Genomic DNA, 56,062 nt, shown 5'->3' on the forward strand with positions numbered 1-56,062 from the left:
CGTCCAGGCTCTCATCATCATTGGCAACGGCGAAGCTTTCGCCTGACGGCAGCACATGCACATCCAACTGGTCTTTCGAAACATCAATGCCAACGACAACGTCCATCTGATCCCATCCTTGTCCAAGTGGGCTTCGCCTTCGCGAGCGGCCCAAGCGACTGTTCGGGTTCGATGGAACGACGGAGCCATCCCTTGCTCTGCCACGGGCTTTCAAACCCGAGGGGGTTGCGGGCTCAGCTCCGTCACCGCAAGCGCTAGCTAGGCTGCCGGCGGACGGCGTCAAGTTACAAGGGGGGCTTACTCGGCACGCCCTATCTGGGAAGGCGATTCACCCGGTCGATCAACCCTTACTCCCCCAGCGCCACGGCAATCTCTGCCGCCAGCCGCGCATTGTTCTCGACAAGCGCAATATTCGTCTTGAGACTCTGGCCGTCCGTCAGATCGAAGATGGTCGAGAGCAGGTAGGGCGTCACCGCCTTACCGGTCACTTCGTCGCGCTCGGCGCTGTCGAGCGCGCGCTCGATATAGATCTCCATCTCTTCGCGCGGGATCTCATCGGCCTCGGGCACCGGATTGGCGATCAGCATGCCGCCATTGATGCCGAGCTGCTCGCGCACCGTCTGGAAATTGGCGATGGCTGCCGGGCTGTTCAGCGACAGCGGGCTGGGAAGCCCGGAGGAGCGCGACCAGAAGGCGGGGAATTCTTCGCTCTCATAGGTGACGACGGGCACGCCGCGAGTTTCCAGCACTTCCAGCGTCTTCGGTATGTCGAGAATTGCCTTGGCGCCGGCGCAGACGACGATGACGCCGGTGCGTGCCAGTTCCTCGAGATCGGCCGAGATATCGAAGCTTTCCTCGGCGCCGCGGTGCACGCCGCCGATGCCGCCTGTAGCGAAAACGCAGATGCCGGCGCGCGCCGCCGCGATCATCGTCGCTGCGACCGTGGTGGCGCCGGTGCGGCGCTCGGCGATCGCAAAGGCGAGATCGGCGCGCGACACCTTCATTACGTCGCTCGCCTTGGCGAGCTGCTCCAGTTCGCTGGCTTCAAGGCCGATATGCAGCGTGCCGTGAATGACGGCGATCGTTGCCGGCACGGCACCCTGTTCGCGAATGATCGCCTCGACGCTGCGGGCCATCTCGATATTGCCGGGATAGGGCATGCCGTGGGTGATGATGGTCGATTCCAGCGCCACCAGCGGCGCGCCGCGCTGCTTGGCGCTGGCGACCTCCTTCGAATAGGCGATCGGCAGAAGAGGGGAGATGGGCTGGGTCATGATCTTGTCCTGTCGTCGATAGAGCATGATGCCGAATGTGTCGGCGGTTTTGCGACGACATCATGCTCGACTATTTCATTTGGCCGCTTCAATGCAGAATTCTGATCTGGGGAACAAGGGCAAGCGCCTCATTCAGCAGATCCGGCGTCAGATTTTCGTTGACGGCATGCGTCGACTGCACAGTCAGCGCTGCTGCCGCGGTGCCGTGGCGGACGGCTTCCTCAAGCGGCAGGCCGCGCATCAAGGCGGCGAGCGTGCCGGCGGCAAGGGAATCGCCGGCGCCGGTGACATCGGCGAGGGTCTCGGCGATCGGCGGCTGCAGCGTCACAGCGCGGCCGTCGTAAAACGCGACCAGCTCGCGCTGGCCGCGGGTGACGACGGCGCTTCGGATGCCGATCTCGTTCAGAAGCGGCGGCCAGCCACCGGCATCTTCCGGCCGTTCACCGATAAGGGCTGCGGCTTCGGCTTCGTTCAGGAACAGGTAGTTGATATCCGTCATGCAGGATTTCAACCTGACGACCTTGGCCGGCGAAATGGCGATCGCCGCGACGGGCTTGGCCAGCGACCGTGCCTTGGCGACGATTGCAACGATCGTTTCTTCCGGCAGATTGGCATCGAAAAGGATGAGATCATGCGCGGCGAAGGCTTCGCGCACCCAGCGGATGGAAAGACGCCGCGGCACGAAGAAGCGGTAGAGATCCATGTCGGCAAGGGCAATCACCAGGTTGCCGTCCCTCTCGATGATCGCGGTGTAGCTCGGTGTCTTGCGGTCGAGAAAAACGAAGGGCCGGTCGTCGATGCCGGCGAAATCGGCGGCTTCGCCGACCATCTCGCCGATGGGATCGCCGCCGCGCGGGGAAATCATCGTCACCTGAAAACCGAGCCTTGCAAGGTTGCGCGCCGCATTGAAGCCGCCGCCGCCCGGCTCCTCGAACCAGGTGCCGGGATTGCTGGCGCCCGGTGCCGTTTCCCCGGAAATGCGGCCGCGCCGGTCGATATGGGCGCCGCCGAGAACAAGAATCTTTTTCTTCATTTCAACCGCCTTCCGATGCCCCAAGCGCGAATCGAGACGGTGCCTCCTGGCGCGGCAGCGCCGGCGCATCTGGCCTAAGCCGTTGCTTTGCATCGATAAAACAAATATAGAACACGGGCTGTTTTACCTTTTTCTTTCAATCGTTTGATCGCCTATTGCGAGAGTGGAACAAATGGGGTACAAACTCGACATTGCTTGGGCGGCTTCAATAACCTAAAGGTGGATCAGATGTCTCAGAATTCATTGCGGCTGGTAGAGGACAAATCGGTGGACAAAAGCAAGGCGCTTGAAGCGGCACTCTCACAGATAGAGCGGTCGTTCGGCAAGGGCTCGATCATGAAACTCGGTTCCAACGAGAACGTCATCGAAATCGAGACGATTTCGACGGGTTCGCTTGGGCTCGATATCGCGCTTGGCGTCGGCGGCCTGCCGAAGGGTCGCATCATCGAAATCTACGGGCCGGAAAGCTCGGGCAAGACGACGCTTGCGCTGCAGACCATCGCGGAATCGCAGAAGAAGGGCGGCATCTGCGCCTTTGTCGACGCCGAACATGCGCTCGATCCCGTCTATGCCCGCAAGCTGGGCGTCGATCTCCAAAACCTTCTGATCTCGCAGCCCGATACCGGCGAGCAGGCGCTTGAGATCACCGATACGCTGGTGCGCTCCGGCGCCGTCGACGTTCTGGTCGTCGACTCGGTCGCCGCACTGACGCCGCGCGCCGAAATCGAAGGCGAAATGGGCGACAGCCTTCCCGGCCTGCAGGCCCGCCTGATGAGCCAGGCGCTGCGCAAGCTCACCGCCTCGATCTCCAAGTCGAATACCATGGTGATCTTCATCAACCAGATCCGCATGAAGATCGGCGTCATGTTCGGTTCGCCGGAAACGACGACGGGCGGCAATGCGCTGAAATTCTACGCCTCCGTGCGCCTCGACATCCGCCGCATCGGCGCGGTCAAGGAGCGCGAAGAGGTGGTCGGCAACCAGACCCGCGTCAAGGTCGTCAAGAACAAGATGGCGCCTCCCTTCAAGCAGGTCGAATTCGACATCATGTATGGCGAAGGCGTATCGAAGACCGGCGAACTCGTCGATCTCGGCGTCAAGGCCGGGATCGTGGAAAAGTCAGGCGCCTGGTTCTCCTATAACAGCCAGCGTCTCGGCCAGGGCCGCGAAAACGCCAAGACCTTCTTGCGCGACAATCCGGATCTCGCCCGCGAGATCGAACTGGCGCTGCGCCAGAATGCCGGTCTCATCGCCGACCGCTTCCTGCAGAACGGCGGACCGGATGCGGATGACGGCGATGCCGCCGCGGACATGTAAGTCTCGCGCCTGATCTTGTCGGATATCTCCGCCGGCCGCATTCCTGATGAGAATGCGGCCGGTTTTGTTTGTCGGCTGGACAGTGGCGGAGGCGAACGTTAAAAGCCGATGGATTTGTATTTATCTGCCTCCGGCAGCATTGAAGGGCATAGAATGAGCGGCGTGAACGATATCCGGTCGACCTTCCTCGACTATTTCAAGAAGAACGGCCACGAGATCGTTCCGTCGAGCCCGCTCGTGCCGCGCAACGACCCGACGCTGATGTTCACCAATGCCGGCATGGTGCAGTTCAAGAACGTCTTCACCGGCCTGGAAAAGCGTCCTTATTCCACAGCGACAACCTCGCAGAAATGCGTGCGCGCCGGCGGCAAGCATAACGACCTCGACAACGTCGGATATACCGCGCGCCACCTGACCTTCTTCGAAATGCTCGGCAATTTCTCATTTGGCGACTATTTCAAGGAGAATGCGATCGAGCTTGCCTGGAAGCTCGTGACCGAAGGTTTCGACCTGCCGAAGCATCGCCTGCTGGTAACCGTCTATTCCGAAGACGAGGAGGCCGCGGTTCTGTGGAAGAAGATCGCCGGTTTTTCCGACGACAAGATCATCCGCATCCCGACCTCCGACAATTTCTGGCAGATGGGCGATACCGGCCCCTGCGGCCCATGCTCTGAAATCTTCATCGACCAGGGCGAGAACGTCTGGGGCGGCCCTCCCGGCTCGCCGGAAGAGGACGGCGACCGGTTCCTGGAGTTCTGGAACCTCGTCTTCATGCAGTTCGAACAGACCGAGCCCGGCCTTCGCAACCCGCTGCCGCGTCCGTCGATCGATACCGGCATGGGTCTGGAGCGCATAGCCTGTATTCTCCAGGGCGTTCAGAGCGTGTTCGACACCGATCTCTTCCGGACGCTGATCGGCGCCATCGAAGATACGATGGGCGTCAAGGCGGAAGGTAGCGCCAGCCATCGGGTCATCGCCGACCACCTGCGCTCCTCGGCCTTCCTGATCGCCGACGGTGTGTTGCCGTCGAATGAGGGCCGCGGTTATGTGCTGCGCCGCATCATGCGCCGTGCCATGCGCCATGCGCAGCTGCTCGGCGCCAAGGAGCCGCTGATGTACAAGCTGCTGCCGACGCTGGTGCAGCAGATGGGCCGCGCCTATCCGGAACTGGTACGCGCCGAGGCGCTGATCTCGGAGACGCTGAAGCTCGAGGAAAACCGCTTCCGCAAGACGCTGGAACGCGGCCTGTCGCTTCTGTCGGACGCGACGACGGATCTTTCCAAGGGGGATATGCTGGATGGTGAAACCGCCTTCAAGCTCTACGACACCTACGGTTTCCCGCTCGATCTGACGCAGGATGCACTGCGTGCCCGTGAGATCGGCGTCGACATCTCCGGCTTCACCGATGCGATGCAACGCCAGAAGGCCGAAGCCCGCTCGCACTGGGCCGGTTCCGGCGAAAAGGCGACCGAAACCGTGTGGTTCGAGCTTAGGGAAAAGCATGGCGCGACCGAATTCCTGGGCTACGACACCGAAACGGCTGAGGGCGTCGTGCAGGCGATTGTCAAGGACGGCGCGGTTTCGACCGAGGCCAAGGCCGGCGACAAGGTGCAGATCGTCGTCAGCCAGACGCCGTTCTACGGCGAATCCGGCGGCCAGATGGGCGATACCGGCGTGATCTCGTCCGACCACGGCAAGATCGAGATATCGGATACGCAGAAGAGGGGCGAAGGCCTGTTCGTGCATCTGGGTACTGTCATCGAAGGCGTGGTCAAGGATGGCGATGCTGTCGCTTTGATGGTCGATCATGCCCGCCGTTCGCGCCTGCGCGCCAATCACTCGGCGACGCACCTGCTGCATGAGGCGCTCCGCGAAGTGCTCGGCACCCATGTCGCCCAGAAGGGTTCGCTGGTCGCGCCCGAACGCCTGCGTTTCGACGTCTCCCATCCGAAGCCGATGTCGGCCGAAGAGCTGAAGATCGTCGAGGATATGGCAAACGAGATCGTGCTGCAGAATTCGCCGGTCACCACGCGGTTGATGAGCGTTGACGATGCGATCGCCGAAGGCGCGATGGCGCTGTTCGGCGAGAAATACGGCGATGAAGTCCGCGTCGTGGCGATGGGCGAGGGTGTGCGCGGCGCCAAGGCCGGTAAGCCCTATTCGGTCGAACTCTGCGGCGGCACGCATGTCGGAGCCACCGGCCAGATCGGCCTGATTCGCGTCCTCGGCGAGAGTGCCGTCGGCGCCGGCGTTCGCCGCATTGAGGCGGTGACCGGTGAATCCGCGCGCGAATATCTCGCCGAGCAGGATGATCGCGTGAAGACGCTTGCCGCCTCGCTAAAAGTTCAGCCGTCGGACGTCCTGTCGCGCGTCGAAGCGCTGATCGACGAGCGCCGCAAGCTCGAAAAGGAACTGGCCGACGCCAAGCGCAAACTCGCCATGGGCGGTGGGCAGGGCGGCTCGGGCGATGCGGTGCGCGAGGTTGCCGGAGTGAAATTCCTCGGCAAGGCCGTGGCCGGCGTCGATCCGAAGGACCTCAAGGGTCTTGCTGATGACGGCAAGGCCAGCATCGGCTCCGGCATCGTGACGCTGATCGGTGTGTCCGAAGATGGCAAGGCGAGCGCCGTCGTGGCGGTGACGCCGGATCTCGTCGAGCGCTACAGCGCCGTCGATCTCGTCCGCATCGCGTCGGCAGCCCTCGGCGGCAAGGGCGGCGGCGGCCGTCCCGACATGGCGCAGGCCGGCGGCCCGGACGGCGCCAAGGCTGATGAGGCGCTTGAGGCTGTCGCGGCGGCACTCGCAGGCTGATCGTCCAGTCCGAGAACTGTTTGAAATGGGAACCGGCTGCGAAATTGTGGATTTCGCAGCCGGTTTGTTTTCAATGCGCGGCTGCGGCGGTCAGTTTCTCGTCTGCAGCGCGAGACGGCAGGCAAGCCCGGTAAAGACCGTTGCGAGCATATATTGCGGTAGTTTCGGGAAACGGCACACGGAGCTAAGCCGTGAACGGATCTGGCTTCCGACAAGGATGACGGTTCCATTCACGACGAAGCCGATGACGTTCAGGATGGTGGCTAGCACCAGCATTTGCCCGACCATTGAGCCGCTCTCCGTATTCACGAATTGTGGGAAGAGCGCCATGACGAAGAGCGCCATCTTCGGATTGAGCAGGTTGGTGGCGAGGCCGGCAAAGAAGATGCGCCGACCCGAAAGCCGCTTCAACGTGGAAGCGGGCGCGAAGGCGGTACCTTCCGAGCGAATCGTCTTGTAGGCGAGATAGAGCAGATAGCAGCAGCCGGTCCAGCGCACGGCCTCATAGGCGACAGGGATAGTCAGGAAGAGCTGCGAGAGCCCGAAAGCGGCAGTAAGGGCGTGGCAATAAGTGCCGAGCGCAATACCCGCATAGGTCAAAAATCCGGCGGCGCGTCCCTGGCTAATGCTGCGCGAAGCAATCAGTAGCATGTCGGGACCGGGCGTGGCAGTCAGGATCAGCGCTGCGGCGGCAAAGAGTATCAATGTTGAAAAGTCCGGCATCAGTCTTCCTCTTGGGTTCGAGCCGGAATTCCGGTCTATGCGGGATTCGCCGCCAGATCAAGTCAGCAGGATTTGTCAAATCGGGATATGGTTCTCTGCAGCCGATCGATTTGCATGAGGTTTGACATGAATGGCGAAACGGCATGGGCACTTCATGAAAGCCGTCTGAGACGTGTTTCTGCCTATATTCACGACCACCTCGACGAGGAGCTGGATATGGAGCGCCTGGCCGAGATCGCCTGCCTGTCGAGCTATCACTGGCACAGGATCTACCGGGCGATTTATGGCGAGACGCTGGCGGCCACCGTCAAGCGGCTGAGGCTGCATCGCGCTGCGGGCGAGATCGTCGGCACGGAGCTTGCCGTCAGTGAGATTGCGAAACGATCGGGCTATCCCAATCTCCAATCCTTCAATCGCATTTTCAAGTCGGTCTACGGCATGCCGCCGGCCCGCTATCGGAAAGAGGGAAGCCACACAGCCTTTAAACCCTCACCTAACGGAAAGACCCAAATCATGTTCGACGTTACCATACGTGAGATCGCACCGACCGAGCTGATCGGTGTCGGTCATACCGGCTCTTATATGCAGATCGGCAAAGCCTTCGAGACATTGTTCGGCACGCTTTACGCCCGCGGCCTCGCCAGGCCCGACATGCGGATGATCGGTGTCTATCTCGACGATCCCGATATGGTGCCGGCCGAACAACTCCGCTCGATCGCCTGTGTGACCGGCTCCGCCGACGTTTCTGCCGAGGCGCCGTTCGAGCGGCGCAGGATCGACGGCGGCGACTATGCGGTGCTGCGTCACAAGGGTCCCTATGCCGACATGCACAAGGCCTATCAGTGGCTTTATGCGGAATGGCTCCCCAAATCAGGACGGCAGTTGAAGGACAGCGTCATGTTCGAGGAATATCTGAGCAACCCACGCGACGTGCCGCCAACCGAGCTTCTCACAGAAATCCACATGCCGCTTGCCTGACCTCATGAGAGGACGCGGCCGAGTTGCCGCGTCCTCGATCGTGCCTGAACGCTCAGGCCGCCTGCATCGTCTTGCCGGCCTCGTCGTCCAGTGCATTGGCGCGCTTATAGGCTTCGCGCTGGCTGATGCGGCCGAAATAGTCGACGAAGGCCTGGCGGTTCTCGATGCTGCCGAAGCCGAGGCCCCAGCCGATATGCGCGCCGACGTAGACGTCGGCGGCGGTGAAGCGCTCGCCGGTGACATAGGTCGAGCCGGAAACGGCCATTTCAAGCGTGTTCATGACGTCGCCGAAACCGCCGCAGCCCGCCATGCGCAGGCGCTCCGTCGGAATTTCGAAACCGAGAGCCTTCATCGTCACCGCCGATTCCAGCGGACCGGCGGCGAAGAACATCCAGCGGTAATAGGGGGCACGCTCCTCCGGTCTTGGGGCCAGCCCCTTTTCCGGGAAGGTCTCGGCGAGGTAGGCGCAGATTGCCGCGCATTCGGTGACCACGGTGTTGCCGTGACGGATTGCCGGCACCTTGCCCATCGGATTGAGCGAAAGATATTCGGGCGCCTTCATGGTTTCGCCGAAGGTCAGGAGTTCGGTGCGATAGGGCTGACCGATTTCCTCCAGCATCCAGCGCGCGATGCGCCCGCGTGACATTGGGTTCGTATAGAATACCAATTCTTCGGCCATGACATCCTCCTCCTGTTGCCGTTCTGTCAGGCATTGCCGTCGCCCGGAATCAATAGCGCGGCGAGGTCTTTGTGCAAGTCCGATCGTCAGAGAGCTTTGCGATACTGGATGAAGCCTGAGCGTTCGGCGATCCGGTCGTACAGCCGCCGAGCCGTGGCATTCGTTTCGTGCGTCATCCAGTAAAGCCTGCCCGCACCGTTTGCGCGCGCAAGATCGGCGACCGCATCGATCAGTGCGGCACCGGTGCCGAGGCCGCGCTGGCTGGTTTCGACATAGAGATCCTGCAGATAGCAGGTCCATTGCGGCAGCCAGCAGGAGCGGTGAAAAATCGCATGCACGATGCCGACGAGGCGGCCGTCTTCATCAAAGGCGCCGAGCGCGTGCATCGGTTCGTCAGAATCGTGGAAGCGATTCCAGGTGATATCCGTGGTTTCGGCAGGGATGACCACCTCGTAGAAGCGCTGATACGCCTCCCATAGGGGCTCCCAAGCGGTGCGGTCAGAAGGTTCGAGCGGGCGCACGGTCGCCGTCATCTGCGGTTCTCCCAAAATGAAAACGGCGGGGAAATCCCCGCCGTTTCAATGCTATCCCGAAAGGGCTGGCTTACGCCATCGCCTTCTGCAGGTTCTGGTCGATCTTGTCGAGGAAGGCGGTGGTCGAGAGCCACGGCTGGTCGGGGCCGATCAGCAGCGCCAGGTCCTTGGTCATGAAGCCGGATTCGACGGTGTCGACGCAGACCTTTTCCAGCGTCGACGCGAACTTGGCGAGTTCGGCATTGTCGTCGAGCTTGGCGCGGTGAGCGAGGCCGCGGGTCCAGGCGAAGATCGAGGCAATCGAGTTCGTCGAGGTTTCCTGACCCTTCTGGTGCTGGCGGTAGTGGCGGGTGACGGTGCCGTGGGCGGCTTCGGCTTCGACCGTCTTACCATCAGGCGTCAGCAGAACCGAGGTCATCAGGCCGAGCGAGCCGAAGCCCTGGGCAACGGTGTCGGACTGGACGTCGCCGTCATAGTTCTTGCAGGCCCAGACGTAGCCGCCCGACCACTTGAGCGCCGAGGCGACCATGTCGTCGATCAGACGGTGTTCGTAGGTGATGCCGGCTTCCTTGAACTGATCCTTGAATTCGGTCTCGTAGACTTCCTCGAAGATGTCCTTGAAGGCGCCGTCATAGGCCTTGAGGATGGTGTTCTTGGTGGACAGATAAACCGGCCACTTGCGCATCAGGCCGTACATCATCGAGGCGCGGGCGAATTCGCGGATCGATTCGTCGAGGTTGTACATGGCCATGGCAACGCCGGCGCCCGGCGCGTTGAAGACTTCCTTCTCGATCACGGTGCCGTCTTCGCCGACGAACTTGATGGTCAGCTTGCCCTTACCGGGGAATTTGAAATCGGTGGCGCGGTACTGGTCACCGAAGGCGTGGCGGCCGACGACGATCGGTTGGGTCCAGCCGGGAACCAGGCGCGGAACGTTGCGGCAAATGATCGGCTCGCGGAAGATGACGCCGCCGAGGATGTTGCGGATCGTGCCGTTCGGGCTCTTCCACATTTCCTTGAGGTTGAATTCCTTGACGCGGGCTTCATCCGGCGTGATCGTCGCGCACTTGATGCCGACGCCGTACTTCTTGATGGCGTTGGCGGCGTCGACGGTGACCTGGTCGTTGGTGGCGTCGCGGTTCTCGACCGAGAGGTCGTAATAGTCGATGTCGAGGTCGAGATACGGATGGATCAGCTTATCCTTGATGAGCTGCCAGATGATGCGCGTCATTTCATCGCCGTCGAGATCGGCGACGGGATTGGCGACCTTGATCTTGTTCATGTATCTGCCTCGTTCGAGCTTGAAGGGGACAAGCGTCCCGGGTGGGTGACGTGATGAGGAGCGCTATAGCATTGTGAACCGGGAACGCAAAGCTGCATCGGCTTTCGCAATGCGTTTTTGCCGCCATTGCCAAGCGCTGAAATCTGGCTAGTGTCCGCCTTGATTTGCCCGCCCCGGAACATTCGACCATGAAGACAATCGCCGTTGTTATCGCAAGCCTTATCGCCTTTTCGGGCGCTGCCCATGCGGCCGATGCCACCGCTCCCGTGCAGGAGATCATGGATGCGACCAAGAGAAACTGGGCCGACAACAACAGCGACTGGACCGACATTTTCGATGCGAGCCGGCTCGACCATCTCTACAGCAAGGACTTCGTTGCCAGATACCAGGCGGCCGCGCAATTTCCCGCCGTCGACGACGACGGCATATCGCCCTTCGATTACGACGTCATCGTCAACGGCCAGGATGCATGTCCGCTGGAGGATCTGACGATGGCGGCGGCGCCCCCGGTCAACGGGACGACCGAGGTCACGGTGCGCTTCAGGAAATCCGCCTGTTCGGACGCGCCCGATGCCAAGGACTATACGACCGTTCGCTTCGAGGTGGTCGATGAGGCCGGCCAGCCGGTGATCGACGATATCGTCACCGAGAATATCGAAACGCAGGGCCACAATTCCCTGAAGGCGACGATGGCGCTGATTGCCAAGGGCCAATAGGCGCGCGACATTCAAGAGCGTCGAGACTCGATCTCGGGCAGTTTGCTTTCGCCAGGCATGGCATTATCTGTCGATCCTTCCGCGGCACGAGGGGGTCCTGCATTTGTTTTCCGGCTTTCAGGCTCGCGACTGGCTGCTTGCCAATGATCCGGCGCTTTCGCGCCTGCGCATGGCGCTGCGGGTGACGCTGACGATCGCTTTCTCCTTCTTGGTCCTTCTTGCCGTCCACATGGCAATCCTGCCACTTCCGACCGCGGCTTTCGGCCTCGGCATCGTGCTGTCGATCGAAGGCGGCGTTGCGGTGCGCGATAAGGGCAGTTCCCGCCAGCTGGTGACGCGGCTTTTCGGTTGTGTCGCCAGCCTTGCCGTCGTCGGCATCGCAGCGGGGCTCGAAGATCACCGCTTGCTCTCCGATCTCGTCTTCCTCGTGGTGATCGCGCTCGCATCGGCCGGACGGGTGTTCGGGCCGCGCGGTTTTGCCATCGGCATGTTCGCCTTCACCTCTTATTTCATGGGCGCCTATTTCCGGCCGCAGCTCGCCGAACTGCCGGCGGTGGCGATCGGCCCCGTCGTCGCGGTGCTTGTCGGCCATCTGGTGAGGGCAGCGCTGCTGCCCGACGATTGGCGGCGCGACCTGCTGCGCTCGCTCGAAAGCGTCAGGGGCCGGATTAACCAGATCCTCTTCAAGCTCGCCGCCATCGCCGGCGGCGCCGAGGTCGGCGAAACCGACCGGCAGGAGCTGCGCCAGCTGGAAGACCGGCTGAAGGAAGTGGTGCTGATGGCGGAGACCTTCATCCCGCGCCCGCCGGCCGGCGTCTTCGACGCTGCCGCTGACCCCGCCGCCGAACTGGCGATCCGGCTCTTCGACGCCCATCTTGCGGCCGAGAGCGCGATCGTGCTGAGCTTCCAGAGCCCGCCGCCCTTTGCGCTCGTCCACGCCGTCATCGAGGCGGATATGGCGGAACTTGCAAGATTTGAGGGGATGGCCGACGCTATTGGGGATCAGCCGCAGGGTGAAACCGTGCGGGCGCTGCTTTGGCTCGGCGAGGCGCGGCAGCAACTGACGCAGGCGATCGACACGGGGCGGGCCTTCGCCTTTTCCGGCATCGATACGGTCAAGGACACGGCGCAACCCCAGCCGATCGACTTTTCATTCGCCAATCCGCTGCTGCGCTCGGCGCTGCAGATCACCATCGCGTCAGCGATCGCCATGAGCTTCGGGCTGCTCTTGTCGCGCGAACGCTGGTTCTGGGCGGTGCTGGCTTCCTTCCTCGTCTTCACCAACACCAATTCGCGCGGCGACACTGCGATGAGGGCGCTGTCGCGCTCACTCGGGACCGTGTTCGGGATCGCTATCGGCCTTGTGCTGGCAACGCTGATTTCAGGCGAGCCTGATATCGCCATTCCGGTTGCCGCCATCTGTATCTTCCTCGCTTTCTATTTTCTGCAGGTTTCCTATGCGACCATGACCTTCTTCATCTCGATCGTGCTCTGCCTGGTTTACGGCATGACGGGCGTGCTGACGCTCGACCTGCTGAAGCTGCGCATCGGCGAGACCATGATCGGGGCGGCGGCCGGAACGGCGGTCGCCTTTATCGTCTTTCCCACGCGCACGCGCGGCGCGCTCGATTCCGCGCTTGCCCTCTGGTTCCAGGCGCTGCGCGATCTGCTTGGCGCCCTCGGCGAGGGTAAGAGCGGTTTCGAGCTGATGGCGCTGTCGCAGAAGATCGATGCCTGCTACCGTGATGTAACGGTGGCGGCGCGGCCGCTGGGCTCTTCCTGGTCGGTGGTGACACGGCCCGGCCAAATCCGCCAGACGCTGGCGATCTTCCTCTCCTGTACCTACTGGGCGCGCATCCTGGCGAAAAGCTATGAAGCGCCGGCCGTCGACGACAATCTGCACAGGCTGATCGCAGCGGACCTGGCGCTGATCGACAATGCCGCCCCGCGCGGCTCGAGCTGTTTCCTGATCAAGCGCAAGGCATCGCGGACGACAGGACGACATCTGCCGGTGTCGCGCGAAGGCGCCAGACTGGGGCTCGAAATGATCGGTTCGGCGCTGGAAAGGCTCTATCCGCAGGCCGACGTCTTGCCGTTCGCGGCGGACGAGGCTATTGCGCGCTCGAAACAAGGATAAGACCATGGCAGGCACGAACAGCGAGCGTCAACTTCTGGCCGAAGGGCCGGCCATCATTCTGGTCGAGCCGCAGATGGGCGAAAATATCGGCATGGTGGCGCGCGCCATGGCGAATTTCGGGCTTGCCGAACTGCGCCTCGTCAATCCGCGCGACGGCTGGCCGAACGAGAAGGCGCAGGCGACCGCCTCCAAGGCCGATCATGTGATCGCGGCGACGAAGGTCTACGACACGCTGGAGCAGGCGATTGCCGATCTCAATTTCGTCTATGCGACGACGGCGCGCAGCCGTGACAATTACAAGCCGGTGCGCTCGCCGGTCCTTGCTGCCGAGACGCTGCGCACGAAATTCAGGGCAGGTGAGGCGACCGGTATCCTCTTCGGCCGCGAGCGCTGGGGTCTGACCAATGAGGAAGTGGCGCTTGCCGACGAGATCGTCACCTTCCCGGTCAATCCCGCCTTCGCCTCGCTCAACATCGCCCAGGCCGTGCTGCTCATGTCCTATGAGTGGATGAAATCGGGCATGGAGGATCTGGAAGCCGTGCCGTTCCAGGCGCTCGAGCAGCGCCCGTCCACCAAGGAGCAGCTCTTCGGCCTGTTCGATCAGCTGGAAGAGGCGCTCGATTCGCGCAACTATTTTCATCCGCCCTCGAAAAAGCCGAAAATGGTCGACAACCTGCGCGCTGTTCTCTCCCGCCGGGCATTCACGGAACAGGAAATCAGCGTGCTGCGCGGCGTCATTTCCTCTCTCGACCGCTTTTCGCGCAACAGTCCGCGCAAAGGCGGCTCCACCAGATCCGGCAAGAAAGCGCCCACCGATGACAGCGCCGACGAATGAGCTGAAACCCGTCCTCGTCTTCGATTCAGGGATCGGCGGACTGACCGTGCTGCGCGAGGCGCGTGTGCTGATGCCGGAGCGAGGTTTCATCTATGTCGCCGACGATGCCGGTTTTCCCTATGGCGGCTGGGAGGAACAGGCGCTGAAGGAGCGGGTTATCGGGCTCTTCGGTAAGCTGCTGATGGACTATGACCCCGAAGTCTGCATCATCGCCTGCAACACCGCCTTCACGCTGGTCGGCGCCGATCTGCGCGCCGCCTTTCCGCAGGTGACCTTCGTCGGCACCGTGCCGGCGATCAAGCCGGCGGCGGAGCGGACGCGCTCCGGCCTCGTCTCAGTGCTCGCAACGCCGGGAACGGTGAAGCGGGCCTATACGCGCGACCTCATCCAGTCCTTCGCGCAGCAATGCCATGTCCGTCTCGTCGGCTCGGAGAACCTGGCGCGCATGGCCGAAGCCTATATTCGCGGCGACGCCGTCTCCGACGATGCGGTGCTGGCCGAAATCGACCAGTGTTTCGTCGAGAAGGACGGTCAGAAGACCGATATCGTCGTGCTTGCCTGCACGCATTATCCTTTCATGGCCAATCTTTTCCGGCGGATTGCCCCGTGGCCGGTCGACTGGCTTGATCCGGCCGAAGCGATCGCGCGCCGCGCCCGCACGCTGGTTCCGCTGGTTACCGATGCCGTGCATCCCGATAATTTCGACTTCGCCGTGTTTACGTCAGGCCAGCAGGATTTCGCCACGCGGCGGCTGATGCAGGGATTCGGCCTGAGGGCTTGAGGGGAATTGTCCTGTGGGTTGGCGAAATCCGGCCCTGAAAATCAGCAGATTCTTTGATAGACGGGGCGTTGCCGTTTCGGAAGAATGGCGCTTCGTTCATGTGAGTCTCTTCGTCGCGAGGATCGGCATTGCAGGTTGGTATCGATATGGGATTGGCGTCCGGCAGCCCGGCGACGCTCGATATCGAGGAGCTGCTGGCGACCCGCCTGCTCGTGCAAGGCAATTCCGGATCGGGAAAGTCGCATCTGTTGCGCCGTTTGCTCGAGCAATCCGCGCAATGGGTGCAGCAGGTCATCATTGATCCCGAAGGTGATTTCGTCACCCTCAGCGACAGGTTCGGCCATATCGTCGTCGATGGCGAGCGCACCGAGGCGGAGCTGGCGGGCATCGCCAACCGTATCCGCCAGCATCGGGTGTCCTGCGTGTTGACGTTGGAAGGACTCGACATCGAGCAGCAGATGCGTGCCGCTGCCGCCTTCCTCAACGGCATGTTCGATGCCGATCGTGAATACTGGTATCCCGTTCTCGTCGTCGTCGACGAGGCGCAGATGTTCGCGCCTTCGGTCGGCGGCGACGTCTCGGAAGATGCGCGCAAGATGTCGCTCGGCGCCATGACCAACCTGATGTGCCGCGGCCGCAAGCGCGGGCTTGCCGGGGTGATCGCCACACAGCGGCTTGCCAAACTCGCCAAGAACGTCGCGGCCGAGGCCTCGAACTTCCTGATGGGCCGCACTTTCCTCGATATCGACATGGCGCGCGCCGCCGACCTGCTCGGCATGGACCGCCGCCAGGCCGAGATGTTCCGCGATCTGAAGCGCGGCAACTTCGTCGCTCTCGGACCGGCGCTGTCGCGCCGGCCGCTGCCGATCCAGATCGGCGCGGTCGAGACCTCGGCACGGTCCTCAAGCCCGAAGCTCATGCCGCTGCCGGATGCGCCGCAGGATGTCGAGGACCTGATCTTCACCCCCGATCCGGAGGAATTCCAGCGTCCGCCCGTGCGCCGCGCGCCGCCGGCGCCGCGCCCGACCACCGACATTTTGGCTGAGCTTTCGCGCTCGACGCCGGCGGCGTCGCCTGCACCCGTCGAGGCGAGGGCGAGCCAAGTGGAAATCTCCGCCGAGGAACGCGAAGAGCGCCTCGCCGGCGTGCTTGCCGAAATACTCGACGATCGCACTTCCGCCTTCCGCACCGATTCCGTGCTCTATCAGGATTTCCTCGTGCGGCTGCGCATGCGCCGGGTGCCGGGACCGCCGATCGCATTGCCGGATTTCCGCCGGCGCGTGGCGATTTCCCGTTCCGGCGTCGATGCGGCGACAGCGGCGAGCGATGAATGGGCGACGGCGTTGTCGCTGTCCGCGGGTGTCACCGACGATCTGCAGGGCGTCTTTCTGATGCTCGCCAAGGCCGCCGTCTGCGGCGAGCCGTGCCCGTCCGACGCGCGCGTCGCCCGCGCCTATGGCACCCATTCGGCGCGGCGCGCCCGCCGTCTGCTCGGTTATTTCGAGGAACAGGGGATTGTCGTCGTGCACACGGACTTTTCCGGCAAACGTATCGTGGCCTTCCCCGACATGAATTGCCAGACCGCACCCGGTGATGCGAACGCACCTGATACCGGCGATCAGCCGTTGGCTGCGGAATAGTCGCGCTTTTGGGCTTTGGCGCAGTTGACATTTTCATGACGGGCCTCTAAAGACCGCGCCAAGCACCGGGCAGCAATGTCCGGTGTTTCATTTGACATGTCCCGTGGATCGTTTCTGTTCGCGTAACCGAAACATCCTGTCAGGTCTCGGAAGAGATCAGAGGAGGGCGTGTTTCCTTCGCGCGGTTTGGCAACAAACCGGCATAAACCTTTGAAAGGAAATACGATGAGCAAGCGCGAATCGTCCAAGTACAAAATTGACCGCCGTATGGGCGAGAACATCTGGGGCCGTCCGAAGTCTCCGGTGAACCGCCGCGAATACGGCCCGGGCCAGCACGGTCAGCGCCGCAAGGGCAAGCTTTCGGACTTCGGTGTGCAGCTGCGCGCCAAGCAGAAGCTCAAGGGCTACTACGGCGACCTGCGCGAAAAGCAGTTCCGCGCGATCTTCGCTGAAGCCGACCGCCGCAAGGGCGACACGTCTGAAAACCTGATCGGCCTGCTGGAATCGCGCCTCGACGCGATCGTCTACCGCGCCAAGTTCGTTCCGACGGTCTTTGCTGCCCGTCAGTTCGTCAACCATGGCCACGTGACCGTCAACGGCGTGCGCGTCAACATCGGTTCCTACCGCTGCAAGGCCGGCGACGTCATCGAAGTTCGCGAGAAGTCGAAGCAGCTGGTGACCGTTCTGGAAGCCGTCAGCCTCGCAGAGCGCGACGTTCCGGATTATATCGAAGTCGATCACCACAAGATGGTCGCTACATTCGGCCGCGTCCCGACGCTCAGCGACGTTCCGTTCCCGGTCGTCATGGAACCGCATCTGGTCGTCGAATTCTATTCGCGTTAAGAAAAACCAGGCGTTTTCGCTTATGGAAAAGCCGCTCTTTCGGGCGGCTTTTTTATTATCCGGAGAGAAGCGATGGCGGATCTGCAGGCAATCCTCGATAGTATCCATACCGATATCCTCCCGCGTATCGGCGAGGGTAAGGTCGCCGATTATATTCCCGAGCTTGCCAAGGTCGATCCACGGCAGTTCGGCATGGCGATCGTCACCGTCGACGGCAAGGTCTACCGTGTCGGCGATGCCGACATTGCCTTCTCCATCCAGAGCATCTCCAAGGTCTTCATGCTGACCTTGGCGCTCGGCAAGGTCGGCGAGAGCCTCTGGAAGCGCGTCGGGCGAGAACCATCCGGATCGGCCTTCAATTCCATCGTCCAGCTCGAGCATGAGAGCGGCATCCCGCGCAATCCCTTTATCAATGCCGGCGCGATCGCCGTCAGCGATGTCGTCATGGCCGGCCATGCGCCGCGCGAGGCGATCGGCGAATTGCTGCGCTTCGTGCGTTATCTCGCCGACGATGAGTCGATCACCATCGACGACAAGGTGGCGCGCTCGGAAACGCAGACGGGGTACCGCAATGTCGCGCTCGCGAACTTCATGCGCGCCTACCGCAATCTCGATCACCCCGTCGACCACGTGCTCGGCGTCTATTTCCATCAATGCGCCCTGTCGATGAGCTGCGAGCAGCTCGCCCGCGCCGGGCTGTTCCTGGCAGCGCGCGGCAGCAATCCGATGACCGGTCATTCGGTGGTCTCACCGAAGCGGGCGCGGCGCATCAATGCGCTGATGCTGACCTGCGGCCATTACGACGGCTCGGGCGACTTCGCCTATCATGTCGGCCTGCCCGGCAAGAGCGGCGTCGGCGGCGGCATCTTCGCGGTTGCGCCGGGCGTTGCCTCGATCGCAGTCTGGTCGCCCGGGCTGAACAAGGTCGGCAATTCGCAGCTCGGCGCCGTGGCGCTGGAGATGCTGGCGGCGCGCACCGGCTGGTCGGTGTTCGGTGATTGATGCTGTGTTGCCGGGCGACTTTCTGCTAAAGGCAGCGTGATAAGGCGGGCTCGCAATTTCAAGCCTGCAATCTTCGATTGGACGAGGTCATGAATATCGCAGCCAACATCGCGGACGATCTGGGGCCCGTTGTATCAGGGGATGACATTGGCCATGCGCTGTTTGCCGACGCGCCGCACTCGGTCTCCTTCAACAAGCTGCGCAAGCGGCTGCTCAGGCAGGTGCGCCAGGCGTTCGACGATTTCGATATGCTGAAGGGGCAGAAGCGCTGGCTGGTCGGCCTTTCCGGTGGCAAAGATTCCTATGGACTGCTGGCGTTGCTGCATGATCTCAAATGGCGCGGGCTGCTGCCGGTCGAGCTGATCGCCTGCAATCTCGACCAGGGGCAGCCGAACTTTCCCAAGCATGTGCTGCCGGACTATCTGACGAAGATCGGCGTCCGACATCGGATCGAGTATCGGAACACGTATTCGATTGTGAAAGAGAAGGTGCCGGAAGGGACGACCTACTGCTCGCTCTGTTCGCGGCTGCGGCGTGGCAATCTCTACCGCATCGCCCGAGAGGAAGGCTGCGATGCGCTGGTGCTCGGCCACCACCGCGAGGATATTCTCGAAACCTTTTTCATGAATTTCTTCCATGGCGGGCGGCTGGCCTCGATGCCGGCGAAGCTTCTGAACGACGAGGGCGACCTGATGGTGCTGCGGCCGCTTGCCTATTCGGCCGAAGACGACCTCGCCAAGTTTGCTGCCGCCATGCAGTTTCCGATCATCCCCTGCGATCTCTGCGGCTCTCAGGACGGGCTGCAGCGCAATGCGATGAAGGACATGCTCGCCGATATCGAACGGCGGATGCCGGGGCGCAAGGACACGATGCTGCGGGCGCTTGCGCATGTGAATCCCTCCCATCTGCTCGATCCGATGCTCTTCGACTTTTCCGGCTTGACAGTCAGCGACCCTTCGTAAAAGGCCGGCTGCGGAAGGCTGGTCGCTGCATGAAGGACATGATTTCGCATGGGCATTTCAGATAAGGATATTCTCTTTCTTGGCGATAGCGTCAGGGAGGCGGCGCGCGCCGAAATCATGCCGCGTTTTCGCAATCTCGGCACTGCCGACGTTTCGGAAAAGACCTCGGCAATCGATTTGGTGACGCAGGCGGACGTGCTCGCCGAACACAGGATCACCGCGGCGCTGAGAGAGCGCTTTCCCGCAGCGCTCGTTGTCGGCGAGGAAGCCTATGACGCCGACCCGTCCGTCGTTCCGGCCCTTGCCGACGCCGAGCTCGCCTTCGTCATCGATCCTGTCGATGGCACCTTCAATTTCGCCGCCGGGCTTCCCGTCTTCGGGACGATGCTGGCGGTGACCGTCAGGGGCGAGACGGTCGCCGGCATCATTCATGATCCAGTCCTCGGCGACACGGTGACGGCGATCAAGGGAGCGGGCGCCTTCCTGACGCGACAGGACGGCCAATCGAGCAGGCTCGAGGTGGCGGAGCCCGCCGCCCTGAACCACATGGTCGGCGGCATCTCATGGGGTCATATGGACGACCCGGATCGCTCGCGTATCTGCTCCAACCTGGCGAAAATCAGGATGACCTTCGCTTTCAACTGCTCGGCCTACGAATATTGGCTGGTCGCCTCCGGCAAGCTGCATTTCATCGGCCATGCGAAGCTGATGCCCTGGGATCACCTGGCCGGCGTGCTCGCGCATCAGGAGGCCGGCGGCCATACGGCGAAATTCGACGGCACGCCCTATCGCCCCGGCGAGACGACGGGCGGCATTATCTCAGCACCCGACAGGGACAGCTGGCAGCTGATCCGCCGCGAGATCATCGGCATCTGATTTGACACGCTCTTCCCGAAAGGATTTGACATGACTGCGACTGTCGACGTGACCGCCCTTGCCGATCTCTTGCGCCGGGCGGCGAAGGCGGAGATTCTGCCGCGCTTCCGCCGGCTTGGCCGGGATGATGTGCGTGCCAAGAGCGAGGCAACCGATCTCGTCACCGAGGCCGACGAGCAGGCCGAGCGGATGATCAAGGCGGAAGCCGAACAGCTTTGGCCGGGCGCCCTGTTCGTCGGCGAAGAATCGGTCGCGGCCGAGCCTGCACTGCTCGGCAGGCTCGCCGATGCCGATCTCGCCATTGTCGTCGATCCGGTCGACGGTACGTTCAATTTCGCGGCCGGCATCCCGGCCTTCGGCGTCATGGCGTCGATCGTTTCCGGCGGCGAGACGATTGCCGGCATCATTTACGATCCGATGGGCGACGATTGGGTGATGGCGGAAAAGGGAAGCGGCGCCTGGTTGCGGCGGCCGGATGGCGAAGCGCGGCGGTTGCGCGCGGCCGAGCCTGTCGCGCTCGAGCAGATGGTCGGCATGGCCTCCACCGGCTACCTGCCGCAGGAGAAGCGGGCGGAGATCCTCGGCAATCTCGCCAAGGTGCGCTTCCTCACCAACTACCGCTGCGCGGCACATGAATACCGCACCCTTGCGGGCGGCCATGTGCATTACCTCATGTACAACAAGCTGATGCCCTGGGATCATCTCGCCGGCACGCTCATTTCCCAGGAGGCCGGCGCCCATGCTGCCCGTTTCGACGGTTCTTCCTACCTGCCACACCATCTCGACGGCGGGCTGCTAATTGCCCCCGACAAGGCCTCGTGGGAGGTTCTGCGCCGTGAGGTGGTAACCGTTTGAACGCATGAAAACCGGCCGCAGAGCACTGATTTTGCGGCCGTATCTGCGACGGGATTGCCGAGTTCATTCGGATAAGGTGTATCGGCGGCTTGCGCCCTATTCCGTGTAAAGCTTTTCCATGCGGAAATTTTCCAGGGTTTGCCCGCGTTTTTCTACGGTTTGCCTGGTTATCACGCGGAAACCCCTGCGCTCGAAAAACGGTCGGGCGGTTCGGCTCGCTTCGGTATAAATTCGCGTAAATCCGAGGTTCAAAGCTTCCTTCTCGACCCTGCTCAACAGGCAGCTTGCGATACCGAGCCCCTGAAATTCAGGGTGCACGAACATCATGTCCAGGCATCCGTCTTCGGTCAGGTCGGAAAATCCCATCGGCACTCCATCGATTTCCGCGATCCAGCCAGGCCTGCTTATCCGGCGCTGCGCCCATAGGCTGCGATCTTCCACCTTCGCCCAAGCCTCGATCTGAGCGGGCAAATAGTCTTTCGAGGAAACCTCCCGAATGGCGCGCAGAAAAATCTCGATCGTCGCGTCCGAATCGCTTGGCGCGTAAGGCCTGATCAGAATTCGGTCGTCCATCGGAAATGCCTTTCGCGCTGACACCAATGATTTCGATATCAGAAATGCGCCGCACCCGGATCGAGCTGCGGGCTGTCGCCGGGATGAGTGAAGAGCTTGCCGTTCTCGGCCCAGAGGGTGGCTGCGATCGTCACCAGGCCGAAGAGCGCGAAGCCGCCGAAGAGAGGCTGGACCGTGCCGTTGAACATCTGGCCGACCAGGCCGCCGAGGATGGCGCCTGCCGTCGTCGAGACGAAGCCGGTGATGGCGGTCGCCGTCCCGGCGAGATTGCCCATCGGCTCAAGGCTGATGGCGGTGAAATTGGTGGCGATCACGGCGAACATCATTAGCACGATTGTGAAGATGCCGTAGGCGGTAGCGAAATCCGCCTTGCCGGCCAGCGCAATGAGAAAGCCTGCTGCCGACAGTGCCGTGAAGATCAGAAGCGCGGCATGCGAAATGCGGCGCATGCCGAATTTGCGAACGAAGAAGCCGTTGGCGAAATTGGCCACCGCAATTCCGCCGGCGGTAGCCGCAAAGGCAATCGGCAGCCAGTCGCCGAGGCCATAAACTTCGCCGAAGACCTGCTGCACCGAGATCACGTAGGCGCTGATGACGCCGGTGAACATGGTGAGACCGATCATATAGCCTGAGGTAATGCGGTTCGTGAGCACGGTCTTGAAGCCGTCCGTGACCGAGTTGACCGACAGCGGCAGGCGTTCTTCCGGCGGCAGCGATTCCTTCAGCCGCAGAAGTGCCCAGACGAAGAGGATGGTGGCGACGACGCCGAGCAGGATGAAGATCCAATGCCAGTTGGCATAAAGGATGATGAGCTGGCCCACCGATGGTGCGACGATCGGCACGATCATGAAGACGATCATGACATAGGACATGACACGCGCCATCTCGCGGCCGCCGAAGCAGTCGCGGACGATGGCCATGGTGGTGATGCGGACGGCGGCACCACCGACGCCCTGAACGAAGCGCATGAGGAGCAGCATTTCGAAACTGCCGGTTGCTGCGGCGGCAAACATTCCAACCACGTAGCAAGCCAGGCCGCCAAGCAGGATGTTACGTCGGCCGAACGTATCCGAAAGGCTACCGAAGAATATCTGCGAGACGCCGAAGCCCAAGAAGAACACGCCGATGATGAGTTGGGCGTCGTTGGTGTTGGTGACGCCGAGGGAATGGCCGATATTGGGCAATGCGGGCAGCATGCTGTCGATGGCCATGGCGATGCTGGCGGTCATGATGGCAATGGTGACGACGAACTCACCGAAACCCATGCCGATGCGGCGGGAGCCCTGGTTTTCCTGGTGCGGTTTATGCGGCGTCATGTGGTGAAATCCCGGATGCGGAGGAGGTGGGCCGTTCAGACGGCAGGATTCTGCTGTTGAAAGAGGCGGCCCTTTTCGGCGATCAGTACGAAGATAAGCCCGATGATCGACACGATGAAATAACCGGCGACCATCGGCAGCGCGGTGCCGTCGAAGGCCTGGCCGATGCCGGCGCCGATCAGGGCGCCGCCGACCGTGCTCATGAAGCCGAGCACGGAGGAGGCGGTGCCGGCGACGTGGCCGAGTGGCTCCATGGCGAGCGAATTGAAGTTCGAGCCGATCCAGCCGAACTGGAACATGGCAAGGCCGAAGAAGGAGATGAACAAGGCGAAGGGCATCGGCTCGGAACTCGCCATCTGAACGATCAGCCAGATGGTGTTGATGGCGATGAAGCCGATCAGCGAGCCGTGCGACAGGCGGCGCATGCCGAGCTTGCCGACGAAGCGCGAGTTGAAGAAGGACGACAGCGACATGAAGATCGCCACGCCGGCGAAGGCGAAGGGGAAATAGACGCCGAGACCGTAAATGCCGACATAGACCTGCTGGGCCGAGTTGATGAAGCCGAACAGCGCGCCGAAGATGAAGGTGCTGGCGATGGTGTAGCAGAGCGCGACGCGATTGGTCAGCACCAGCTTGAAGGCGCCGAAGATCGAACGGGCAGTGAAGGGGCGGACATTCTGCGGATGCAGGGTCTCCGGCAGGCGGAGATAGGCCCAGACGGCGATTGCCGTTGCCATGGCAGCGATGAAGAGGAAGATCAGGTGCCAGTTGCCGAAGATCATGACGACCTGGCCGGCACCGGGCGCAATCACCGGCACGATCATGAACACCATCATGATCAGCGACATGACCTCGGCCATCTGCCGGCCGCCATAGATATCGCGGACAATGGAGACGGTGATGACGCGGGTTGCGGCCGAACCAACGCCCTGCAGGAAGCGCAGGGCGAGCAACCCGGCAAAAGTGGGGACGAAGACGATACTGATGGCGGAGAGAATGTAGATGACGAGACCGATCAGCAGCGGCGTGCGACGGCCGAAACGGTCGGAGAGTGGCCCGTAGAACAGCTGGGCGCAGCCAAAGCCGAGCAGATAGGTGGAGACGACGAATTGGCGGTGATTTTCGCTCTCGACGCCAAGGCTCGCGCCGATCTGTTGCAGCGCCGGCAGCATGATATCGATCGCAAGAGAGTTGACGGCCATCAGAAACGCGGCAAGCGCGATGAATTCACGCTTGCCCATGGGCAGGCGGCCCGCGGACACGGCTTGTGATGAATCTGACACAATGAAATTCCCATAAACAGGCCAAGGCGCTGCTCAGCGCAGCGCCTCGGACTCGAGAAACAGATTTGGAAACCGGGCGGACGTCCGGTGACCGGTCAGGCGGCGCCGCGAACGGTGACGCCGTTTTCCTGGAGATGCTGTTGCAGCTCACCGGCCTGGAACATTTCCCGGACGATGTCGCAGCCGCCGATGAACTCGCCCTTTACGTAAAGCTGCGGGATCGTCGGCCAGTTGGAATAATCCTTGATGCCCTGGCGGATCTCCGAATCGGCGAGCACGTTGATGCCCTTATAGTCGACGCCGATGTAATCGAGAATCTGCACGACCTGGCCAGAGAAACCGCATTGCGGAAACTGCGGCGTGCCCTTCATGAAGAGGACGACGTCGTTGCTCTTGATTTCGTTGTCGATGAATTCGTGAATGCCGCTCATGGGACCTGATCCTTTCAACGGGCGGGTTAAAGGCCCACCGTTTCAATCGTTGTCCTTAGATAGCATGTGACAGCAGGAATTCCAGACGCCTAAACCAAAAAAAGACCAATCTGGTCAGACCACTTCGGCGATGTTGCTATCACGTTACGGTTGTCGGGCTAGATGGGCCGCATCCGGTCAATTTCGACGTCGCCGAGGGGCCGGGTTCAGCGGTCGGATAATTGCGTGATGCCTCAGCTGCGGCGCTGGCGGCTGCGACCGGCGGCTGTGCGTCGCTTGCTGACCTGTTTGCGGGCAGGTTTGCGCTTGGCGGAGGTCGTCTTTCGGGCGGCAGCCGTTGTCGCGGCGGGGCGCGTCTTGCGCCTTCTGCGCTTCGTCGTGATGCGGCCGGTGGTTTTCTTCAGGATTTCCTTCAGCACGCCATCGAGGACGCCTGATATCAATTCTTTGACAAGATCGGCCACAAAACCCCTCCGTTCACGGTGGAAACGACATGGCTGCTATTGAATTCCTGATGACTTCGGTTAGCAAGACGCCTTCGAGACCATACCTGCTTTTTCGCCGAGATCGGCGCCACAGCAGCCGGATCGCACGAAACATGCCGGCCATTCGCCCGGCCGAAAGAGCGGAATGAGATTGATAAAAAAGCGGGTCGTCCTGCATTTTCCGGGCTTCGAGCCGCTTGACGGCGTTGCCCACCGGGCGCGCTACGAGCGTTCAGCCAGGCAGAGTTCCGCCGTTTGGGGCTATTCGCTCGCGGTCGGGACGCCGGACGGCGGCAGCGATCCCCTCAGTTTCGAGGTCACGACCAGCGGCGCGGTAACGGGGGCAACCGGCGAGGCGGCGCCCGGGGCAGCCGGGGCGGCGCCTGGGGAAGACCCTGCTCCTGCCACTTGGCAGACGAAAAGCCGGATCCACATGGTCGATCACGACATGTTCGTGCGCAGGCTGCGCAGCGGCAATATGCTGAGCCAGATTGTTGCGGGTTTTCGCAGCTGCGCCCAGATCATGCTCGAAGGCGGCATGCGCGGCTATTTCCGTCATGCCTGGCGCTTCGGCCTGTTCTTCCTCTTTCCGTTCCTGTTGACGGCGCTGGCGATCGCGCTGACGGCGCAGATCGCCGTCACGCCCTACAGTCTCGGCTTTTCACCCTGGCACACGCTCTGGAGCGGGCCGCTGGCGCTCTGCTTCTTCATCTTCGCCTTCCTGCCGTTTTCCGAACGCTTCCACACGCTGCATCTCTTTGCCGATTGGGCAATGGCGGTGGCGCTTGGCCGCATGCACAGGGCCGATTTCAACGATTGGCTGGAAGAGCGAGCTGACGCCGTGCGCAAGGCGCTTGATGAGGAGGCGGATGAATATGTGATCTCCTCGCACAGCATGGGATCGAACGTGGCCGCCCATGTCATCGGCATATTGCTGGAAAGGGATCCGGAGATCTTCAAGGGCAAACGCGTGGTGTTTGCTTCACTCGGCAGCGCCATCCTGCAATGCGCACTGCTGTCATCGGCAAGCCTGCTGCGCGCCCGCGTCGGCTTGATTGCCCGCTGCCCGGAGATTTCGTGGCTCGATGTGCAATGCCTGACGGATTCGATTAATTTCTACAAGGTGCCGGTTGTGGCCGTCTGCGGCCACCCGGACGCGCGCCCGGCGAAGATGCTCCTGATCCGCGTCAAGCAGATGCTGACGCGCGAACATTACCGCAAAATCCGCAAGGATCAGCTACGCGTTCATCGCCAATATGTGCTGGGGCCGGATTTGAAGGCGTCCTTCGACTTCACGCTGATGACATCGGGGCCGATGCCGGCTTCGGTGTTTGCTTATCCGGAGCAGGACAGGTTGCCGGCCTGAAGGCCCGAGTACCTCGGTAGCGATGGACGTATAGCGTTTACACCGAGTGCGTTGTTGGGTTCTTTTGGGGACTCGACTTAATCCCAGCCCGGCAGGGCGTCGGGATCAATGGGCGTTCACAACCACAGCCGACTCTCCGTCATGCTCGGCCTTGAGCCAAGTATCCACACCGCATCGATCAGCAGCAGCCGCATGGATCCCAGGCTCAAGGCCCGGGATGACGGAGAGTGTGTTTGGCGTTCTCGCCGAACTCGCTGCCAGTGTACAAAGACACACAACAGCAGGTGCTTCATAGCCCGGCACTTACTACGCCCTCCCTTACTACCTATACTTGTCATAGGAATGAGAAGCGGCGAGGGTGGCGGGCTACCTCAAATGTCAATCCGGCGCCGAGGTCTGCAGTGCGAGCGCGTGCAATACGCCACCCATATTGCCCTTCAGCGCTTCGTAGACCATCTGGTGCTGCTGCACGCGGCTCTTGCCGCGGAAGGCTTCGGCGACGACTTCGGCGGCGTAATGATCGCCGTCGCCCGCCAGATCGCGGATCGTCACCTTGGCACCGGGAATCCCAGCCTTGATCATGTCTTCGATATCGCCGGGTTTCATGGCCATGATCGTTACTCCTTGCGCATCATTCCGCGGCGAGTTCGCCGCGGCCTTCCATGAAATCAGGGAACCACGATTCATGGGTATCGCGCAATTGCTGAATCGGCAGCGCAATGAGATCGCCGACGACGAGCGCATCGCCACCGACCGTGCCGAGGCGGCGGAAGGGAACGCCGGCGCCTTCCGCATTGACGCAGACGAAATCCGCCACATCCGCCGGCACCGCCAGCACATAGCGCGCCTGATCCTCGCCGAAGAGCAGCGCATGCGGCGCACCCTTGCATTCGCCGAGATCGATCGTCAGCCCCTTGCCGGAGGCCATGGCCATCTCAGCCAGCGCGACGGCAAGGCCGCCCGAGGAAATGTCGTGGCAGGCGGTTGCCTGGCCGTTGCGGATGACGGAGCGGACAAAATCGCCGTTGCGGCGCTCGGCGAAGAGATCCACTTCGGGGGCGGGACCTTCGCGGCTGTCGAGCACATCCCTGAGATAGACGGACTGGCCGAGATGGCTGCCGTCGAGGCCGATCATGATCACCTTGTCGCCGGCGTTGGCGCTGCCGATGCGAACCATCTTGCGCCAGTCCGGCAGCAGGCCGACGCCTGCGATCGTCGGGGTCGGCAGGATGGCGACGCCGTTGGTCTCGTTGTAGAGCGAGACGTTGCCCGACACGATCGGGAAGTCGAGCGCGCGGCAGGCCTCGCCGATGCCCTTCACCGCCTGGACGAACTGGCCCATGATCTCCGGCTTTTCGGGATTGCCGAAGTTGAGATTGTCGGTGGCGGCGAGCGGTTCGGCGCCGGTCGCGGTGATGTTGCGCCAGCATTCGGCGACCGCCTGCTTGCCGCCTTCGAAGGGATCGGCCTCGACATAACGCGGCGTCACGTCGGAGGAGAAGGCAAGCGCCTTGCTCTTATGGCCGTCGACGCGCACGACGCCGGCATCACCGCCCGGAAGCTGCAGCGAATTGCCCTGGATCAGCGTGTCGTATTGCTCATAGACCCAGCGGCGGCTCGACTGGTTGGCCGAGCCGACGAGCTGCAGCAGCGCCTGACCGTAATTTTTGGGTGCGGCGACGAGATTGGCGGGCAGGGGGGCAGGCTTGCCGGATTCGCGCCAGGGGCGATCATATTCCGGCGCCTGGTCGCCGAGATCCTTGATCGGCAGATTGGCGACTTCTTCGCCCTGGTGCACGACGCGGAAGCGCAGGTCGTCGGTCGTCTTGCCGACGATGGCGAAATCGAGGCCCCATTTGACGAAGATCGCCTTGGCTTCATCTTCCTTCTCCGGCTGCAGCACCATGAGCATGCGCTCCTGGCTCTCCGACAGCATCATCTCATAGGCGGTCATCCGCTCTTCGCGCACCGGCACCTTGTCGAGCTCGAGCAGGATGCCGAGATCGCCCTTGGCGCCCATTTCGACGGCCGAGCAGGTGAGGCCGGCAGCACCCATATCCTGGATGGCGATGACGGCGCCGGTCTGCATCAGTTCGAGGCAGGCTTCAAGCAGGCACTTTTCGGTGAAGGGGTCGCCGACCTGAACGGTCGGGCGCTTTTCCTCGATCGATTCGTCGAATTCGGCCGAGGCCATGGTGGCGCCGCCGACACCGTCGCGGCCGGTCTTGGCGCCGAGATAGACGACCGGAAGGCCGACACCCTTGGCTTCGGAGAGGAAAATGGCGTTGGATTTGGCAATGCCGGCGGCAAACGCGTTGACGAGGATGTTGCCGTTGTAGCGGGCGTCGAACTCGACTTCACCGCCGACCGTCGGCACGCCGAAGGAATTGCCGTAGCCGCCGACACCGGAGACGACGCCGGAGACGAGGTGGCGGGTCTTCGGATGATCCGGTTCGCCGAAGCGCAGCGCGTTCATCGCCGCAATCGGCCGCGCGCCCATGGTGAAGACGTCGCGCAGAATGCCGCCGACGCCGGTCGCAGCCCCCTGGTAAGGCTCGATATAGGAGGGGTGGTTGTGGCTCTCCATCTTGAAGACGACGCAATCGCCGTCATCGATATCGACCACGCCGGCATTTTCGCCAGGCCCCTGGATGACGCGCGGCCCCTTGGTCGGCAGCGTGCGCAGCCATTTCTTCGAGGATTTGTAGGAGCAATGCTCGTTCCACATGGCCGAGAAGATGCCGAGCTCGGTGAAAGTCGGTTCGCGGCCGATCAAATCCAGGATGCGCTGGTACTCGTCCGGCTTCAGGCCATGGCCCGCGATGAGTTCCGGCGTGATCGGGATGGTGTTTGGAATGGTCATGAGCGGAAGGTCCCTGGCGCGTTTTGCGCTGTCTTTAGCTTATGTAGCGGCGGCGCGCGACAGAAAAAAGCCCGCCGTCAACAGAGGGCGGGCAGGCTTTTTTCGCAAAGGCGGCAATTGCTCAGAACTTGTAGCCGATCTGGATGCCGGCGCGCGTCATGCCGTCGTTCGGGCCGTCACAGAGATTGGCATGCGAGGAGTGGGCAATCTGGGCCATTACGTTCCAATGCGGGGTGAAACGGTAGCCGGCACCGGCATATTCGTGAAAGAGGACGCGGCAGCCGAGTTCCGGTCCGTCATCATTGTCGTCCAGGTCGCCGGTATGGATGACGCCGCCGAAGCCGGCTTCGGCAAAGAGCTTGTCGTTGAAATCGACAGTCCAGGTGAAGCCGGTGAAGAATTGGGTGGCTTCACCGGCGGTGCCGATCGAGGTGCCAAGATGGACACGGGGGCGCAGCAACTGTTGCTGCCAGCCAACGGCCTGCTCATATCCGAAAGGGTCGAAGAGGGCTGTGATTTCGGGAAAGACGCCGTCTTCCCGAGAATGTCCCGATTGCAGCGAGGTCGATACCCCGAAACGCAGTTCATCAAATATCTGCTCACCGGCGGACGCCGAGTCCGCCACGGTGCCGGCTACCGCTGCCAATAGCGCCGTGGTCAAAAAACGCAACACGAAGCTTCCGAAGTCCGCACTCATTTGCTGTCCCTTGATTCGCGTCACGCGAGATAGAGGTAGCAGCATACAGATTGAGTCGGCAAACCGCTGCAAATGGTCCAGGCGTCTTTTCTAAATTATGACGTGTATTTGCAACAGGTCATATTTCGCCATCATAGGCGGATCCGCCATTTTCCAGCAGCCGGCGCAAGATCATCAGGCCGGAGATCAGTTCCTGCCCTGTCTTCGGCGAGGAAAAACCGATGCGAACGCGATGATAGGATTTCTCCCCGCGGGCTGCCTTGAACTCGTCCTCGTCATCGACGAGCACACCATCCCGGAAAGCGGCATTCTTGAACGTGCCCGACATCCAAGGCTCCGGCAATTTCAGCCAGAGGAAGGGCGCATGCGGGTGCGACGCAAAATCGAAACCCTGCAGCTGCTCGCGAACGATCCGGACACGTCGGCAGAGTTCCTCGACGCTTTGCTTGCGGATCTCGTGGGCCGTGCCGCTTTCGACGAGGCGTGCGCAGGTTTCGGCCAGAATGAAGGGCAGGCCGCCGGTGATCATCTTATGCGTCACCCGGATGCGCTGGGCAAAATGCGGCGGGCAGGCGACCCAGCCGCCGCGCACGCCGGCGGCGACCGATTTCGACAGCCCGTTGACCAGGAAGGTGCGATCGGGGGCAAGTGAGGCAAGCAGTGGCGTATCATCGTCGGCCATGCCGCCGTAGAGATCATCTTCGATCAGCCAGACGCCGTGTCTCCTGGCGATCGCGGCGATTGCCGCGCGCCGCTCGTGGGGCATGATCGTTACCGTCGGATTGTGAACGGTCGGCATCAGGAAGGCGATCTTTGGATGTTGTTGCTGGCAGAGCCGCTCGAAATCGTCCGGGATCACCCCATGTTCGTCGGAATCGACCGTCAGCGTGCGGCGTCCGAGAAGGCGGGCGCTGCGGCTGACCTGTGTATAGGTGAGATCCTCAAAGACGATCTTGTCGCCCGGCGCCGAGACGGCGGCGATGACGGCAACCGCCGCTGCATGAGCGCCGAGTGTCGGCACTATGTTTTCGACATCCGGCGTCCAGCCGCTGCGGGCAAGCCAGAGACGGCCGGCTTCGAACCAGTTGCGCGGAAACGTGCGGGAATAGGATGAAATCTCCGCGAGATGCTGTTCACCGATCTCGGCGAGGATGCCGGCTATGATCTTGCCCTGGCCGAGGTCTGGTGCTGCCGTGGTATCGAAGCGGATTTTGTCGGCAGGCGCGTCCTGGACGCGGGTGCCACTGAGCGAGACAGTCAGCGGGTCGGTCTGTTCGCCGGGCTGCGTTTCGGAGCGGTTCAGCACATAGGTGCCGCGGCCGACCTCGCCGGCGACTAGGCCGCGCTCGTGCACCAGCGCATAGGCGCGGCCGATTGTGCCGATGGTCACGCCGATATCATAGGCGAGGTTGCGTTGCGGCGGCAATTTGCTGCCGGCGGGCAGGGCGCCGCTCGCGATGGCGGATTCAATGCTGTCGGCAAGCCGGAGATAGACCGGTCCGGAACCGCGGGAAATATCGGGAAGCCAATTTGTCATGGTGACAATTGTATATATTGGCACATTGTATCGGTCAAGCGTATGAGTCAATTCCAGTGGCAAACCGAGAGGATTTCTGGAATGTCTGCCTTGCCTGAGATCAAAATGCCGATTGTACCGATTGTCTCTTATGAAGATAGGAGGCAGATCGTCCTTCCCGTAGCGCCTCCTGAGGTGACGACGCGTTTGGGGCGGATTTGGACCGCAATTCTTCTCTGGCATCAGAAGCGGGAAGGCCGGCGGGCGCTGAGATGCCTGACGACGAGCGAGCTCAAGGATATCGGCGTGTCGCAGTCCGAAGCCGCACGCGAAGTCGGCAAGTCGTTCTTCTGGGACTGAATGCGTTATCGGGATCGGCTGCCGCGATCAGCTGCAGGCTTTGTTGCCGCCCGACCAGCGATTGACGTCGGCGACGATGCGGCCGGCGACCGGTTCCGACATCATCGGACCGAAGGCCTGGAGACGCGACGGGCTTCCCTCGGCCTGAACGACAAGCAGCGGCCGACTTTCCGGGCTGCCCTTGTGGACGAGCAGGATGCGAGGCCGGCCGGTGAAGGAATTAAGCTCCGGCGCGAGTTTATAGGCTGCAAAAGCCGGGTCACCCGACTTGAACCAGCAGGCACTGGCGCCGAGCGCCACGCGTTCCATCGTCGGCAGCGCGGCGCGGTTGGGGCCTGTCGTCGGCGCCGGCGTCTGGCAGGCTGCGAGCATGGCTGCGAGAGCGGTCAACAGGGCGGGGTTTGCGAGGCGATGGCGCATCAATCTTGCTCCGATCCGGACGGAAATTTTCGTGTGATGCCGTTGCCCAAGACCGCGCGCGCTTTTGGCCAACGTGCAGGGCTCAGGCGGCGATGACGTCGAGCGCCGAGGCGAAGAGGCCGCGGCCGTCCGAACCGCCATGGGCGGCTTCGATCAGGTTTTCCGGATGCGGCATCATGCCGAGCACATTGCCCTTGTCGTTCATGACCGCGGCGATATCGTTGAGCGAGCCGTTGGGGTTGGTGCCCTCGGCATAACGGAAGACCACCTGGCCATTGCCTTCGATCTTCGCCAGCGTGGCTTCGTCGGCGAAATAATTGCCGTCATGATGGGCAACGGGGCAGCGGATGACCTGGCCTTGCGCGTAGGCGCGGGTGAAATCCGTCTCGGCATTGACGACTTCGAGTTTGATCTCGCGGCAGACGAATTTCAGCGAGGCATTGCGCATCAGCGCGCCGGGCAGCAGGCCGGCTTCGACGAGGATCTGGAAGCCGTTGCAGACGCCGAGCACTTTCACGCCCTTTGCAGCCTTGTCGATGATCGCCTGCATGACCGGCATGCGGGCGGCGATTGCGCCGCAACGCAGGTAGTCGCCATAGGAGAAGCCGCCGGGAATGACGATCAGGTCGACATCCGGGATTTCCGCTTCCGTCTGCCAGATCGTCACCGGCTCGCGGCCGGAGATCTTGGTCAGGGCTGCGATCATGTCGCGGTCGCGGTTGAGGCCCGGAAGTTGAACGACAGCTGATTTCATGGGGTCCCTGCGTCTGGCGAAAGATATTGAACTGGAACGCTTTCAGTGAGCCATACTCCAATGTCGGAGACAAAGAAAGAATGACCCTCTGAAAACATGCGGGCAGCGTCCACGCGAAGGATGACATGCCCGCCCTTGCGGCGCAGCGCGACGATTTTTGCCGTTTCGACATCCGCCGAGAGATGCACGTGGTGGCGCTGCATCTTCTTCAAGCCCTCGCGCTCGATCGAGTGCCAGGCAATCGCGGAGGTGCCGTGGAAAAGATCTGCCGGCGGCTCGACCGCGGTCAGCGCAAGATCGACCTCGACGCTGTGACCCTGGTTCGCGCGAATTCTGTTGTCGGCGAGCGTGAAGCGCTTCTTTGGATTGTTTTCGATGATCGCGATAATCTCGGCGCGGGAGACATCGTATTTCGACGTCAAGGCCTTTTCGAGCTCCTCGAACGCCACCCAGCCCTCGCCATCAAGCGTCAAGCCGGCGGCATCGGGCGCATGGCGCAGGACATAGCTCATATATTTCGAGACTTCCGTCTCCAGCTGTGCCTTCGTCATGACGCCAAATCCTCAAAGTCCGCCGGACGACGGGTCGGTGATCATCCGTCGATCGCGATCGCGTAGTTCTCGATCACCGTATTGGCGAGCAGTTTTTCGCACATCGCCTTGAGGTCGGCCTCGGCCTTCGCCTTGTCGGCGCCCTCGAGCTCCAGGTCGAAGACCTTGCCCTGTCTGATATGGCCGACGCCCGAGAAGCCGAGGGCGCCGAGCGCGCCTTCGATCGCCTTGCCCTGCGGATCGAGAACGCCGTTTTTCAGCGTGACGGTGACACGAGCCTTGATCACTTTGTCTATCCTGCCTTACTTGACGAGAACCGGGCCGGTGCCGCGCACAGGCTCGTTTTCATTGATGATGCCGAGACGGCGTGCGACTTCGGAATAGGCTTCGAGCAAGCCGCCGAGATCGCGGCGGAAGCGGTCCTTGTCCATCTTCTCGCGGGTTTCGATATCCCAGAGCCGGCAGCTGTCCGGCGAGATTTCGTCGGCGAGGATGATGCGCATCATATCGCCTTCAAAGAGGCGGCCGCATTCGATCTTGAAATCCACGAGCTGGATGCCGACGCCGAGGAACAGACCGGTCATGAAATCGTTGACGCGGATGGCAAGCGCCATGATGTCGTCGAGTTCGGCCGGATTGGCCCAGCCGAACGCGGTGATGTGCTCTTCCGAGACCATCGGATCGTCGAGGGCATCCGATTTGTAGTAGAACTCGATGATCGAGCGCGGCAGCACGACGCCTTCTTCGATACCAAGGCGCTTGGCAAGCGAACCGGCGGCGACATTGCGCACGACGATCTCCAGCGGGATCATTTCCACTTCCTTGATCAACTGCTCGCGCATGTTGAGCCGGCGGATGAAATGAGTGGGGATGCCGATCTTGTTCAGATGGCTGAAGATATATTCGGAAATCCGGTTGTTGAGGACGCCCTTGCCGTCGATGACTTCATGTTTCTTCTTGTTGAAGGCGGTGGCATCGTCCTTGAAAAACTGGATCAAGGTGCCCGGTTCCGGACCCTCATACAGAATCTTTGCCTTGCCCTCGTAGATACGGCGGCGACGGTTCATCGTGGTCATTCTCTGTTGTTGGCGCTCTTGGGATAGCGCGAGTGGATCGATCTCGTGGCGTCCCCTTAAAGGAAAAGAGTGGGTTTCACAATCCGCCTGTCGCTCCTTCCCTCTTTTCGGGATTTCTGGACCCGGTTTCCGGATTTTACGGAATACCGCCAGGAGAATCGAATGGATTCCCAAGAGGAGTTTAGCGCCTTTTCCTGTAGCGTGGAATGAAGGCGAAATGGCGGGCCGCTTATCCAGGTTTTATTTGGCAGCTCTGCTTGGCATCGCGCGGCCAAGCTGCGCCTGCAGGGCGCGAGCGGCAGTTTGCCCGTGACGCCAGCTGCCGGCGCGGACGAAGGAAGGGATCTGCATGGCCGGCATCGGCCGGGCGAGCGCATAGCCCTGCAGCATATCGCAATCGAGTCCTTCGAGGATGCGGATGTGATCCGCCGTCTCGACGCCCTCGGCAATGACGCGGATGTTGAGCGAGCGGCCGATGTCGATGATCGAGCCGACTAGTTTGCGCTGCTCGGCCGATTGCGGCAGCAGGCGGATCAGCTCGCGGTCGATCTTCAGCGTCGTCGGGCTCAGGCGCAGCAGGCTGACGATCGAGGCGTGGCCGGTGCCGAAATCGTCGATCTGGATGTCGATGCCGAGCTTGCGCAGCTTCTTGAGGTTGGCCGACACCAGCGCGTCGCAATCGTCGAGCGAGATCGATTCCAGCAGTTCGAAGGCGATGGCGCCGGGTTCGATCTTCAGGGCGCGGAGCTTCTTGCCGAGATCGGGATCGGCAAGCCGGCGGGCGGAAACGTTGACCGATACTTTTGGAATCGACAGCCCGTCCTTGATCCAGGCGCGGCGGTCGGCCAGGGCGCGCTCCAGGATCAGCGCATCGATCGTCGAGACGACGTCGAGATCCTCGGCGATATCGAGAAAGCGGTCGGGCGTCAAAAGCCCGTGCCGGGGATGCTGCCAGCGGGCGAGCGTCTCGACGCCGGTGACATCGAGGGTGCGGGCATCGAACTGCAATTGATAGAAGGGCACGAATTCGTTGCGCTCGAGGCCGATCAGAATCTCGTCGGCGAGCTGCTTGGCCGAGACGACATCGCTGCGGGCCGATGCCGAAAAGAATTCGAAGCGGTTGCGGCCCAGCCCCTTGGCGCGATAGAGCGCGATGTCGGCGTCGAGCAGGATTCGCTTGGCGTCGAGCCTGGCGCCGCTGTCGACGGCGATGCCGATGCTGGCGCCGAAACGGCAGTCGTGCCCCTCGTATCTGACGGGCTTGCGCAATTCGCGGATCACGCGTTCGGCAAGGCCGGCGATCTTTTTCGAGGCGGGATCGACGGCACAGAGGATGACGAATTCATCGCCGCCGATGCGCGCGACGAAATCGGCGGCACGGACGGAGTTTCTCAGCACATTCGCCGCGTGCTGCAGCATGGCGTCGCCGGCCCGGTGGCCAAGTGTATCGTTGATCTGCTTGAAGCGGTCGAGATCGATGTGGAGAATCGCCAGCGCAAGGCCCTTGGCGCGGCATTCGGCCGAGCGCTCGTCCAGCATCTTGTCGAGATAGCGCCGGTTCGGCAGGCCGGTGAGGTAATCGTGCAGTGCCAGGTGCTCGATACTCTCCTTGGCGGCTTCGAGCTCGCGGTTGCGGGCTTCCGCCAGATCCTTGGCGCGCTGCAGCTCGTTGCGGAGCGCGACGTCCTCGGTGACGTCCCAGTTGGCGCCGATCAGCTTGCGGTGGCCGTTGCCATCGACGAAAAAAGCCGAGCGGGCGCGGATGATGCGTTCGGCGCCGTCACCACGGATGATACGATATTCCTGCTGGAAATCGCTGCCGCTTTCGACGCTGCGGCCGGCCAGGCCGAGCACGCGTTCGCGGTCGTCGGGATGCAGGCTTTTCGCCCAGGCATCGCCCGCGATCTGATGCGAGGCGCCCTGCAGGCCGTAAATGGCGATGAGGCGATCGTCCCATTCGACCGTATCATTCTCGATATCGGCCTCGAAGACGCCGATGTGGGAAATCTCCAACGCCAGGTCGAGCCGGCGCGACAGGCGCGACAGCGTCTCCTCGGCTTCCTTGCGGGCGGTGATATCGATATCCGTGCCGACGATGCGGGTCGGCACACCATTCTCGTCCCATTCCACGCAGGCGCCGCGGCAGTCGATCCAGACCCAGTGGCCGTCCCTGTGGCGCTCGCGATACTGAAAGATCTGATAATCCGGATCGCCGGCGTTCTGACGCTCGATGGCATGCGCGACGAATTCGCGGTCGTCGGGATGGACGAGCTGCAGCCAGGCATCGTAATCGCCGGCGACCTCCTCGTCGGGCGCCATTCCGCGAATGGTTTTCCACGTGGGCGAGTAATATTTCCGGTCGAGGCGGTAGTTGTGATCCCATACGCCGAGGCCCGAGCCGACCAGCGCATGGTTCCAACGGCTCTCCCGTTCCGCCAGTTCGGAATCGCCGGCTGCCCCGCCGACGCCTGCCGCAGCCGCTGTGGCATCGCCATGCGGGTTCTCGGCCTCTGGATGGGCTTTCTTCACGGGCATTCTCGCTAATTCATCTCAGGCGCAGTCTGCTGTCTTTCCATTAAGAAAGACTTAGAAAGCAACTGCTGACTTAACGAGAAGGCGGTTTTCCTCAATCGGCGGAGAGACGGCTGAGGAACTGGGCAAAGACCATCGTGCCCTCTGGCCAGGGGCCGTGACCGGAATCGGCATTGATATGCCCGGCCTCGCCGGCATCGACGAGAAAGGAGCCCCAACTGCTGGCGATATCGTCGGCATGCTCGTAGCTGCCGAACGGGTCGTTGCGGCTCGCCACGGTAATCGACGGGAAGGGCAGCGGCTCGCGCGGGTAGGGGCCGAAGGTCATCAAGTGCTTCGGGCGGATGTCGGGATTGGTGACATCGGGCGGAGCGACGAGGAAGGCGCCCGCCACCCGATTGTGGAAAAGCGGGATGGCGTGGATCGCCGAGGGCACGCCCAGCGAATGAGCGACGAGCACGACGGGCCGGGTCGAGGCGTTCACCTCCTCGGCGATACGGGCGATCCAATCCTCGCGGACCGGCTTCGTCCATTCGGCCTGTTCGACGCGCCGCGCCGTGCTGAGCTTCGCTTCCCAGCGGCTCTGCCAATGGCCGGGGCCGGAATTGGTATAGCCGGGGATGATGAGGATATCTGCGTCTGAGGCTTTCATAGTGCCGCCGATGTGAGAAAGCCTGTCGAAGATGTCAAGAGGGGGCATCAAGGGAGAGAGCGACACGCGCCTTGATATTTGTTATATTGCTCCAGTGCCGGTTGCGGATTTCGTATCGGCTTGCCCGCCGATGCGTGCCGCCGCCGACTAAGTCTCGGCTGAGGAGGAGAAAGCCATGGCGGCATTTCATGTCATGACGGGTGCCAGCGAAAGCTTAGCGCGGCCCGTCGTCAATCGCATTGGTATTGCTGACGTCTTCGACGCGCTGAAGCGCGGGCTCGACGATTTTAAGGAAAAACCTTCACATTATGTGTTCCTGTGCCTGATGTATCCGATCGCCGGCATCTTCCTGACACTATGGACCTCCGGCGCCAATCTTCTTCCGATGGTCTTCCCGCTGATGTCCGGTTTCGTGCTGATCGGCCCGATCGCGGCGATCGGCCTTTATGAGATCAGCCGCCGGCGCGAGGAAGGCCTCGATACGTCATGGACGCATGCTCTCGAAGTGCGCCATTCGCCGGCACTGCCGTCGATCGTCGCGGTCGGGCTGATGCTTTTTGCCCTTTTCGTCGTCTGGCTGGTGACGGCGCAGACGCTTTACACCAATCTTCTCGGAGAAGTGTTTCCGCGCTCCATGACAGATTTCACCCGCCAGGTTTTCGGCACGGCTCAAGGCCTGCAGCTGATTATCTGGGGTAATCTCATCGGCTTCGTCTTCGCGCTGGTGGTGCTGGCTATCTCCGTCATCACCTTTCCGCTGCTGCTCGACCGCGATGTCGGGGCCGTCGCCGCCGTCGTGACCTCGATCCGGGCCACGGTCGCCAATCCGGTACCGGTGCTGCTCTGGGGCCTGATCGTCGCGGCACTGCTCGTCATCGGCACGATCCCGGTCTTTGCCGGGCTTGCGCTCGTCATCCCGATCCTTGGCCATGCGACCTGGCATCTCTATCGCAAGCTGGTTGCTAGGGAAATCGCCTAAACAGAGCCCCATTCCCGGGGTCGGATTCCGATTTCCCCGGGAACCTCAAACCTGCCTCGGAGTTCTTAGCGTAGGCTTCGAGGGAGGATTCCAGACGTGACGATGAAACATCTGTTCGCCCGCTTCGCAACCAAGACATCGGAATGGGCGGGCAAGCCCGTCATCTTCATCCTGGCGCTGAGCATCGTCATCGTCTGGGCCGCACTCGGCCCCTTCTTCGACTATTCGGAAACCTGGCAGCTGATCATCAATACTGGCACGACGATCATCACCTTCCTGATGGTCTTCGTGCTGCAGAACGCCCAAACGCGCGACACGCGGGCGATCCAGGCCAAGCTCAACGAAATCATCCTGACGAGCCACGCCGAAAACCGCTTCATCGGCATCGAAAATCTTGACGAGGATGAGTTGAAGCATCTCGACCGACTTGTCGCCAAGGCTGCCAAGGGCAGGGGCGAGACGGAGGCTTGCAGGACGACGGATGCTGCAGAAACCGTTACGCCGAAAAAGACCGAGGCGCGCAAACGCCCTGGGAGCGCCAAGACCTCGAAGATGAAACAACGGCCGCTTGAGAAAAGCTAAATACAATTCCCGAGGATCTACTGCCGGCTGATATGTGGCAGATCCTCGGCACAAGGCCGAGGATAACGCCGAGGGTTGGGAATTTCTCAAGCGTTCCCAAATACCCGCCGGAAAATCGTGTCGACGTGCTTGGTATGATAGCCAAGGTCGAACTTCTCGCGAATATCCTCCTCGGAAAGTGCCGCGCGGACTTCGGCATCCGCCAGCAGCTCCTCCAGGAAATCCTTGCCCTGTTCCCAGACCTTCATCGCGTTGCGCTGGACCAGGCGGTAGGCGTCTTCGCGGGAAGTGCCGGCCTGGGTCAGCGCCAGGAGGACGCGCTGGGAGTGGACGAGGCCGCGGAATTTGTTGAGGTTCTTCTCCATGTTTTCGGGATAGACCAGCAGCTTTTCGATGACGCTGGCCAGACGCGAGAGGGCGAAATCGAGGGTGACTGTGGCGTCGGGGCCGATCATGCGTTCGACCGAGGAGTGGGAGATATCGCGCTCGTGCCAGAGGGCGACGTTTTCCATGGCCGGCAGGGCGTAGGAGCGGACCATGCGGGCGAGTCCGGTCAGGTTTTCGGTGAGAACCGGGTTGCGCTTGTGCGGCATCGCCGAGGAGCCCTTCTGGCCCGGCGAGAAATATTCCTCCGCTTCCAGCACCTCGGTGCGCTGCAGATGACGGATCTCGGTCGCCAGGCGCTCGATCGACGAGGCGACGACGCCGAGGGTGGCGAAATACATGGCGTGGCGGTCGCGCGGGATGACCTGGGTCGAGACCGGCTCGGCCTTCAGGCCAAGCGCCTCGGCGACATGTTCCTCGACGCGCGGATCGATGTTGGCGAAGGTGCCGACGGCGCCGGAGATGGCGCAGGTCGCGACTTCCTCGCGGGCGGCGACTAGACGCTGGCGGCAGCGCTCGAATTCGGCATAGGCGAGCGCCAGCTTGACGCCGAAGGTTGTCGGCTCGGCATGGATGCCGTGCGAGCGGCCGATGGTGACGGTGTCCTTGTGTTCGAAGGCGCGGGTTTTCAGTGCCGCCAGCAACCGGTCGAGATCGGCAATCAGAATATCGGTGGCGCGCACCAGCTGGACGTTGAAGCAAGTGTCGAGCACGTCTGATGAGGTCATGCCCTGGTGGACGAAGCGTGCATCCGGGCCGACGATCTCGGCGAGGTGGGTCAGGAAGGCGATGACGTCATGCTTGGTGACGGCCTCGATCTCATCGATGCGGGCAACGTCGAAGGTGGCCGCACCGCCCTTTTCCCAGATCGTCCTTGCCGCCGATTTCGGGATGACGCCGAGTTCGGCCAGCGCGTCGCAGGCATGCGCCTCGATCTCGAACCAGATGCGGAACTTGGTTTCGGGAGACCAGATGGCGACCATTTCGGGCCGGGAATAACGCGGGATCATGGGCGGCTGCCTTCACTTCAAGAGGTTGTGCATCAATGTCTGCGCCCCTGTAGCAAAGACCGGCGGCAATCTCAACGCATGCGTTTGGCAAGATAATAGCTGCTGACGACAAGGCAGACGAGACCAAGCGGCAGGAAAAGGCGTAGACCGATCACCAGGAACTGATAGACGGCGCTGATGCTGGTGAAGATGAACTGGAAGACCCAGATGTCGCTTCCGAAGGGCGCGTGCCAGCGCGAATAGAAGATCCGATATTCCATCGCGAAGAGGAAGGCCGTCATCGCGATTGTGGCCGCGATCAGCGTCACGAAAAAGGCGGCGAAACGCGCCTCCGGCGGCTTGCCATAGGCGAGGAAGCGGGCGGTCGGCAAAGCGAAGGGCCAGGCGAGCAGGCCGCCGAGGAAATAGAGCGCGGCGACTTCGGCAAGCCGGCTCGTCTCCAGGCCGTTGCGGAGATAGAGACCCAGCATGGCGGAGACGAGCATCTGCACGGCCCAAAGCAAGGCGCCGAGGATCAGATGGGAGTAGGGCGGCCATGCCGCCCTGAGGCGCTCCATGTCGGGCAACCAGCTCAGGGATGAACCGCAACGGCGATCCAGCGTCCGTTCCTTTGCGCATCGAAGGCCAGGACGAGGGCGATATGAACCTGGTTTGCGGCTTCCGGCTGATAGACGACGGCGCCGCCGATCCTGTATTCGACCGAACATGCGCGCTCGGCCGGAACCGTTTGCACCTGGCGCGCCGCCTGCCGGTTCGGAGCGCCTTCCTTCTCGATCATCTGCAGGCTGAAGCCGAGGACCCGCTTGGCGATCGCCGCGCAGTCCTTCGGCACCGCGATCGGCAACTCGCCGAGCGAAAGCGTATAGGGCGATTTCGGCGGGCCGTCGGTCGCAAGCGTCGTGTAGCGCAGCGTCTTTGCGGGTGAGCCGAGTTCGGTCGGCGGATTGAAGGCGGCGATCAGGCCGGGGTTGGTCAGGAGATCGTATTTGTCCATCTGGCCGCGCGCCGCCGTGAGATTCTGCCGCCGCGCCTTGGAAAGATTGGCGTCCTTGTCGGTCAGCTCGGTGCGGAACGGCGTGCCCTCGAGATACTGGCCCTTATCGGTATCGATGAAATAGGTGTTGGAATAGGGGACATTGCTGCCCTCCTTGAGGCCGAATTCCTGGAATGCGAAGACCTTGCCGTCGGCGGAAAAGCCGATCGGCTGGATACTGGCAATGTCGCCGGCAAGTGACAGGCCGGGCAGGCCGGCGAGTGCGGCGGCGAGCACGCCGCCTAAGAAAAGCTGCTTCTTCATGCGCGTGCCCCTTCGGCTGCCTGACGCAGATCGGCGACGGTCCGGCGATAATCCTCGACCGTATCACCCTTGAAAATCGCCGAGCCGGCGACGAGGACGTTGCCGCCGGCGCGGGCGATTGCCGGCGCCGTTTCCACAGTGACGCCGCCGTCGACCTCAAGCTCGATCGGCCTATCACCGATCAGCGACTTTGCCGCCGCGATCTTGGCTGCCATCGCCGGAATGAACTTCTGTCCGCCGAAGCCGGGATTGACCGACATGATGAGGATGAGGTCGACATCGTCGAGCACGTTCTCGATGGCGCTGAGCGGGGTTGCCGGATTGAGCGTCACCCCGACCTTCTTGCCGAGATTGCGGACAGTCTGCAGCGACCGATGCAGATGCGGCCCGGATTCGGCATGGACGGTGATGCGGTCGCAGCCGGCCTTGGCGAAAGCTTCGAGATAGTCGTCGACCGGCGAGATCATCAAGTGGCAGTCGAAGGTGGCGTCCGTATAGGCGCGCAGCGACTTGATGACATCGGGGCCGAAGGAGATGTTCGGCACGAAATGCCCGTCCATCACGTCGAGGTGGATCCAGTCGGCCCCGGCCGCGGTGACATTGCGCACCTCCTCGCCGAGCCTGGCGAAATCCGCCGCGAGGATCGAGGGGGCAATGCGAATGGGCAGCGTCATCAAGTCTTACTCCATATGGGCGCCAGCCGAGCAGGGCGCCGGAATTCAAGGCTGGCCGCCGCTTATTGCGTCGGCGCAGCCGGTGGAAAAAAGCCGTTGCCGCGCCATTCGAGCAGGCGGTACGGGTTTTGCGAAAGCTCATGCGTGCCGGTGAAGGCGACGGCACCGACCGGGGTCTGGAATGTCGTGCCGAGCAGCGTCTCCTGCAGGGGCTTGCCGGCCGCAGCGGCGGCTTCGGCCGCCTGGCCGGCAATGAACGCCGCCGCCAGCGACGGCAGGACATAACCTTCCGGCTCGATCCCTTTGGCGCGCAACGTTTCGGCCGCCGCCGCGGCTTCCGGCAGAACGGCATATTCGGGCAGGGCGACGGCGCGCACGCCGGACCCGAGCGGCAGCGGCTGATCGGCGGCGCGCATGGCGTCGCCGCCGAGGATGGAGAGCGGGATGTTCTCGGCTTCTGCGTCGCGGGCGATGACGGCGATGTCGTTGCGGTCGCCGCCGACGAAGACCCTGGTGGCGCCGGCCCGTTTCAGGCGGCGGACAAGAGCGATCTGCTGCTCCTGCCCCGGGCGATAGGTATCGGTGAAGACCGGTTTCAGGCCGTTCTGTTCCAGCGCGTTGCGCACCGCTTCCGTCAGTTCGCGGCCGTGAATGGTGCCGTCCTCGATCAGGGCGATCGGGTCGGCTGCCCAGTTCTTCAGGATCACTTCGTTGATCTTTGCCGCCTCGGCGCCATCGGCGGGCGCCATGCGGAAGAGCGGCCAGCCATTTTTCAGCGCGTCCTCCATCAGGATGCGCGAGCGCACGGAGACGGTGATCGCCGGAATGCCGGCATCCTTCAGCTTCGGCAGGGCGCCTTCCAGCGTCTCGCTGCAGAGAAAGCCGACGGCGATCTGCACCTTGGCCGCGACAAGCGCATCGCCGACTGCCACGCCGCCATTGTCCTCGCAGGTTTCGTTGACGGCGACGAGCGTATTGCCCGACTGCTGGATCTCGAAACCGGCGCCGGCGGCAATCTGTGCGCCGAGCAGGGCGAGCGGGCCACTTTCAGGGGCAACGACGCCGACCGTCACGCCGGCCGCGTGGCCTTGCGCCGCCGCTCCCAGCAGCATCAGAACGGAAGCTATGCCACGCAGGTTGATCATGAAAGGCGGAGATCCCTAGCCATCGTCCATGCCCTTTTATCCGCAAGGCCGCGATCGTCAAAGAAAAACAAGCGTAACCCAATGCTTTTCACCGGTCCTATTGTAGAAAAGGTAACCCATGCTCGCCATATTGGCGCGATGGAAAGTCGAACTGCAGCGCAGGACGTCCTTTCGGTGACGCAAAGGACGCTGCAGCACTTTGAATTGCCGCGTAATTTTGTCCTCAGATCGATTCCGATTTATGGATGTATGCAGTCGGCAGAAGAGCGTACGGAGAAGCAGTTGTTGAACAGGCAGCATATCGACCCCGGCCTTTATCGCGATGCCATGAGCCGTTATGCCGGCCATGTGCAACTCGTGACGACGGTGATGGAAGGCATGCGCCGGGGCGTCACCATAACAGCCGCCTGCTCGGTCTCGGATAATCCGGCCTCGGTGCTGATCTGCCTCAACAACACCAATCCGAAGAACGAGATTTTTTTCCGCAGCGGTATCTTCGTGCTGAACACGCTCGGCGCTCACCACCAGAGCGTTGCCGACGCGTTCTCCGGACGCACGGCGCTTGCCGATGACGAACGCTTCGCCGGCGCCCGTTTCGACACACTTGTCACCGGCGCGCCGGTCCTTGCCGATGCGCTTGCCGCCTTCGATTGCCGGGTGACCGACATCAAGGAAATGCCGACCCATAACGTCATCTTCGGCGAAGTCGCCGCCGTCCGCTTCAGTGAGAAGCATCCGGCGCTCATTTATATGAACCGGGATTATCACACGCTGTGATCGCCGCAGCGGGGATTTTGAGGGAATAGAGAATGGACAATGCCGGGATCGAGGAAATGTTTCAGGGGCTCGGCCCAGTCACGATCAAGCGCATGTTCGGCGGCAAAGGCATTTATCACCTCGGGCGCATCGTTGCAGTTGAAGTGCGCGACGAGATGCTGCTGAAGGCCGACGAGACAAGCGCCCCGGAATTTGCCGCCGCCGGCGCCACGCAATGGGCCTATGAGGGCAAGAAGGGCAAGCCGGTGAAGATGCCCTACTGGTCGATCCCCGAAGAGGCCTACGACGATCCCGATCTGATGGCGAAATGGGTAAGGCTTGCCTATGAGGCGGCGCTACGCGCAGAGGACTAAAGCGCGTCGCATCAAATTTGATTCACGCAACGCGCTTTAGCTCTTTGTTTTTATGCATGTCGTTGTCCCGGAACCGCTGCACACTTCCGGGCGACATGCATTAACGCTGTTCGGCGGCCGGCAAAGCAGATATTGCCGCCCTGGTAAAGGCCGACAGCGGCGTGGGCAAATCGGTTAAGGCAAACCAGCCGAAATCCGAAAGCTTGTCCGGTTCGGTCAATTGCGGCTCGCCTTCGACATCGCGGGCGAGATAAAGGATAGACATCCAGTGCTGGCGGTCGGCATCGAGGATCTGTTCGGTCACGGCAATCCGTTCGATCCGGCCGATCTTGAGGCCGGTTTCTTCTTCGGCCTCGCGACGTGCGGCTTCTTCAGCCGGCTCCATGTGATCGACCTTGCCGCCGACAATGTTCCAGTAGCCCGCTTCAGGCGGATTCACGCGTCTGTAGAGGAGGATCCTGTCGTCTCGAAGGATCACCAGACCAACGCCGAGGCCCGGGAAATCATGGCCGGGCCTGCCCATTGGATGTTCAGACCTTGGCGCTGCCGGCGATCAGCATGAAGGCGGGGATGTCGTCGCCGAAACCGACCGGGGTCGGGCCGTCGTCGTGATCGCGATGACGGCGGCGGTCGCGGCTGTCGTCGTTTGCCGGGTAGGGCCGATTGTTGCGCGCATTGTTTTGCGGCTTCTGCTCTGCTTTGCGCTCGTTCTTCAAGACTTCGGCCCTTGCTGGTGCTGCTTCGATCACTTGGACGTCATTATCCTGTATGTCGTTATCAGATTTATGACTCGCGGCGCCGCGATTGCCGCGCCCACGCCCACGATCCCTCTCGCCGCGCTCACCCTTTGCGCCGCGGTCGCGGCTGTTGCGCCGCGGGCGCTCGTTGTCGGCGCTTTCTTCGGCCGGCGGCAGTGAATTCACATCGCCGCTCAGCCATTCGACCTTTTCGCCGATCAGCTTCTCGATCGCATCGACGAATTTGGTGTCACGCTTGGTCACGAGCGTAAAGGCGGCGCCCGACCGGCCGGCACGGCCGGTGCGGCCGATGCGGTGGACATAATCCTCGGAATGGATCGGCACGTCGAAATTGAAGACGTGGCTGACATCCGGAATGTCGAGGCCGCGGGCGGCGACGTCGGAGGCGACCAGCAGCTGGAGATTGCCGTCACGGAAGCTCTGCAGCATCATCGTGCGGGAGCGCTGATCCATGTCGCCATGCAGCGCACCGACGGAGAAGCCGTGGCGCTCCAGCGAACGGAAGAGATCGGCGACGTCCTTCTTGCGGTTGCAGAAGATGATGGCGTTCTTCAGCTCGGTCTGCGCACGGACGAGCTCGCGCAGAACCGCGCGTTTCTCGTAGTCCTTGCTGTGCGAGGCGACGAAGCGCTGCGTCACGGTCTTGGCGGCCGATGCCGGCTTTGCCACCTCGATGCGCTCCGGATTCTGCAGGAAGCGGTCGGCGAGCTTCTGGATCTCCGGCGGCATGGTCGCCGAGAAGAACAGCGTCTGGCGGGTGAAGGGGATGAGCTTGGCGATGCGCTCGATATCGGGGATGAAACCCATGTCGAGCATGCGGTCGGCTTCGTCGATGACGAGGATTTCGACGCCGCTCATCAAAAGCTTGCCGCGTTCGAAATGGTCGAGCAGGCGGCCGGGCGTGCAGATCAGCACATCGGCGCCGCGCTCAAGCTTGCGGTCCTGGTCTTCGAACGACACGCCGCCGATCAGCAGAGCGACGTTCAGACGATGGTTCTTGCCGTACTTCTCGAAATTCTCGGCGACCTGGGCAGCGAGTTCGCGGGTCGGCTCGAGGATCAGCGTGCGGGGCATGCGCGCGCGGGCGCGGCCCTTTTCCAATAGCGACAGCATCGGCAGCACGAAGGATGCGGTCTTGCCGGTTCCGGTCTGCGCAATGCCGCAAATGTCGCGACGTTCGAGCGCAAAGGGAATGGCCCCCGCCTGAATAGGCGTGGGGATCGTATAGCCCGCGTCGGTAACAGCGGATAACACTTTTTGGCTCAAGCCAAGGTCAGCGAATGTCGTCAAAGGGAAAACTGTTTCCGTTCCGGTTCGGCCGAGCTCTGAACGAGTCGGCGGGATTGCATGCCGCAATGCAGCGCGACATAGCCCCGAATGGTCGGCAAGTCAAGAAATAGAGAGGGCGCACTCCGTGCAGAGTGAAGCGATGGTTACCTGATGGCCATTACTTGATATAGCTGGCGAGTTTAAGGCCGGCATTCATGAAATATACTGGATCGACCGCCTGGCCGTTCTGGCGCACTTCATAGTGCAGATGGGTACCGGTCGAGCGGCCGGTGCTGCCGGCAAGCCCGATGACATCGTTGCGGCCGACCGTCTCGCCGACCTTGACGAGAACCTCTGACATATGGCCGTAGCGCGTCGAGATGCCGTTGCCATGGTCGACCTCGACCATATTGCCGTAGCCGCCCGTCCAGCCGGCAGCGATGACCTTGCCGGGCGCCGTCGGGCGGATCCTCTCGCCCGGCGAGAAACGGAAGTCAATGCCGGAATGGAGCGCCAGGCGGCCGAGGAACGGGTCGCGGCGGTTGCCGAAGGGGCTGGTGACGTCCTTGCCGATGGCGGGATTGCGGAAGGGCAGGGCCTCGGCGGTGCTGCGCACAGCCTCCAGCCGGGTCAGCGCGCCGTCGAGGGCGGCCAGCGAATTGTTGAAATCGTCGTTGCTCTCGGGTTCCAGATAGGGGCCGCCGATGGCGCTCTCCTCCTCCTGCCTGGCGGCGGCCGTCTCCTCGGGCACAGGAATCTTGAAGCGGGTCAGCACGGTCTCGATGGCGCTGGCGGCGTGGCCGGCGTCACTCGTCAGTTGCTCGACGCGGTTGCGCTGGTCCTGCTCGACATCCTTCAGCGACAGCGTCACCTTGGAGAAGATCCGGTCGGCGCGGTCGCCAACCGTCTCGGCGGACGGCACATAGGCAAGCGTCGTATTGTCGGGCGTCGCGTCGGCGGGCGTGCCGCTCGCCAGCTGTCTCTCGATCGCCTCGATGCCGCCGGTGAGCGAAGCGCGCTTGTCCTTGATGTCGGGGGCAAAGGAGTGGACGGGCGATGACGGCGCCGGCAGGGCGCCGTTCTTTTCCGTCAGGCCGGAGCTTTCGGCGCGGTCGAGCAGATTGTCGAGCTTGCCGTGGCGCGAGGTCAGCGCCAGCTGCTGCTCCATCAGCTTGTCGACCTTGTCCTCGACCACCTGCTGGTCGAGAAGCTGGCGGGAGGTGATGCGGTCGACCTGCGCGCGAAGGGCGGCGATGCGGTCCTCGTAGTCATGCTGCATGCGCGCCTGGCGCGCCATGGTGGCGCCGATCAGGTCGTCGCGCAGCACGAGGTAGGAGGTCGCCAGCAGATAGCCGATCGAGAAGACGCCGACGAAGCAGAAGGCAAGCGCCGCCATCCACGGCCGGACCGTCATGTGGCGCACCTTGTCGCCGCTTGCCAGGATGAGGATGTGTTCCTGCGCTCGCCTGCCGAATACCCGGTGCTGATGTCCGCTGTTCACGCAGGCTCTCCCGATTGATGCTCTACGCCTCTTTCGGAAATTAGACACCGTTATGGTTAATGAATGCTTTCTCGGCCGTCGTTTGCGTCAGAAAATCAATCACCTCAGGCGTGGCTGATCGATGCCAGCGAGCGGTAGAAAGACGGCGTCAGCCCGGCTTCGGCACGGGCGAGATCGTTGAAGGGTGGCTTCAACGGTCCGCGGAAATTGGCGCGCACCAGCTCCTGGAAGGCCTTTGCCGGATCGCGCTTTTCGCGGGCGCAGAGGAAGCGGAACCATTTGGCGCCGACGGCGACATGACCTTTTTCGTCGTTATAGATGACGTCGAGCACGGCAGCGCTTTCGAGATCGCCGGTCTCGCGCATCTTGGCCTGCAGCGACGGTGTGACGTCGAGGCCGCGGGCTTCGAGAATCAGCGGCACGACGGCGAGCCTTGCCGTCAGGTCGTTGCGCGTCGAATGGGCCGCCTGCCACAACCCGTCATGAGCGGGAAGATCGCCGTAATCGGCGCCGAGATCGTTGAGGCGGGCGCGTACCATGCGGAAATGTTTCGCCTCCTCGAAAGCGACCTGCATCCAGCCGTCGAAGAAGGAATTCGGCACCTGTTCGGTCGCGAATCGGGCAACGATATCGAGCGCCAGGTCGACAGCGTTGAGCTCGATATGGGCGATGGCATGCAGCAGGGCGATCCGGCCTTTCAGCGTGTGCAGCGAGCGTTTCTCCACCTGGGTCGGCGGCGTCAGCACCGGTTTGTCGGGACGGCCGGGCCTTTCCGGCAGGGCGGCGTCGAGCGGCGAGCGCAGCGACACCCGGCGGGCGAACCAGCGGGTGGCGCTTTCCTGCGCAAGGGCCGTCTTGCGGTCGAGATCGGCCGAGCGGATGGCGTCGATGGCGCCGCCGCGCAACGAGCTTATCGCGAAATCGCCGGTCACGCGGCCAGATTCCTGACGGCCTCGAGCACGGTTTCGGCATGGCCCTGCACCTTCACCTTCTGCCAGATCGTGGCGATCGTGCCATCCTGGCGGATGAGGAACGTGGTGCGCTCGACGCCCATGAAATTGCGGCCGTACATGCTCTTTTCCTTCCAGACGCCATAGGCCTGCAGCGTCGTCTTCTCTTCGTCCGAGGCGAGCGCCACCGAAAGGCGGTGTTTCCTGATGAACTTGTCATGGCAGGCGGCCGAATCGGGCGACATGCCGATCACGGCAGCACCGGCTGCTTCAAACTCCGGCGCCAGCGCCGTGAAAGCCAGCGATTCGGCGGTGCAGCCTGTGGTGTCATCCTTGGGATAGAAGAACAGCACCAGCGGCTTGCCGTGAAAATCGGAAAGCGAGATACGGCCGCCGCCGTCGCGGGGGAGATTGAAATCGGGGGCCAGGGCACCGATGCCGGGAACCGCCATTGGGAAAACCTTTCTTTTGCCGGGTTTGTGGATGACACTGTCTCTCCCCGAATTATATAGTGGACGGAAACCCGTCCAGCATGGCCGGGTTCAATTCTTCGATTTAAGGGAGAGCCCGAGGGCGCATGTCAGCCATCCGCGGCGAAAAGGTCACGTTTCGCAAGAAGGATATCGTTGCGCTGGACCGCTTGCCGTCCGCCCAGACCGAGGATCCGATCATCGTTCATTGCCCGCCGCCGCGTTCGCCGATGCGCCGCACGGCGAAGCTGACCTTGGGATTTCTGGGGCTGATTCTCCTGATCCTCGGCGCCATCGTCTTCACCGTCGAGAGCGGCATGTTCGACAAGCCGCTGTCGCAGCAGGCGCAGGCGGCGCTGAACGGCGTGGCCGGACCGCGCTACCGGGCCGAAGTCGGCTCCACCGTCATCCGATTCACCTCGGACTTCCGGCTCGCGCTCGAAGCGCGCAACGTCAATATGATCGACCAGCAGAGCGGCCAGCACCTGTCGACGACGGGTTCGGTGCGGCTCGGGCTTGATCCGCTGCAGCTTTTCCGCGGCCGCATCGCCGTCGCCGATATCGAAGCGGAGGATATCGCGCTCGACACAGCGCTTCTGCCCTCCGGCAACCCCGTCAAGCTCGACGATCTGCGCATTGACGCCATGCCGGCGGCGATGGAGAGGATCTTCTCGCAGCTCGACATGTTCGACAGCATCGTGACACGCGGCTCGACCAATTCGGTGCGCATCTCCGGCATCGACGTCAAATTGGCTGATACCGCAAACGGCCCGTTGTCGCTCGTCGTCGACAATCTTGTCTTTGCGCATGCCGGGCCATCCTCGCTGCAATTGAGAGGTGAGGTTGTGCTCAACGGCGAGGTGGCGGAGCTCGACGTGCTGGCCGAGAAGGACGGTGGCCAGGTGTCGAAGCTGGTGGCGACGCTCAAGCACGCCGACCTCACCCCCTTTGCGTTGAAACGCAACGACCAGGGTATGATACGGCAGGGGCTCAGCGCCTTCGTCGACCTGACAGTGTCGGCGACCAGGGAGCGCGATGGCGTGCAGCCGGCGCTTGCCGCAACGGTCGATATCGATCCCGGCCTGATTTACGCGGACGGCGATCCGCAGGAGCTGTCGGGCGGGCAGATCAACCTCGCCTATGATTTCGCCAAGCAAACACTCGAGATCGCCAAGTCGAACGCCCGGTTCGGCGCGACCACGGTTCCCATCAACGGCGCGCTGATTGATCTCGACAAGCTCGACCCGCAGGCCGGCAAGGGTTTCGGCATCGACCTGCTTGTCAGCGGCGGCACCGCCGCGCCTGGCGCCTCCGGCGAACAGCCGCTGTCCTTCGATATCCAGGCGACCGGGCGTTATCTGGTCGCCGGCCGGGAATTTCTGTTTCCCAACATGACCGTTTCCAGCCCGCTTGGCGCGCTTTACGGGGCGTTGCACGTCAGGCTCGGCGATAAGTCGCCGGAAATCAGCTTTGCCGGTCAGTCCAGAGAGCTGCAGACGACGGCGATCAAGCAGCTCTGGCCGTTCTGGATGGCGCCCAAGGTGCGCACATGGGTGCACGGCAATCTGTTCGGCGGTACCGTCACCGACGCCGCCATATCCGTCTTCATCCCGTTCGGACGGCTTGACGAGGCAGCCGGCGGCAAGGGATTGAAGCTCGACGCCAACCAGATCCGCATCGGCTTCGACATTGCCGGCGCGCGGATGAACGTGGCCGGCGACATTCCGCCGGTGCGCGATACGGCGGCGCATTTCGATCTGACGGGGCCGGTTGCGACGATTTCGATCAAGAGCGGCACCTCCTATTTCCCGTCCGGCCGGTCCGTCGGTCTCGGGCAGGGCACGTTCGTCATACCTTCGGCCTACGACAAACCGCTGATGGCTGATATCGATCTTGCGGTCTCCGGTGCGGCGGACGCCGTCGGCGAGCTCCTGACCTACAAACCGATCCGGGTGCTGCAGCGCGCCGGCTTTGCGCCTGACGATTTCAAGGGCCACATCGACGCGAATGTGAAGGCGCATTTCGGACTGCTGTCGTCGCAAAACCCGCCGCCGGCCGAGTGGAAGGCCGCCATGAAGCTCACCGACGTCGATCTGGCCAAGCCATTCTCCGGCCGCACGATCAGCAATGTCAGCGGCATGCTGAATGGCGATCCGAAGCTGATCACGCTCGACGCCAAAGGCGAGATCGACGGCATTCCAGCCGATATCGATCTGACCGAGCCGGTCGAAGCGTCGTCTGGCGTGGAGCGGCAGCGCGTGATCACGGCGACGCTTTCGGATGATCAGCGCAGCAAGGTGATGCCCGGGCTTTCCGATATCGTCAGGGGTAACCTGAAGATGGTGCTGACGCGGATAGACGACGACCGGCAAGACGTTCAGCTCGACCTCACCAAATCGATGCTCGACCTGCCTTGGATCGGCTGGTCGAAAGGCAGCGGCATTGCCGCATCCGCGGAATTCGAGATGTCCGGCCCGCCCGAAAATACTGAGATCAAGAATTTCCGGCTGAAGGGTGACGGCTTCGGCGCCACTGGATCGCTGAACGTCGGCAAGACGGGCCTGATCTCCGCGGATTTCGACAGCGTCAGGCTCTCCTCGCTCGACGATTTCGCTTTGTCGGTGAAGCGCAGCAAGGGCAATTTCGACGTCTCCGTTTCAGGAACCAGCGCCGATGCGCGGCCGGTCATCGCGCGATTGAAATCGGGCTCGGACAGCGACGAGGGCGGCGATAGCGACAATATCGGCGTGTCGGTGCGGGCCAAGCTGAAAAACGTCATCGGTTTCAACGACGAAAAGGTCGGCAATTTCCAAGCGCAGGTGTCACTGCGCGGCGACAAGCTGCAGGCTCTGAATTTTTCCGGCGTCACCGACAGTGGCGAGGCCGTCGTCAGCCAGATGAAGGATGGCGGCGTCATCAATATTACCAGCGGCGATGCCGGCGCGGTTTCCCGTTTCGCCGATCTCTACCAGCACATGCAGGGCGGCCTGCTCAATCTGGCGATCCGGTTGGGTGCGCAGGGCGGCTGGGACGGCTCGCTCGATGTGCGCCGTTTCTCGATCGTCAACGAACAGCGCCTGCGCTCGATCGTCTCGACACCCGTCGGAAACGAGCAGCGCAGCCTCAACGAGGCCGTCAAACGCGACATCGACACTTCTTCGCAACGCTTCCAGCGCGGCTTTGCCCGCATCGTTTCGCGGGGCGGCATGATCGGCATCGAGAACGGGGTGCTGCGCGGCGACCAGATCGGCGCGACCTTCCAGGGCGTGGTGCGCGACCGCAAGGGCAATATGGATATGACCGGCACCTTCATGCCGGCCTACGGCCTCAACCGCCTCTTCGCCGAACTGCCGCTGATCGGCGTCATCCTCGGCAACGGCAGCGACCGCGGCCTGATCGGCATCACCTTCAAGCTGACCGGCAAGTTCGACCAGCCGAACCTGCAAATCAACCCGCTGTCGATCATCGCGCCCGGTGTTTTCCGGCAAATCTTCGAGTTTCAGTAAGACGGGCGAGGCAGAACCGCTAAATCTCTTGCGCCTGAGGAGATCGTCGAGATCGTTGATCGTGCCGGCGCTCCCAATCCATCTGGTCGCAAATCCCGGCGGGCGGAAAAGGCTCGATCAGGTAAGTCGAATAGTGATGTTTTGCTTATTTTAGATAACTCTGATGTAATGTGAATCCGGCAAACAACGGTCGGCGCAATGTCGGAGGATGCCATGCAGTGCGCTCGGACAGTCTCTTTCATATCGGTCGCGGTGATCGCCGCTGCAGCAGGCGAGGCTTCGCAGTCTGCGGATAAGGGCGCGCGGCTGAGGCCGCCGGAGCTCATCCGTTCCGCCCATGTGCTGACGGTTCCCCTCGATGCGACCGTGACGCCGCCGACGTTCTCGATCAGCTGGTGGTCACGCGTGACGCGCGTACCAGACGTCGACCCGCCACCCTATGTCTTCCGGGAGGCTGAACGAACGGACGCGACGTCTCAGCCTGGCGGCGAGTGAGGGGTGCGCGCCAACTGCAAAATTGGGCAAAGAAAAAGCCGGCGCGGGCGCCGGCTTTGATATCCGTTCGGAATTGAAGCCGCTTACGCCGCGCGGCGGATCAGGATGTGCTTCTTCTTGCCGAGCGACAGCTTGATGACGCCGTCGGCGGTGATTTCATTGCTGCCGATCAGCCGGCGTTCGTCGCTGACCGCCTCGTCGTTGATGCGCACCGCACCGCCCTGGACGTGGCGGCGGGCCTCGCCGTTGGAGCCGGCAAGGCCGGCGCGGACCATCAGTGAGAGCAGGCCGATGCCGCCGTCGAGTTCGGTGGCCGGGATATCGACGGAAGGCAGGTTTTCGGCGACCCGGCCTTCCTCGAAGGTGGTGCGGGCCGTTTCAGCGGACGCTTCGGCGGCCTCACGGCCGTGGACGATGGCGGTCGCTTCCGTGGCGAGGATCTTTTTCGCCTCATTGATCTCGGCGCCGCCGAGCGCTTCGAGTCTGGCGATCTCGGAAAGCGGCAGGCGGGTGAAGATCTTCAGGAAGCGGCCGACATCGGCATCCTCGGTGTTGCGCCAGTATTGCCAGAAATCATAGGGGCTGAAGACGTCCTCGTTGAGCCAGACGGCGCCGGAGGCGGACTTGCCCATCTTGGCGCCCGAGCTCGTGGTCAGGAGCGGCGTCGTCAGCGCGTAAAGCTGCGGCGTTCCCATGCGGTGGCCGAGATCGACACCGTTGATGATATTGCCCCATTGATCCGAACCGCCCATCTGCAGGCGGCAGCCGTAGCGGCGGCTGAGTTCGACGAAGTCGTAGCCCTGCATGATCATGTAGTTGAATTCGAGGAAGGAGAGCGACTGCTCGCGATCGAGGCGAAGCTTGACACTGTCGAAGGAGAGCATGCGGTTGACCGAGAAATGCCGGCCGACGTCGCGCAGGAATTCGACATAGTTGAGCTTCATCAGCCAATCGGCATTGTTGACCATGAAGGCATCGGTCGGACCATCGCCGAAGTGCAATATGCGCGAGAAGATCTTCTTGATGCCCTCGATGTTTGTATTGATCGCCTCCGGCGTCAAAAGCTTGCGCTGCTCATCGCGGAAGGAGGGGTCGCCGACCATCGACGTGCCGCCGCCCATCAGTGCGATCGGCCGGTGGCCGGTCTCCTGCAGCCAGTAGAGCATGGTGGCCGAGATCAAATTGCCGATATGCAGGCTGGTCGCGGTTGCATCGTAGCCGACATAGGCCGTCACGACCTCCTTCGCGAACAGGTCGTCGAGGCCGCTTTCATCGGAAACCTGATGGATGAAGCCGCGCTCTTTCAGCGTGCGGAGGAAATCGGACTTGAACTCGGACATGGCTTTCGTCTCTTGGTGTCTGCGCACGGTCCCGTGTGGCCTTACGCAACTTCGTTGTTGTTGATCTGTCGCGGCGCGTTTAGCACTGTTTTTACAAAAGTGCATCCGGGAATCGCATGGGAGGCAAGCCTCATGGACGTGATCAGAACCGCGATCGGGCTGATGAGCGGCACGTCAATGGATGGAATCGATGTCGCGCTGATCAGGACAGACGGCCGCGGTTTCATCGAGCGCGGGCCATTCCTCGGTGTGCCCTATGAGGCCGAATTTCGCGAGCGGCTCAAGCGGGCGCTGGACCTGGCGCGTCCGCTAACCGATAGGTGCGAGCGACCCGCGGAACTTCGCGACATCGAGCTTGAGTTGACCCAACGGCATGCGCTTGCCGTTACGGCATTCCTCGAGCGTTTCGGGCTGTCTGCCGAT

The 56,062-nt window shown here is 62.2% G+C and carries 55 protein-coding genes and 1 pseudogene (1 of these 56 cut by a window edge); 22 read left to right on the forward strand and 34 right to left on the reverse strand.

The genetic code is table 11. The annotated features are described in order from the left end of the window. The 3 genes and pseudogenes from K6M89_RS31080 to K6M89_RS15710 all read right to left on the reverse strand — a co-directional run. Positions 1-106 (reverse strand): annotated as a pseudogene (locus K6M89_RS31080) (IS110 family transposase); the annotation flags it as partial. 241 nt (positions 107-347) lie between these two features. Next, positions 348-1,274, reverse strand: a complete 927-nt coding sequence (locus K6M89_RS15705) for a pseudouridine-5'-phosphate glycosidase (RefSeq protein ID WP_222140071.1) — start codon at positions 1,272-1,274, stop codon at positions 348-350. Positions 1,275-1,362: 88 nt separating this feature from the next. Then, on the reverse strand, positions 1,363-2,307 hold the full coding sequence (locus K6M89_RS15710) for a carbohydrate kinase family protein (RefSeq protein ID WP_222140072.1): 945 nt from the start codon (positions 2,305-2,307) through the stop codon (positions 1,363-1,365). Positions 2,308-2,535: 228 nt separating this feature from the next. Between K6M89_RS15710 and recA the strand changes: the two genes are divergently transcribed. Together recA and alaS are read left to right on the forward strand one after the other, a co-directional pair. Then, positions 2,536-3,624 carry a recombinase RecA gene (recA, locus tag K6M89_RS15715; RefSeq protein WP_097583979.1) on the forward strand — a complete coding sequence of 363 codons (1,089 nt, stop codon included), beginning with the start codon at positions 2,536-2,538 and terminating at the stop codon, positions 3,622-3,624. Between the two features lie 153 nt (positions 3,625-3,777). Continuing rightward, complete coding sequence (gene alaS / locus K6M89_RS15720) at positions 3,778-6,432, forward strand: alanine--tRNA ligase (protein WP_222140073.1); 2,655 nt, start codon at positions 3,778-3,780, stop codon at positions 6,430-6,432. Between the two features lie 90 nt (positions 6,433-6,522). Here alaS and K6M89_RS15725 read toward each other — a convergent pair whose 3' ends face one another. Further along, the gene (locus tag K6M89_RS15725) at positions 6,523-7,155 is read right to left on the reverse strand and encodes a LysE family translocator (RefSeq protein ID WP_222140074.1); all 633 of its coding nucleotides are present in this window, start codon (positions 7,153-7,155) and stop codon (positions 6,523-6,525) included. Positions 7,156-7,281: 126 nt separating this feature from the next. Here K6M89_RS15725 and K6M89_RS15730 point away from each other — a divergent pair, with 126 nt between their 5' ends. Further along, entirely contained in the window at positions 7,282-8,133 is an 852-nt protein-coding gene (locus K6M89_RS15730; RefSeq protein WP_222140075.1) for an AraC family transcriptional regulator, read from the forward strand. A gap of 52 nt (positions 8,134-8,185) precedes the next feature. Here the strand turns inward: K6M89_RS15730 and K6M89_RS15735 are convergent, their stop codons facing one another. From K6M89_RS15735 to K6M89_RS15745, 3 genes are all read right to left on the reverse strand, one after another. Then, positions 8,186-8,812 carry a glutathione S-transferase family protein gene (locus tag K6M89_RS15735; RefSeq protein WP_222140076.1) on the reverse strand — a complete coding sequence of 209 codons (627 nt, stop codon included), beginning with the start codon at positions 8,810-8,812 and terminating at the stop codon, positions 8,186-8,188. Between the two features lie 86 nt (positions 8,813-8,898). Continuing rightward, the gene (locus K6M89_RS15740; protein WP_222140077.1) at positions 8,899-9,345 is read right to left on the reverse strand and encodes a GNAT family N-acetyltransferase; all 447 of its coding nucleotides are present in this window, start codon (positions 9,343-9,345) and stop codon (positions 8,899-8,901) included. 70 nt (positions 9,346-9,415) lie between these two features. Further along, on the reverse strand, positions 9,416-10,627 hold the full coding sequence (locus tag K6M89_RS15745; RefSeq protein WP_222140078.1) for an NADP-dependent isocitrate dehydrogenase: 1,212 nt from the start codon (positions 10,625-10,627) through the stop codon (positions 9,416-9,418). Positions 10,628-10,815: 188 nt separating this feature from the next. Between K6M89_RS15745 and K6M89_RS15750 the strand changes: the two genes are divergently transcribed. The 10 genes from K6M89_RS15750 to K6M89_RS15795 all read left to right on the forward strand — a co-directional run bounded on the left by K6M89_RS15750 (position 10,816) and on the right by K6M89_RS15795 (position 21,274). Next, on the forward strand, positions 10,816-11,343 hold the full coding sequence (locus K6M89_RS15750) for a hypothetical protein (protein ID WP_222140079.1): 528 nt from the start codon (positions 10,816-10,818) through the stop codon (positions 11,341-11,343). 97 nt (positions 11,344-11,440) lie between these two features. Beyond that, positions 11,441-13,480 carry an FUSC family protein gene (locus tag K6M89_RS15755; protein ID WP_222140229.1) on the forward strand — a complete coding sequence of 680 codons (2,040 nt, stop codon included), beginning with the start codon at positions 11,441-11,443 and terminating at the stop codon, positions 13,478-13,480. Positions 13,481-13,484: 4 nt separating this feature from the next. Beyond that, entirely contained in the window at positions 13,485-14,315 is an 831-nt protein-coding gene (locus K6M89_RS15760; protein ID WP_222140080.1) for an RNA methyltransferase, read from the forward strand. Continuing rightward, entirely contained in the window at positions 14,296-15,096 is an 801-nt protein-coding gene (gene murI, locus K6M89_RS15765) for a glutamate racemase (protein ID WP_222140081.1), read from the forward strand. Before K6M89_RS15760 ends, murI begins: the two co-directional genes overlap by 20 nt. A 128-nt stretch (positions 15,097-15,224) precedes the next feature. Then, positions 15,225-16,736: a helicase HerA domain-containing protein gene (locus tag K6M89_RS15770; RefSeq protein ID WP_222140082.1), complete on the forward strand. Its 1,512-nt coding sequence runs from the start codon at positions 15,225-15,227 to the stop codon at positions 16,734-16,736. A 225-nt stretch (positions 16,737-16,961) separates the two neighbouring features. Then, entirely contained in the window at positions 16,962-17,579 is a 618-nt protein-coding gene (gene rpsD / locus K6M89_RS15775; RefSeq protein WP_097583955.1) for a 30S ribosomal protein S4, read from the forward strand. Positions 17,580-17,651: 72 nt separating this feature from the next. Continuing rightward, positions 17,652-18,581 carry a glutaminase gene (locus K6M89_RS15780; protein ID WP_097583954.1) on the forward strand — a complete coding sequence of 310 codons (930 nt, stop codon included), beginning with the start codon at positions 17,652-17,654 and terminating at the stop codon, positions 18,579-18,581. A gap of 89 nt (positions 18,582-18,670) precedes the next feature. Beyond that, complete coding sequence (gene ttcA / locus K6M89_RS15785; RefSeq protein ID WP_222140083.1) at positions 18,671-19,543, forward strand: tRNA 2-thiocytidine(32) synthetase TtcA; 873 nt, start codon at positions 18,671-18,673, stop codon at positions 19,541-19,543. 48 nt (positions 19,544-19,591) lie between these two features. Further along, on the forward strand, positions 19,592-20,419 hold the full coding sequence (locus K6M89_RS15790) for an inositol monophosphatase family protein (RefSeq protein WP_222140084.1): 828 nt from the start codon (positions 19,592-19,594) through the stop codon (positions 20,417-20,419). Between the two features lie 30 nt (positions 20,420-20,449). Beyond that, positions 20,450-21,274 carry an inositol monophosphatase family protein gene (locus K6M89_RS15795; RefSeq protein WP_222140085.1) on the forward strand — a complete coding sequence of 275 codons (825 nt, stop codon included), beginning with the start codon at positions 20,450-20,452 and terminating at the stop codon, positions 21,272-21,274. Between the two features lie 96 nt (positions 21,275-21,370). On the opposite strand, the gene K6M89_RS15800 is transcribed toward K6M89_RS15795, so the two are convergent. From K6M89_RS15800 to K6M89_RS15820, 5 genes are all read right to left on the reverse strand, one after another. Then, positions 21,371-21,847, reverse strand: coding sequence for a GNAT family N-acetyltransferase (locus K6M89_RS15800; RefSeq protein WP_222140086.1), 477 nt, complete (start codon positions 21,845-21,847; stop codon positions 21,371-21,373). Between the two features lie 38 nt (positions 21,848-21,885). Next, entirely contained in the window at positions 21,886-23,163 is a 1,278-nt protein-coding gene (locus K6M89_RS15805; RefSeq protein ID WP_222140087.1) for a multidrug effflux MFS transporter, read from the reverse strand. A gap of 35 nt (positions 23,164-23,198) precedes the next feature. Then, positions 23,199-24,404, reverse strand: a complete 1,206-nt coding sequence (locus K6M89_RS15810) for a multidrug effflux MFS transporter (protein WP_222140088.1) — start codon at positions 24,402-24,404, stop codon at positions 23,199-23,201. A 137-nt stretch (positions 24,405-24,541) separates the two neighbouring features. Beyond that, positions 24,542-24,877, reverse strand: a complete 336-nt coding sequence (gene grxD / locus K6M89_RS15815; RefSeq protein ID WP_009994514.1) for a Grx4 family monothiol glutaredoxin — start codon at positions 24,875-24,877, stop codon at positions 24,542-24,544. Positions 24,878-25,110: 233 nt separating this feature from the next. Beyond that, positions 25,111-25,341: a hypothetical protein gene (locus K6M89_RS15820; RefSeq protein ID WP_222140089.1), complete on the reverse strand. Its 231-nt coding sequence runs from the start codon at positions 25,339-25,341 to the stop codon at positions 25,111-25,113. 166 nt (positions 25,342-25,507) lie between these two features. Between K6M89_RS15820 and K6M89_RS15825 the strand changes: the two genes are divergently transcribed. After that, positions 25,508-26,728 carry a hypothetical protein gene (locus tag K6M89_RS15825; protein WP_222140090.1) on the forward strand — a complete coding sequence of 407 codons (1,221 nt, stop codon included), beginning with the start codon at positions 25,508-25,510 and terminating at the stop codon, positions 26,726-26,728. A 378-nt stretch (positions 26,729-27,106) separates the two neighbouring features. On the opposite strand, the gene K6M89_RS15830 is transcribed toward K6M89_RS15825, so the two are convergent. The 4 genes from K6M89_RS15830 to K6M89_RS15845 form a co-directional block, all read right to left on the reverse strand. Continuing rightward, positions 27,107-27,340, reverse strand: coding sequence for a BolA/IbaG family iron-sulfur metabolism protein (locus K6M89_RS15830; RefSeq protein WP_004676237.1), 234 nt, complete (start codon positions 27,338-27,340; stop codon positions 27,107-27,109). A 19-nt stretch (positions 27,341-27,359) separates the two neighbouring features. Continuing rightward, positions 27,360-29,591 carry a phosphoribosylformylglycinamidine synthase subunit PurL gene (gene purL, locus K6M89_RS15835; RefSeq protein ID WP_097583936.1) on the reverse strand — a complete coding sequence of 744 codons (2,232 nt, stop codon included), beginning with the start codon at positions 29,589-29,591 and terminating at the stop codon, positions 27,360-27,362. A 121-nt stretch (positions 29,592-29,712) separates the two neighbouring features. After that, positions 29,713-30,288: an acyloxyacyl hydrolase gene (locus tag K6M89_RS15840; protein ID WP_222140091.1), complete on the reverse strand. Its 576-nt coding sequence runs from the start codon at positions 30,286-30,288 to the stop codon at positions 29,713-29,715. Between the two features lie 118 nt (positions 30,289-30,406). Next, on the reverse strand, positions 30,407-31,825 hold the full coding sequence (locus K6M89_RS15845; protein ID WP_222140092.1) for an aminotransferase-like domain-containing protein: 1,419 nt from the start codon (positions 31,823-31,825) through the stop codon (positions 30,407-30,409). A gap of 81 nt (positions 31,826-31,906) precedes the next feature. On the opposite strand from K6M89_RS15845, the gene K6M89_RS15850 reads away from it, so the two are divergent. Continuing rightward, complete coding sequence (locus K6M89_RS15850) at positions 31,907-32,164, forward strand: DUF1127 domain-containing protein (protein WP_222140093.1); 258 nt, start codon at positions 31,907-31,909, stop codon at positions 32,162-32,164. A gap of 27 nt (positions 32,165-32,191) precedes the next feature. On the opposite strand, the gene K6M89_RS15855 is transcribed toward K6M89_RS15850, so the two are convergent. The 7 genes from K6M89_RS15855 to K6M89_RS15885 all read right to left on the reverse strand — a co-directional run bounded on the left by K6M89_RS15855 (position 32,192) and on the right by K6M89_RS15885 (position 38,149). Beyond that, positions 32,192-32,584, reverse strand: coding sequence for a hypothetical protein (locus tag K6M89_RS15855; RefSeq protein ID WP_039619973.1), 393 nt, complete (start codon positions 32,582-32,584; stop codon positions 32,192-32,194). An 82-nt stretch (positions 32,585-32,666) separates the two neighbouring features. Further along, positions 32,667-33,338, reverse strand: coding sequence for a phosphoribosylformylglycinamidine synthase subunit PurQ (gene purQ, locus K6M89_RS15860; RefSeq protein WP_097583927.1), 672 nt, complete (start codon positions 33,336-33,338; stop codon positions 32,667-32,669). After that, positions 33,335-33,889 (reverse strand): RNA 2'-phosphotransferase, encoded by a 555-nt coding sequence (locus tag K6M89_RS15865; protein WP_222140094.1) that lies wholly within the window; start codon positions 33,887-33,889, stop codon positions 33,335-33,337. Before K6M89_RS15865 ends, purQ begins: the two co-directional genes overlap by 4 nt. Before the next feature lie 41 nt (positions 33,890-33,930). After that, the gene (purS, locus tag K6M89_RS15870; protein WP_038689209.1) at positions 33,931-34,176 is read right to left on the reverse strand and encodes a phosphoribosylformylglycinamidine synthase subunit PurS; all 246 of its coding nucleotides are present in this window, start codon (positions 34,174-34,176) and stop codon (positions 33,931-33,933) included. A gap of 15 nt (positions 34,177-34,191) precedes the next feature. After that, positions 34,192-34,956, reverse strand: a complete 765-nt coding sequence (gene purC, locus K6M89_RS15875; protein ID WP_004676256.1) for a phosphoribosylaminoimidazolesuccinocarboxamide synthase — start codon at positions 34,954-34,956, stop codon at positions 34,192-34,194. A 249-nt stretch (positions 34,957-35,205) separates the two neighbouring features. Further along, positions 35,206-37,500 (reverse strand): putative bifunctional diguanylate cyclase/phosphodiesterase, encoded by a 2,295-nt coding sequence (locus tag K6M89_RS15880; RefSeq protein WP_222140095.1) that lies wholly within the window; start codon positions 37,498-37,500, stop codon positions 35,206-35,208. Between the two features lie 91 nt (positions 37,501-37,591). Beyond that, positions 37,592-38,149 carry an RBBP9/YdeN family alpha/beta hydrolase gene (locus tag K6M89_RS15885; RefSeq protein WP_222140096.1) on the reverse strand — a complete coding sequence of 186 codons (558 nt, stop codon included), beginning with the start codon at positions 38,147-38,149 and terminating at the stop codon, positions 37,592-37,594. Between the two features lie 175 nt (positions 38,150-38,324). Here K6M89_RS15885 and K6M89_RS15890 point away from each other — a divergent pair, with 175 nt between their 5' ends. Continuing rightward, a complete protein-coding gene (locus K6M89_RS15890; protein WP_222140097.1) occupies positions 38,325-39,128 on the forward strand; it encodes a DUF2189 domain-containing protein in 804 nt (267 codons plus the stop codon). Positions 39,129-39,230: 102 nt separating this feature from the next. Then, complete coding sequence (locus tag K6M89_RS15895) at positions 39,231-39,710, forward strand: low affinity iron permease family protein (RefSeq protein WP_222140230.1); 480 nt, start codon at positions 39,231-39,233, stop codon at positions 39,708-39,710. Positions 39,711-39,796: 86 nt separating this feature from the next. On the opposite strand, the gene purB is transcribed toward K6M89_RS15895, so the two are convergent. The 5 genes from purB to K6M89_RS15920 form a co-directional block, all read right to left on the reverse strand. Beyond that, entirely contained in the window at positions 39,797-41,104 is a 1,308-nt protein-coding gene (purB, locus tag K6M89_RS15900; protein WP_222140098.1) for an adenylosuccinate lyase, read from the reverse strand. 71 nt (positions 41,105-41,175) lie between these two features. Continuing rightward, complete coding sequence (locus tag K6M89_RS15905; RefSeq protein WP_222140099.1) at positions 41,176-41,661, reverse strand: hypothetical protein; 486 nt, start codon at positions 41,659-41,661, stop codon at positions 41,176-41,178. A 14-nt stretch (positions 41,662-41,675) separates the two neighbouring features. Then, positions 41,676-42,401, reverse strand: a complete 726-nt coding sequence (locus K6M89_RS15910) for a DUF2259 domain-containing protein (RefSeq protein WP_222140100.1) — start codon at positions 42,399-42,401, stop codon at positions 41,676-41,678. Next, on the reverse strand, positions 42,398-43,075 hold the full coding sequence (gene rpe / locus K6M89_RS15915) for a ribulose-phosphate 3-epimerase (RefSeq protein ID WP_097583913.1): 678 nt from the start codon (positions 43,073-43,075) through the stop codon (positions 42,398-42,400). Before rpe ends, K6M89_RS15910 begins: the two co-directional genes overlap by 4 nt. Before the next feature lie 62 nt (positions 43,076-43,137). Beyond that, positions 43,138-44,220, reverse strand: a complete 1,083-nt coding sequence (locus K6M89_RS15920) for an ABC transporter substrate-binding protein (protein WP_222140101.1) — start codon at positions 44,218-44,220, stop codon at positions 43,138-43,140. Between the two features lie 282 nt (positions 44,221-44,502). On the opposite strand from K6M89_RS15920, the gene K6M89_RS15925 reads away from it, so the two are divergent. Both K6M89_RS15925 and K6M89_RS15930 read left to right on the forward strand, forming a co-directional pair. After that, entirely contained in the window at positions 44,503-44,997 is a 495-nt protein-coding gene (locus K6M89_RS15925; protein WP_222140102.1) for a flavin reductase, read from the forward strand. A 32-nt stretch (positions 44,998-45,029) separates the two neighbouring features. Next, positions 45,030-45,350, forward strand: a complete 321-nt coding sequence (locus tag K6M89_RS15930) for a TfoX/Sxy family protein (RefSeq protein ID WP_009997829.1) — start codon at positions 45,030-45,032, stop codon at positions 45,348-45,350. A 100-nt stretch (positions 45,351-45,450) separates the two neighbouring features. Here K6M89_RS15930 and K6M89_RS15935 read toward each other — a convergent pair whose 3' ends face one another. From K6M89_RS15935 to K6M89_RS15955, 5 genes are all read right to left on the reverse strand, one after another. Next, positions 45,451-45,873, reverse strand: coding sequence for an NUDIX domain-containing protein (locus K6M89_RS15935; protein WP_097583910.1), 423 nt, complete (start codon positions 45,871-45,873; stop codon positions 45,451-45,453). Between the two features lie 7 nt (positions 45,874-45,880). Then, positions 45,881-47,398, reverse strand: coding sequence for a DEAD/DEAH box helicase (locus K6M89_RS15940; RefSeq protein WP_222140103.1), 1,518 nt, complete (start codon positions 47,396-47,398; stop codon positions 45,881-45,883). 157 nt (positions 47,399-47,555) lie between these two features. Continuing rightward, complete coding sequence (locus K6M89_RS15945; RefSeq protein WP_222140104.1) at positions 47,556-48,878, reverse strand: M23 family metallopeptidase; 1,323 nt, start codon at positions 48,876-48,878, stop codon at positions 47,556-47,558. Positions 48,879-48,982: 104 nt separating this feature from the next. Beyond that, positions 48,983-49,810: a ferritin-like domain-containing protein gene (locus K6M89_RS15950; protein ID WP_097583905.1), complete on the reverse strand. Its 828-nt coding sequence runs from the start codon at positions 49,808-49,810 to the stop codon at positions 48,983-48,985. Next, positions 49,807-50,280: a peroxiredoxin gene (locus K6M89_RS15955; protein ID WP_009983859.1), complete on the reverse strand. Its 474-nt coding sequence runs from the start codon at positions 50,278-50,280 to the stop codon at positions 49,807-49,809. The genes K6M89_RS15950 and K6M89_RS15955 overlap by 4 nt, the downstream gene beginning before the upstream one ends. A 125-nt stretch (positions 50,281-50,405) precedes the next feature. On the opposite strand from K6M89_RS15955, the gene K6M89_RS15960 reads away from it, so the two are divergent. Together K6M89_RS15960 and K6M89_RS15965 are read left to right on the forward strand one after the other, a co-directional pair. Further along, complete coding sequence (locus K6M89_RS15960; protein WP_222140105.1) at positions 50,406-53,804, forward strand: YhdP family protein; 3,399 nt, start codon at positions 50,406-50,408, stop codon at positions 53,802-53,804. Between the two features lie 213 nt (positions 53,805-54,017). Continuing rightward, the gene (locus K6M89_RS15965) at positions 54,018-54,299 is read left to right on the forward strand and encodes a hypothetical protein (RefSeq protein ID WP_097583901.1); all 282 of its coding nucleotides are present in this window, start codon (positions 54,018-54,020) and stop codon (positions 54,297-54,299) included. An 83-nt stretch (positions 54,300-54,382) separates the two neighbouring features. On the opposite strand, the gene tyrS is transcribed toward K6M89_RS15965, so the two are convergent. Then, a complete protein-coding gene (gene tyrS, locus K6M89_RS15970; RefSeq protein WP_222140106.1) occupies positions 54,383-55,639 on the reverse strand; it encodes a tyrosine--tRNA ligase in 1,257 nt (418 codons plus the stop codon). Between the two features lie 132 nt (positions 55,640-55,771). Here tyrS and K6M89_RS15975 point away from each other — a divergent pair, with 132 nt between their 5' ends. Then, on the forward strand, positions 55,772-56,062 hold the 5' portion of the coding sequence (locus tag K6M89_RS15975; protein ID WP_222140107.1) for an anhydro-N-acetylmuramic acid kinase. Its footprint extends 828 nt past the window's final position; only the first 291 of its 1,119 coding nucleotides appear in the window; its start codon is at positions 55,772-55,774; its stop codon lies beyond the right edge, outside the window.

It is taken from the genome of Rhizobium croatiense, from assembly GCF_019793465.1.
GTDB lineage: Bacteria > Pseudomonadota > Alphaproteobacteria > Rhizobiales > Rhizobiaceae > Rhizobium > Rhizobium croatiense.

Coding starts and splice junctions, on each gene's coding strand:
- K6M89_RS15705 (WP_222140071.1), bottom strand. CDS start 1,274: ATGACCCAGCCCATCTCCCCTCTTCTGCCGATCGCCTATTCGAAGGAG.
- K6M89_RS15710 (WP_222140072.1), bottom strand. CDS start 2,307: ATGAAGAAAAAGATTCTTGTTCTCGGCGGCGCCCATATCGACCGGCGC.
- recA (WP_097583979.1), top strand. CDS start 2,536: ATGTCTCAGAATTCATTGCGGCTGGTAGAGGACAAATCGGTGGACAAA.
- alaS (WP_222140073.1), top strand. CDS start 3,778: ATGAGCGGCGTGAACGATATCCGGTCGACCTTCCTCGACTATTTCAAG.
- K6M89_RS15725 (WP_222140074.1), bottom strand. CDS start 7,155: ATGCCGGACTTTTCAACATTGATACTCTTTGCCGCCGCAGCGCTGATC.
- K6M89_RS15730 (WP_222140075.1), top strand. CDS start 7,282: ATGAATGGCGAAACGGCATGGGCACTTCATGAAAGCCGTCTGAGACGT.
- K6M89_RS15735 (WP_222140076.1), bottom strand. CDS start 8,812: ATGGCCGAAGAATTGGTATTCTATACGAACCCAATGTCACGCGGGCGC.
- K6M89_RS15740 (WP_222140077.1), bottom strand. CDS start 9,345: ATGACGGCGACCGTGCGCCCGCTCGAACCTTCTGACCGCACCGCTTGG.
- K6M89_RS15745 (WP_222140078.1), bottom strand. CDS start 10,627: ATGAACAAGATCAAGGTCGCCAATCCCGTCGCCGATCTCGACGGCGAT.
- K6M89_RS15750 (WP_222140079.1), top strand. CDS start 10,816: ATGAAGACAATCGCCGTTGTTATCGCAAGCCTTATCGCCTTTTCGGGC.
- K6M89_RS15760 (WP_222140080.1), top strand. CDS start 13,485: ATGGCAGGCACGAACAGCGAGCGTCAACTTCTGGCCGAAGGGCCGGCC.
- murI (WP_222140081.1), top strand. CDS start 14,296: ATGACAGCGCCGACGAATGAGCTGAAACCCGTCCTCGTCTTCGATTCA.
- rpsD (WP_097583955.1), top strand. CDS start 16,962: ATGAGCAAGCGCGAATCGTCCAAGTACAAAATTGACCGCCGTATGGGC.
- K6M89_RS15780 (WP_097583954.1), top strand. CDS start 17,652: ATGGCGGATCTGCAGGCAATCCTCGATAGTATCCATACCGATATCCTC.
- ttcA (WP_222140083.1), top strand. CDS start 18,671: ATGAATATCGCAGCCAACATCGCGGACGATCTGGGGCCCGTTGTATCA.
- K6M89_RS15790 (WP_222140084.1), top strand. CDS start 19,592: ATGGGCATTTCAGATAAGGATATTCTCTTTCTTGGCGATAGCGTCAGG.
- K6M89_RS15795 (WP_222140085.1), top strand. CDS start 20,450: ATGACTGCGACTGTCGACGTGACCGCCCTTGCCGATCTCTTGCGCCGG.
- K6M89_RS15800 (WP_222140086.1), bottom strand. CDS start 21,847: ATGGACGACCGAATTCTGATCAGGCCTTACGCGCCAAGCGATTCGGAC.
- K6M89_RS15805 (WP_222140087.1), bottom strand. CDS start 23,163: ATGACGCCGCATAAACCGCACCAGGAAAACCAGGGCTCCCGCCGCATC.
- K6M89_RS15810 (WP_222140088.1), bottom strand. CDS start 24,404: ATGGGCAAGCGTGAATTCATCGCGCTTGCCGCGTTTCTGATGGCCGTC.
- grxD (WP_009994514.1), bottom strand. CDS start 24,877: ATGAGCGGCATTCACGAATTCATCGACAACGAAATCAAGAGCAACGAC.
- K6M89_RS15825 (WP_222140090.1), top strand. CDS start 25,508: ATGAGATTGATAAAAAAGCGGGTCGTCCTGCATTTTCCGGGCTTCGAG.
- K6M89_RS15830 (WP_004676237.1), bottom strand. CDS start 27,340: ATGGCCATGAAACCCGGCGATATCGAAGACATGATCAAGGCTGGGATT.
- purL (WP_097583936.1), bottom strand. CDS start 29,591: ATGACCATTCCAAACACCATCCCGATCACGCCGGAACTCATCGCGGGC.
- K6M89_RS15840 (WP_222140091.1), bottom strand. CDS start 30,288: ATGAGTGCGGACTTCGGAAGCTTCGTGTTGCGTTTTTTGACCACGGCG.
- K6M89_RS15845 (WP_222140092.1), bottom strand. CDS start 31,825: ATGACAAATTGGCTTCCCGATATTTCCCGCGGTTCCGGACCGGTCTAT.
- K6M89_RS15850 (WP_222140093.1), top strand. CDS start 31,907: ATGTCTGCCTTGCCTGAGATCAAAATGCCGATTGTACCGATTGTCTCT.
- K6M89_RS15855 (WP_039619973.1), bottom strand. CDS start 32,584: ATGCGCCATCGCCTCGCAAACCCCGCCCTGTTGACCGCTCTCGCAGCC.
- purQ (WP_097583927.1), bottom strand. CDS start 33,338: ATGAAATCAGCTGTCGTTCAACTTCCGGGCCTCAACCGCGACCGCGAC.
- K6M89_RS15865 (WP_222140094.1), bottom strand. CDS start 33,889: ATGACGAAGGCACAGCTGGAGACGGAAGTCTCGAAATATATGAGCTAT.
- purC (WP_004676256.1), bottom strand. CDS start 34,956: ATGAACCGTCGCCGCCGTATCTACGAGGGCAAGGCAAAGATTCTGTAT.
- K6M89_RS15880 (WP_222140095.1), bottom strand. CDS start 37,500: ATGCCCGTGAAGAAAGCCCATCCAGAGGCCGAGAACCCGCATGGCGAT.
- K6M89_RS15885 (WP_222140096.1), bottom strand. CDS start 38,149: ATGAAAGCCTCAGACGCAGATATCCTCATCATCCCCGGCTATACCAAT.
- K6M89_RS15890 (WP_222140097.1), top strand. CDS start 38,325: ATGGCGGCATTTCATGTCATGACGGGTGCCAGCGAAAGCTTAGCGCGG.
- K6M89_RS15895 (WP_222140230.1), top strand. CDS start 39,231: ATGAAACATCTGTTCGCCCGCTTCGCAACCAAGACATCGGAATGGGCG.
- purB (WP_222140098.1), bottom strand. CDS start 41,104: ATGATCCCGCGTTATTCCCGGCCCGAAATGGTCGCCATCTGGTCTCCC.
- K6M89_RS15905 (WP_222140099.1), bottom strand. CDS start 41,661: ATGGAGCGCCTCAGGGCGGCATGGCCGCCCTACTCCCATCTGATCCTC.
- K6M89_RS15910 (WP_222140100.1), bottom strand. CDS start 42,401: ATGAAGAAGCAGCTTTTCTTAGGCGGCGTGCTCGCCGCCGCACTCGCC.
- rpe (WP_097583913.1), bottom strand. CDS start 43,075: ATGACGCTGCCCATTCGCATTGCCCCCTCGATCCTCGCGGCGGATTTC.
- K6M89_RS15920 (WP_222140101.1), bottom strand. CDS start 44,220: ATGATCAACCTGCGTGGCATAGCTTCCGTTCTGATGCTGCTGGGAGCG.
- K6M89_RS15930 (WP_009997829.1), top strand. CDS start 45,030: ATGGACAATGCCGGGATCGAGGAAATGTTTCAGGGGCTCGGCCCAGTC.
- K6M89_RS15935 (WP_097583910.1), bottom strand. CDS start 45,873: ATGGGCAGGCCCGGCCATGATTTCCCGGGCCTCGGCGTTGGTCTGGTG.
- K6M89_RS15955 (WP_009983859.1), bottom strand. CDS start 50,280: ATGGCGGTTCCCGGCATCGGTGCCCTGGCCCCCGATTTCAATCTCCCC.
- K6M89_RS15960 (WP_222140105.1), top strand. CDS start 50,406: ATGTCAGCCATCCGCGGCGAAAAGGTCACGTTTCGCAAGAAGGATATC.
- K6M89_RS15965 (WP_097583901.1), top strand. CDS start 54,018: ATGCAGTGCGCTCGGACAGTCTCTTTCATATCGGTCGCGGTGATCGCC.
- tyrS (WP_222140106.1), bottom strand. CDS start 55,639: ATGTCCGAGTTCAAGTCCGATTTCCTCCGCACGCTGAAAGAGCGCGGC.